General features: G+C 36.3%; 44 protein-coding genes (1 of these 44 running past the window's edge). 20 read left to right on the forward strand and 24 right to left on the reverse strand.

Annotated elements, in window-relative coordinates; genetic code table 11:
* Positions 1-2275, reverse strand: a 2275-nt coding sequence (locus tag VBZ51_RS15860) for a hypothetical protein (protein WP_416577558.1), incomplete at its 3' end; no start/stop codon positions are given.
* Positions 2276-2555: 280 nt separating this feature from the next.
* On the opposite strand from VBZ51_RS15860, the gene VBZ51_RS15865 reads away from it, so the two are divergent.
* The 6 genes from VBZ51_RS15865 to VBZ51_RS15890 all read left to right on the forward strand — a co-directional run bounded on the left by VBZ51_RS15865 (position 2556) and on the right by VBZ51_RS15890 (position 7996).
* Positions 2556-3299, forward strand: coding sequence for a hypothetical protein (locus tag VBZ51_RS15865; protein WP_416577559.1), 744 nt, complete (start codon positions 2556-2558; stop codon positions 3297-3299).
* Positions 3289-4062, forward strand: a complete 774-nt coding sequence (locus tag VBZ51_RS15870; RefSeq protein WP_416577560.1) for a hypothetical protein — start codon at positions 3289-3291, stop codon at positions 4060-4062. The genes VBZ51_RS15865 and VBZ51_RS15870 overlap by 11 nt, the downstream gene beginning before the upstream one ends.
* Positions 4063-4114: 52 nt before the next feature.
* A complete protein-coding gene (locus VBZ51_RS15875) occupies positions 4115-4621 on the forward strand; it encodes a DUF6702 family protein (RefSeq protein ID WP_416577561.1) in 507 nt (168 codons plus the stop codon).
* Positions 4622-4679: 58 nt separating this feature from the next.
* A complete protein-coding gene (locus VBZ51_RS15880; protein ID WP_416577562.1) occupies positions 4680-6992 on the forward strand; it encodes a M1 family metallopeptidase in 2313 nt (770 codons plus the stop codon).
* Between the two features lie 83 nt (positions 6993-7075).
* The gene (locus VBZ51_RS15885; protein ID WP_071340107.1) at positions 7076-7414 is read left to right on the forward strand and encodes a Sec-independent protein translocase subunit TatA/TatB; all 339 of its coding nucleotides are present in this window, start codon (positions 7076-7078) and stop codon (positions 7412-7414) included.
* 6 nt (positions 7415-7420) lie between these two features.
* Positions 7421-7996 carry a phosphatase PAP2 family protein gene (locus VBZ51_RS15890; RefSeq protein ID WP_082643027.1) on the forward strand — a complete coding sequence of 192 codons (576 nt, stop codon included), beginning with the start codon at positions 7421-7423 and terminating at the stop codon, positions 7994-7996.
* Here the strand turns inward: VBZ51_RS15890 and VBZ51_RS15895 are convergent.
* Positions 7959-8600, reverse strand: coding sequence for an O-methyltransferase (locus VBZ51_RS15895; RefSeq protein WP_416577563.1), 642 nt, complete (start codon positions 8598-8600; stop codon positions 7959-7961). The genes VBZ51_RS15890 and VBZ51_RS15895 overlap by 38 nt on opposite strands.
* 63 nt (positions 8601-8663) lie before the next feature.
* Between VBZ51_RS15895 and VBZ51_RS15900 the strand changes: the two genes are divergently transcribed.
* The 3 genes from VBZ51_RS15900 to VBZ51_RS15910 all read left to right on the forward strand — a co-directional run bounded on the left by VBZ51_RS15900 (position 8664) and on the right by VBZ51_RS15910 (position 11763).
* Positions 8664-9134: a GNAT family N-acetyltransferase gene (locus VBZ51_RS15900; protein ID WP_416577564.1), complete on the forward strand. Its 471-nt coding sequence runs from the start codon at positions 8664-8666 to the stop codon at positions 9132-9134.
* A gap of 65 nt (positions 9135-9199) precedes the next feature.
* Positions 9200-10468, forward strand: a complete 1269-nt coding sequence (gene kynU, locus VBZ51_RS15905; protein WP_416577565.1) for a kynureninase — start codon at positions 9200-9202, stop codon at positions 10466-10468.
* A 146-nt stretch (positions 10469-10614) separates the two neighbouring features.
* Positions 10615-11763: an MFS transporter gene (locus VBZ51_RS15910; protein WP_416577566.1), complete on the forward strand. Its 1149-nt coding sequence runs from the start codon at positions 10615-10617 to the stop codon at positions 11761-11763.
* Position 11764: 1 nt separating this feature from the next.
* Here the strand turns inward: VBZ51_RS15910 and VBZ51_RS15915 are convergent, their stop codons facing one another.
* Together VBZ51_RS15915 and VBZ51_RS15920 are read right to left on the reverse strand one after the other, a co-directional pair.
* Complete coding sequence (locus tag VBZ51_RS15915; protein WP_416577567.1) at positions 11765-12931, reverse strand: hypothetical protein; 1167 nt, start codon at positions 12929-12931, stop codon at positions 11765-11767.
* A 43-nt stretch (positions 12932-12974) separates the two neighbouring features.
* A complete protein-coding gene (locus VBZ51_RS15920; RefSeq protein ID WP_416577568.1) occupies positions 12975-13655 on the reverse strand; it encodes a hypothetical protein in 681 nt (226 codons plus the stop codon).
* An 80-nt stretch (positions 13656-13735) separates the two neighbouring features.
* Here VBZ51_RS15920 and VBZ51_RS15925 point away from each other — a divergent pair, with 80 nt between their 5' ends.
* The 4 genes from VBZ51_RS15925 (at position 13736) to VBZ51_RS15940 (ending at position 16076) form a co-directional block, all read left to right on the forward strand.
* Entirely contained in the window at positions 13736-14362 is a 627-nt protein-coding gene (locus tag VBZ51_RS15925) for an RNA polymerase sigma factor (protein WP_082643028.1), read from the forward strand.
* Positions 14362-14559 (forward strand): hypothetical protein, encoded by a 198-nt coding sequence (locus tag VBZ51_RS15930; protein ID WP_058105933.1) that lies wholly within the window; start codon positions 14362-14364, stop codon positions 14557-14559. The genes VBZ51_RS15925 and VBZ51_RS15930 overlap by 1 nt, the downstream gene beginning before the upstream one ends.
* Positions 14560-14575: 16 nt before the next feature.
* Positions 14576-15421: a mechanosensitive ion channel family protein gene (locus VBZ51_RS15935; RefSeq protein ID WP_416577569.1), complete on the forward strand. Its 846-nt coding sequence runs from the start codon at positions 14576-14578 to the stop codon at positions 15419-15421.
* Between the two features lie 106 nt (positions 15422-15527).
* Entirely contained in the window at positions 15528-16076 is a 549-nt protein-coding gene (locus VBZ51_RS15940) for a ClpP family protease (RefSeq protein ID WP_058105935.1), read from the forward strand.
* 92 nt (positions 16077-16168) lie between these two features.
* On the opposite strand, the gene VBZ51_RS15945 is transcribed toward VBZ51_RS15940, so the two are convergent.
* From VBZ51_RS15945 to VBZ51_RS15980, 8 genes are all read right to left on the reverse strand, one after another.
* Positions 16169-18115, reverse strand: coding sequence for an OmpA family protein (locus VBZ51_RS15945; protein WP_416577570.1), 1947 nt, complete (start codon positions 18113-18115; stop codon positions 16169-16171).
* Positions 18116-18133: 18 nt separating this feature from the next.
* Entirely contained in the window at positions 18134-19036 is a 903-nt protein-coding gene (locus tag VBZ51_RS15950) for a type IX secretion system membrane protein PorP/SprF (RefSeq protein WP_416577571.1), read from the reverse strand.
* 291 nt (positions 19037-19327) lie between these two features.
* The gene (locus VBZ51_RS15955; protein WP_416577572.1) at positions 19328-33178 is read right to left on the reverse strand and encodes a Calx-beta domain-containing protein; all 13851 of its coding nucleotides are present in this window, start codon (positions 33176-33178) and stop codon (positions 19328-19330) included.
* Entirely contained in the window at positions 33178-33459 is a 282-nt protein-coding gene (locus tag VBZ51_RS15960) for a hypothetical protein (RefSeq protein ID WP_416577573.1), read from the reverse strand. Before VBZ51_RS15960 ends, VBZ51_RS15955 begins: the two co-directional genes overlap by 1 nt.
* Before the next feature lie 725 nt (positions 33460-34184).
* Positions 34185-35717: a cryptochrome/photolyase family protein gene (locus tag VBZ51_RS15965; protein WP_416577574.1), complete on the reverse strand. Its 1533-nt coding sequence runs from the start codon at positions 35715-35717 to the stop codon at positions 34185-34187.
* Positions 35718-35735: 18 nt separating this feature from the next.
* Positions 35736-37031 (reverse strand): DASH family cryptochrome, encoded by a 1296-nt coding sequence (locus VBZ51_RS15970; RefSeq protein ID WP_416577575.1) that lies wholly within the window; start codon positions 37029-37031, stop codon positions 35736-35738.
* 3 nt (positions 37032-37034) lie between these two features.
* Entirely contained in the window at positions 37035-37172 is a 138-nt protein-coding gene (locus VBZ51_RS15975; RefSeq protein ID WP_416577576.1) for a DUF2256 domain-containing protein, read from the reverse strand.
* On the reverse strand, positions 37172-37807 hold the full coding sequence (locus VBZ51_RS15980) for a flavin reductase family protein (protein ID WP_416577577.1): 636 nt from the start codon (positions 37805-37807) through the stop codon (positions 37172-37174). Before VBZ51_RS15980 ends, VBZ51_RS15975 begins: the two co-directional genes overlap by 1 nt.
* A gap of 157 nt (positions 37808-37964) precedes the next feature.
* Here VBZ51_RS15980 and VBZ51_RS15985 point away from each other — a divergent pair, with 157 nt between their 5' ends.
* Positions 37965-39314, forward strand: coding sequence for an FAD-dependent oxidoreductase (locus VBZ51_RS15985; protein ID WP_416577578.1), 1350 nt, complete (start codon positions 37965-37967; stop codon positions 39312-39314).
* 73 nt (positions 39315-39387) lie between these two features.
* On the opposite strand, the gene VBZ51_RS15990 is transcribed toward VBZ51_RS15985, so the two are convergent.
* Both VBZ51_RS15990 and VBZ51_RS15995 read right to left on the reverse strand, forming a co-directional pair.
* Positions 39388-40167, reverse strand: a complete 780-nt coding sequence (locus tag VBZ51_RS15990; protein ID WP_058105943.1) for a zinc ribbon domain-containing protein — start codon at positions 40165-40167, stop codon at positions 39388-39390.
* A 1-nt stretch (position 40168) separates the two neighbouring features.
* The gene (locus VBZ51_RS15995; RefSeq protein ID WP_416577579.1) at positions 40169-41263 is read right to left on the reverse strand and encodes a Nif3-like dinuclear metal center hexameric protein; all 1095 of its coding nucleotides are present in this window, start codon (positions 41261-41263) and stop codon (positions 40169-40171) included.
* 50 nt (positions 41264-41313) lie between these two features.
* On the opposite strand from VBZ51_RS15995, the gene lpxK reads away from it, so the two are divergent.
* Positions 41314-42315, forward strand: a complete 1002-nt coding sequence (gene lpxK / locus VBZ51_RS16000; RefSeq protein WP_416577580.1) for a tetraacyldisaccharide 4'-kinase — start codon at positions 41314-41316, stop codon at positions 42313-42315.
* On the opposite strand, the gene VBZ51_RS16005 is transcribed toward lpxK, so the two are convergent.
* From VBZ51_RS16005 to VBZ51_RS16045, 9 genes are all read right to left on the reverse strand, one after another.
* Positions 42296-44515, reverse strand: a complete 2220-nt coding sequence (locus VBZ51_RS16005) for a hybrid sensor histidine kinase/response regulator (RefSeq protein WP_099192383.1) — start codon at positions 44513-44515, stop codon at positions 42296-42298. The genes lpxK and VBZ51_RS16005 overlap by 20 nt on opposite strands.
* On the reverse strand, positions 44512-45522 hold the full coding sequence (gap, locus tag VBZ51_RS16010; RefSeq protein ID WP_091602297.1) for a type I glyceraldehyde-3-phosphate dehydrogenase: 1011 nt from the start codon (positions 45520-45522) through the stop codon (positions 44512-44514). The genes VBZ51_RS16005 and gap overlap by 4 nt, the downstream gene beginning before the upstream one ends.
* 100 nt (positions 45523-45622) lie before the next feature.
* On the reverse strand, positions 45623-46498 hold the full coding sequence (lipA, locus tag VBZ51_RS16015; protein WP_058105947.1) for a lipoyl synthase: 876 nt from the start codon (positions 46496-46498) through the stop codon (positions 45623-45625).
* 101 nt (positions 46499-46599) lie between these two features.
* Complete coding sequence (locus VBZ51_RS16020; RefSeq protein ID WP_058105948.1) at positions 46600-47160, reverse strand: RNA polymerase sigma factor; 561 nt, start codon at positions 47158-47160, stop codon at positions 46600-46602.
* Positions 47161-47202: 42 nt separating this feature from the next.
* The gene (locus VBZ51_RS16025) at positions 47203-47406 is read right to left on the reverse strand and encodes a hypothetical protein (RefSeq protein ID WP_058105949.1); all 204 of its coding nucleotides are present in this window, start codon (positions 47404-47406) and stop codon (positions 47203-47205) included.
* A 74-nt stretch (positions 47407-47480) separates the two neighbouring features.
* Entirely contained in the window at positions 47481-48239 is a 759-nt protein-coding gene (locus tag VBZ51_RS16030; RefSeq protein WP_058105950.1) for an anti-sigma factor, read from the reverse strand.
* Positions 48236-48799: an RNA polymerase sigma factor gene (locus VBZ51_RS16035; protein ID WP_416577581.1), complete on the reverse strand. Its 564-nt coding sequence runs from the start codon at positions 48797-48799 to the stop codon at positions 48236-48238. The genes VBZ51_RS16030 and VBZ51_RS16035 overlap by 4 nt, the downstream gene beginning before the upstream one ends.
* Positions 48800-49003: 204 nt before the next feature.
* Complete coding sequence (gene murB, locus VBZ51_RS16040) at positions 49004-50020, reverse strand: UDP-N-acetylmuramate dehydrogenase (RefSeq protein ID WP_416577582.1); 1017 nt, start codon at positions 50018-50020, stop codon at positions 49004-49006.
* A complete protein-coding gene (locus VBZ51_RS16045; RefSeq protein ID WP_416577583.1) occupies positions 50020-51210 on the reverse strand; it encodes a pyridoxal phosphate-dependent aminotransferase in 1191 nt (396 codons plus the stop codon). The genes murB and VBZ51_RS16045 overlap by 1 nt, the downstream gene beginning before the upstream one ends.
* A gap of 146 nt (positions 51211-51356) precedes the next feature.
* Between VBZ51_RS16045 and VBZ51_RS16050 the strand changes: the two genes are divergently transcribed.
* On the forward strand, positions 51357-52694 hold the full coding sequence (locus VBZ51_RS16050; RefSeq protein ID WP_416577584.1) for an aspartyl protease family protein: 1338 nt from the start codon (positions 51357-51359) through the stop codon (positions 52692-52694).
* 54 nt (positions 52695-52748) lie between these two features.
* On the opposite strand, the gene VBZ51_RS16055 is transcribed toward VBZ51_RS16050, so the two are convergent.
* Entirely contained in the window at positions 52749-53141 is a 393-nt protein-coding gene (locus tag VBZ51_RS16055; protein WP_082643031.1) for a DUF1573 domain-containing protein, read from the reverse strand.
* Positions 53142-53334: 193 nt separating this feature from the next.
* On the opposite strand from VBZ51_RS16055, the gene VBZ51_RS16060 reads away from it, so the two are divergent.
* From VBZ51_RS16060 to VBZ51_RS16075, 4 genes are all read left to right on the forward strand, one after another.
* Positions 53335-55965: a valine--tRNA ligase gene (locus VBZ51_RS16060; RefSeq protein WP_416577585.1), complete on the forward strand. Its 2631-nt coding sequence runs from the start codon at positions 53335-53337 to the stop codon at positions 55963-55965.
* 124 nt (positions 55966-56089) lie between these two features.
* Positions 56090-56974 (forward strand): dienelactone hydrolase family protein, encoded by an 885-nt coding sequence (locus VBZ51_RS16065; protein ID WP_099192397.1) that lies wholly within the window; start codon positions 56090-56092, stop codon positions 56972-56974.
* Between the two features lie 139 nt (positions 56975-57113).
* Positions 57114-57281 carry a lmo0937 family membrane protein gene (locus VBZ51_RS16070; RefSeq protein WP_027067903.1) on the forward strand — a complete coding sequence of 56 codons (168 nt, stop codon included), beginning with the start codon at positions 57114-57116 and terminating at the stop codon, positions 57279-57281.
* A gap of 82 nt (positions 57282-57363) precedes the next feature.
* Positions 57364-57671: the start of a creatininase family protein gene (locus tag VBZ51_RS16075; RefSeq protein ID WP_215996171.1), read on the forward strand. It continues 457 nt past the right edge of the window; only the first 308 of its 765 coding nucleotides appear in the window; its start codon is at positions 57364-57366; its stop codon lies beyond the right edge, outside the window.

A 57671-nucleotide genomic window follows, 5' to 3' on the forward strand; every position in this document is an offset into this window, starting at 1 on the left:
CAGGGGTAACGTTGTCGTCAAGGATTTTTATGGTTGTGACGGCATCATCGGCAATACCAAGATCTACTGTGTTTCCGTTACCGATCAGGGTCGCGTCCGTATTAACATTGCCTGCGACCGGATCAGCCCAAACGACATCTGTTCCGTCCGTAGTAAGGATCTGTCCGTCCGTAGCACTTGCTTCTAATTTAGCTGGGGTTACGTTGTCGTCAAGGATTTTTATGGTTGTGACGGCATCATCGGCAATACCAAGATCTACTGTGTTTCCGTTACCGATCAGGGTCGCGTCCGTATTAACATTGCCTGCGACCGGGTCAGCCCAAACAACATCTGTTCCGTCGGTAGTAAGGATCTGTCCGTCCGTAGCGCTTGCTTCTATTTTGGCAGGGGTAACGTTGTCGTCAAGGATTTTTATGGTTGTGACGGCATCATCGGCAATACCAAGATCTACTGTGTTTCCGTTACCGATCAGGGTCGCGTCCGTATTAACATTGCCTGCGACCGGATCAGCCCAAACGACATCTGTTCCGTCCGTAGTAAGGATCTGTCCGTCCGTAGCACTTGCTTCTAATTTAGCTGGGGTTACGTTGTCGTCAAGGATTTTTATGGTTGTGACGGCATCATCGGCAATACCAAGATCTACTGTGTTTCCGTTTCCGATCAAGGTCGCGTCCGTATTAACATTGCCGCCTGTTCCATTGGCAATGTCATTTGCAACAGTCCAAGCTCCCAGACCTGCATTAAGAGTTTCGTCCCATTTAATAACCTGTCCATCAGCCGCGCCATTTTGGTTTAGGTCTTCTAGAGTAATTGTGTTGTTTACAATATTGTCGCTCTCAATAGTGTTATTTTCTATGCTAAACTGCCCAATATTGTTCATGGTGACGTCTCCGCCTACTTCAACAGGTGTAGGTTCGCTTGCTGCATTACCTACAAAGATAAATCCATCATCTAATTCAGGCGCATCGGCTAAACCACTTAAATCAACTTGGTTTAGAGCAGTTAAGGGCGTAGAAATAGTAAGGATATTATTGACTGGGTCATAATCTAAATCTTGTAACTCATTTCTGATATCACCATCAACTTCTGCGGCTCCTTCTGGGATATCTATCCATCCAACAACTCCCGTAGTACTTGTCGATAAAATCTGTGCATTTGCTGGTGCTGCAGCTGACGGAGCAATATCTTCCGGCAATATAGTTCCGTTTAAAATGTCTGCCGTTCTTACAGCATTATTTGCAATTTTTCCGGTGGTTACAGCATTATTTGCCAATTCAGCAGTGTCTATGCCACCGACTTCAACATCAATGGTATAAGGATTAGCCTCAGTGCCGTCACCATTACGAACCAGTGTAGCATCCGTAGCATTTGAAATTTCATTACCTACAATACCATCAACTTCCGCAGCTGCTGCAGGTAGGGTAATTGTATTACCGTTACTTAAAGTTATTCCATTTGTGTCAGGGTCAAAACTTAAGGTTTGAAAATACGTTGATAAGTCAATAGTATTAGGGTCGTTCTCTATGCTTAGAATATTTTCTGTAAGATCTAACTGCTGATCATCTGAGCCTACCAAAGCTTCTAAACTAATGGAGGAAACACCTGGTGTGGTAGATCTAGAAATGGTTAAGGTATTGTCTGTTTTATCAAAAGTCAGATCAAAAAGATCGTTGGCATCTTCCCATTGTACAATGCCATTTTCATCGGTAGTCAACACCCTGTCTGGACTTTCGTTGGCTATGTTTACAGGTTGTATTGCGCCTACGGCTAGTTCATTTGTGCCGACGGCGTTTTCCCGTATTTCACTGGAACCAACAGATTCTGCAGCTAAATCATCTGCAGTTAGGGAGTTATCTGCTATATCATTTGTGTCAATAAAACCATCTCTAATATTATCACCAGTAAGACTATTTTCTGCAACTTCTAGGTTATACCCAGCCGCAGATTCCGTAATCTCTATGGTACTTCTGCCGTTGATGATGGGGTCGTTGGTTATGGTAAAGTTTACGGCATCACAAAGGTTTACCCACTGGGTTCCATCATAGTAATGAACACATTCCGTATCGGTATTGTAGACCAAACCACCACGCTGTGGGGTAATGGCTTCCATTTCTAATGTGTTAACGCGGGTAATGACCAATACCTTAGAAGAACTTTCTAGCTCTAGAACAGACGAAGCATCTATATTTTGGGGGTTGTCTCCTATTTTAATTTGTCCGAATACGGGGGGCACTGCCAAAAAAATAAAGAAAATAAAGAAAATTATTGCTTTCATACTTAGTGTCTTATGACGAGAAAATAACGATAAACAAAAATAGAATTATCTTGGTAATACCTTTTATTTATAAGTTGAAATAATGTGCTATTGGGTTAAAGTACATATATGGTCGTTGTACGGTATGGTTTTACATGAAGATAAGGACCCATTGCTTTCTTGGAAGATAAGAAATTAACAAAAGTTTATTGACAGGATTTTTTTTATAATAGTTACAAATCTTTTCTTTATCTTTTGAATACCCTATGGGTAGGGTATCATCCCTTTTAATACACACTAAATGACCAGAAAATTACTTTTTTTATTTGTATTGTTTATCACAGTATCGGGCTTTGCACAAGATGATGCTAGAGTGCCTTTAAGAGGTTCGGTAATCTACATGAACATTGGAGTGCCCAATGAAAATGTGATCAACTCAACTTCTGAGCATGCAACCATTACCAATGACCAAGGGCAGTTTAAGATCAATGTAAAAGTGGGTGATAAATTAGTTTTTACGGCAGTAAACTACAATATAAAAGTAGTGACCGTAACCGAGGAAATTTTAGCGAACAACCGTTTGGTGGTAGAGGTGAACGAAAAAGTGACGGAGTTAGACGAAGTGGTCATTACCCCAGAACAGCAAGAACGTTTCTTGAAAATGAGAAACGAAGAATTTAAACAGCACGAGTACGAAATAGATCGAGGGACAGAGGTAGAGAATATTGCCATGTCTGATGTGGATAGAGGTATGCAAGACGGTCTTAATTTTGCCAATATCTTCAGGGCCATTTTTAAATCTCAGGACCAAGCTGCCGAAGAGACTCCATCATTAAAGGTGAGTGAGGTACTAAGACAGGTATATGACGATTCTTTCTTTGTTGTAGACCTACAGATACCACAAGATAAGATCAATGAGTTTTTGTATTACTGTGATGCTAAAATGCCTGCAAAGTCTTTACTTAAAAAGGAAAATGAATTTCAATTGATCGATGCATTGGTGAATCATAGTAAATCGTTTCTTAAAGATTTAAATGAGGAGTAGACTCCTATTCTTTTTTTTGCTTGCTAGTATTTCGGTTTTCTCCCAATTGGAAGAGACAAAGAAATTAGAGGGCAGGGTATATAGTGATGACGGTGACGTTGCCGCCACTCATGTACTTAACTTAACATCGCAACGGGCCACCATCACCGATGAAAACGGATTTTTTACGGTTGCCGTGCAATTGTTGGATACCTTAGAATTTTCGGCCATACAATACAAAAAGAAAATTGTGGTGGTAAATACCGCAATTTTGGAAAGCAAGTTTATCTCTGTAGGTTTAGAAGAGGCACTTACGGAATTAGATGAGGTTACCGTAACGCCCTATAATCTTAGTGGTAACCTATTAATGGATCTGCCTACTTTAGAATTGGATCCCATAGTTACCGCATCTACTTTGGGTTTACCAAATGCTTATGTAAAAATACCTACCAAGGCCGAAAGGGAACTTTCTGCGGCTACAGCAAACCCCATAATGAGTTTTGACCCATTGATCAATGCCATTACAGGGCGTACCAAAATGTTGAAGAAGCGGGTAGAGCGCAATAAACTGTATGATAGAACGGAGCGTGTGCGTAAGTTTTATGAAGATAGTGTATACCAAGAACAGTTGTTGATCCCTATTGATAAAATAGATGATTTTCTATATTATTGCGAGGTTGATCCCCGTTTTCAACAAATTGTAGATTCCCATAATGAAATGGAAATTTGGGAATACCTACGACAAAAGAGTATACTGTACAGAAAGAATAATGCTTTGGATTAGGGGTGTTATATTTGGCATGTACTTTGCTCCATAGCATATGAAACCATACATTATGAAAATTTTTAAACCGGTATTGGTATTATTGATACTACCCCTTTTTGCATTCGTAGGGGCGCACAAATTTTACATTAGTGTTACCAATGTAGACTATTCTGAGAAAGATGAGGCCATACAGATCATTACCCGTGTTTTTATAGATGATATGAATACGGTGCTCAAAGAAAGATATGGTTATTCTGCAAACCTGGGTACTGCTAAGGAAACGGAAATGGACAAGGATTTTCTTGAAAAATACTTACGTACAAAATTCTTGGTAGAAGTAAACCAAGAAAACGCAACCTATGATTTTATTGGTCATAAGTATGATTCTGATATGGTCATTTGTTATTTAGAAGTACCTAATATTCCATTATCCAACTTAAAACAAATTGGTATTACAGATGAAATCCTTACAGATATTTATGATGATCAGCAAAACGTGGTGCACATGAAAGTAAAAGGCACAAAAAAAAGCCATGTTTTGGTGAAATCCCGTCCTAAAGGAATGTTAAATTTGTAACATATATTAAGATATCCCTATAAAAACTTTAATTTTCGGACACTAAAAAAACCAAGTAATGAAAAGAGTAAAGTACGCATTTGCGTCTATTTTATTCCTTTTTACGGCCGTAACGTTTGCTCAAGAAACGATGACCAAAGAAAAGGAACCTGGGCACTACAACCAGAGTAAGTTCAAACAATTGTACGAAGAGTTTTCTACGCCTAACACCTACAGGTCTGCATCTGGTGCACCTGGTCCTGATTACTACCAGCAGCAGGCAGACTATGTAATGGACATTCGTTTAGATGATAAGAATGCTAAATTGTTTGGTGAAGAGACCATTACATATACCAATAATTCTCCAGATGATTTGGAATATTTATGGGTGCAGTTGGATCAAAATGTACGAGCTAAAGATTCTAAGGCGGCTTTAAAAAATGGTAGCGGTATTTCTTTGGGAGATTCTCCAGAGAAATTTGTAGGTAACTTTATGACCGAACCTTTTGATGGCGGTTTCAATATAGATTACGTTAAGGATGATTCAGGAAAAGCATTGCCTTACACCATTAACTTTACTATGATGCGTGTAGATTTACCTACGCCGTTAAAGAGTGGGGACAAGTATGCCTTTAAGATTAAATGGAACTATAATATACCGGATCATACGATCAATAGAGCTAGATCAGGTTATGAGTATTTTGCTGAAGACGGTAACAGAGCCTATGTAATTGCACAGTTCTTTCCAAGAATGGCCGTTTACAATGATGTAGAAGGATGGCAGAACCACCAGTTTTGGGGTAATGGCGAATTCGCTCTTCCTTTTGGGGATTATGAGGTGAACATTACCGTACCTGCAGATCATATCTTAGATGGTACAGGTGTACTTCAAAATAGAAAAGAAGTATATAGCAAAGAGATGATGGCGCGTTATGAAAAAGCTAAAAAATCATATGACAAACCTGTAATCATTGTAAGTCAAGAAGAAGCAGAAGCTGCAGAAAAAGGTTTTTCAGATAAAACGAAGACATGGAAGCTAAAAGCGGAGAATGTTCGTGATTTTGGTTTTGCAACTTCAAGAAAGTTCATTTGGGACATGCAAGCGGTAAAATTGGGTAACAGAGACGTAATGGCGGTATCTATGTACCCTAAAGAAGGTAACCCGTTATGGGAAGAGTATTCTACAAAAGCTGTAGCGCATACTTTGAAATCTTACTCTTCGCATACATTTGACTACCCTTACCCTAAAGCAATTTCGGTACATGCCAAAAGACAAGGTATGGAGTACCCAATGATCTGTTGGAACTACGGTAGACCAAATAAAGATGGTAGCTATTCTGATAGAACTAAATACGGAATGATCAGTGTAATCATTCACGAGGTAGGACATAACTTTTTCCCAATGATCGTAAATTCGGATGAGCGTCAATGGGGATGGATGGATGAAGGTTTAGATACTTTTATGCAGTATATGGCAGAGCAAGAGTTTGGAGAAGCATATCCAGAAGCTATTGCGCCTAACGCAAAATACCCATCAAGAAGAGGGGATCCAGCTAAGATCGTACCTTACATGAGCGGTGATCAAAGTACTATTGCACCAATTATGTCTAACCCTGAAAACGTTTTTCAATTAGGACCAAACGCCTATGGAAAACCTGCAACAGCGTTGAATATTTTGAGAGAGACCGTAATGGGTCGCGAATTGTTCGATCATGCGTTTAAAACATATTCTCACCGTTGGAAATTTAAGCACCCAACCCCAGAAGATTTCTTTAGAACAATGGAAGATGCATCTGCCGTTGATCTAGATTGGTACTGGAGAGGATGGTTCTATACTACCGACTATGTGGATATGGCCGTAAAGGATATTAAGAAATACTACGTAAGCGATCAGCCGAACAAGAAGATGAAAGCATATTTGGCAGAGCGCGGTATACCAGAGTCCAATTTACCACCAATGGTATATTTAGAGGAGTATGATGATGCCGGTATGGTATCACCGGAACTAAAGAATAATTTGCCATCTGAAACCTCTAAAACGTTGAAGGAGTTTATGATGGATAATATGACGGCAGCTGAAAGAGCAGCTATAAAAGAGCCTAAGTATTTTTACGAAGTAACGTACAACAGTCCGGGCGGTTTACCAATGCCTTTAATTGTTGAGTATACGTATGCTGATGGTTCTGTGAAAAATGTAACCTATCCGCCAGAAATCTGGAGAAAGAACAGCAAAGAGGTAAGTATGGTGATTTCATCTACATCTGAGCTAAAAGGAATTCAGATAGACCCTAAAATGGAAACTGCTGATATTGATACAACTAACAATAGTTGGCCAAAGAAAGAGCAGGAAAGTGATTTCGATAAAATGAAAGAAGGAATGAAAGGAGAATAATTAACAAAACATTTATTGAAAAAAGCCTCGTATAACTACGGGGCTTTTTTAATTTCGATACTAAACTTGTTTATATTTGTAGTATGATTGCTATGTATTCATTATTTATTAGTGGCGCAGAAATTTTCTTCATTATGTTTATCGTAGTGATGGTTTTTGGTGCCGACAAAATTCCTGGTATTGCCAAGGGCTTGGGCAAAGGTATGCGCCAGCTAAAAGATGCTACTGAAGATATTAAACAAGAAATTCAAAAAAGTGCCGACAAACAAGGTATAGATACAAGTTTTGTGACCGATATTAAAAAGGATATTGATGACATGAAACAAGATATTAGTTCCGGTTTAGGTACTGACGTTAAAAAGCAAATAACTGACGTCACTAAAAATATCAATGAAGTAACCGGTACGATCAAGAGAAAATAAGCGCTTATGCTAGATAAGATCTTACAATGGGATCGAGATGCCTTTGTCTATCTTAACAGTCTAGGTATAGAACAGTACGATGCTTTTTGGTCTACCGTTACCAAATTTCCACCTTGGATTCCTCTCTTTGCATTGATCATTACACTTTTCTTTATAAAATTTCCAAAGAAAGAAGCTATAACAATGATTTTGACCATATTGATTATGGCAGCTTTTGTGGCTACGGTCACTGACCTGACAAAGCATGTGGTAGCCCGCTTAAGACCTAATAATGACGAAGAGCTAAATACGTTGATCCGTATTTTACGGAGTCCGTCCGGGTTCAGTTTTTTTTCAGGCCATGCCTCATCTTCCTTTTCTATAATTACGTTGACCGTTCTTTTTTTAAGGCGAGAATTTAAATGGGTGTATTTATTTTATATCTGGCCTATACTATTTGCTATGAGTAGGGTATATGTTGGGGTGCACTTTCCTATAGATTTAATGGTAGGTGCTTTGGTAGGTATATGCTCCGCCTGGTTGTTCTATAAATTATACGGTCTGCTTATTTTACCCTACTTAGGGTCAGTCCGTCACGAATAGGCAGCAATACCGTTTCTAATTGTGGATGTTCACTTAGTTTTTTATTATAATCCAATAATACTTTAGTGGTCACATCTTTTGGGTTCAAAGGCTCAACCACCTTACCTGACCACAATACATTATCTGAAAGTATCACAGTGCCAGATTTGGTTTTGGGTAGTACAACATCTAAATACTTATCGTATTGCTTTTTCTCCGCATCAATAAAAATAAGGTCAAAGGTGATATCCATTTTAGGGATAATGTCCAAAGCATTGCCTACATGTTGTATAATCTGATTACCATAATCACTTCGATCAAAAAAAGTACGCTGAATTTGTTCTAGTTCTGCATTGACATCAATAGTATGTAATTGTCCGTTTTTCTGTAATCCTTCCGCAAGACATAAAGCGGAATAACCGGTATACGTGCCAATTTCTAGAATGTTGGCAGGATGTATCAATTTAGAAAGTAAACTTAAAACACGCCCTTGAAAATGTCCCGTTAACATACGGGGCTGTATAACCTTTAAATGCGTTTCTCGGGTAAGTTCTTGTAACAACTTAGGTTCTGGCTGTGAATGGTCCGCTAAGTAATTTTCTAAAAGTGGCGATAAAAAATGCATGCGTTTCTTTTTGCAAAAATAGGGTTTTAAGCCTTATTTTAATGGACTCAAATTAGCATAGCCATGAACAATGAAATTACCCTTAGGGAAGCCCTAAAAAATGATGTGCCTGTACTATTGCAATATGAGCAAGAAGTGGTCAAGGCAGAACGCCCAATGGATCCAACTATTAGAAATAATGATGTGCAATACTATGATTTAGATGCATTGATAGAAAACCCAAGAGCTACCCTTATGGTTGCTTCTGACGGAGATAAAATTGTTGCAACGGGTTATGCATTGGAAAAACAGGCAAGACCTTACTTGGATCATGAGACCTATGCTTACTTGGGTTTTATGTATACCGATCCGGAATATAGGGGCAGGGGAATTAACGGTAAAATTGTGGAGTCCTTACAGCATTGGGCCATGAATATTGGGCTTACGGAAATAAGGTTGCATGTATATGAGGAAAATGAACCTGCTATTAAAGCCTATGAAAAAAAAGGGTTTAAAAGACACATGATCGAAATGCGATTAAGAACAGAATCTTAAAATGCTATTATTGCATGGAGCTTATAATATTATAGGCTTATGTTTACCTTTATACAAAATTAGCTATGGAGTTTAAAAATACGTTGCAGTTTGCACAATCATTAGACGCACAAGACGACTTAAGTACATATAGAGATGAATTTATTTTTCCTAAAATTAATGGGAAGGAGGTCATCTATTTTACCGGTAATTCTCTAGGATTACAGCCAAAAAGAACCAAATCGTTTGTAGATGGGGTCATGAAAGATTGGGCGGAACTTGCCGTTGAAGGTCATTTTTATGCAGAAAAACCTTGGTGGGACTATCATGAGCGCCTGGCAGAACCCTTGGCAAAAGTAGTGGGGGCGTTGCCTGAAGAAATATCGGTAATGAATACGCTTACGGTGAATCTTCATTTATTGATGGTCTCTTTTTACAACCCCACTCAAAAGAGATTTAAGATTCTTTGTGAAGAAAAAGCATTTCCAAGTGATCAATACATGTTTCAAAGTCAAGTTCGTTTTCATGGGCTAGACCCGGATGAAACTATTGTAGAGATTAAAAAGAGAGAAGGGGAGCATCACTGGAGAACAGAAGATATACTGGCAAAAATTGAAGAGTTGGGAGATGAACTGGCTCTTGTTTTAATTGGCGGAGTAAATTATTACAATGGTCAAGTAATGGATATGGAAGCTATTACCAAAGCAGGAAAAGCAGTTGGTGCCAATGTGGGTTGGGATCTAGCACATGCCGTTGGTAATGTAGAATTGAAACTGCATGAATGGGATGCCGATTTTGCATCATGGTGTAGTTATAAATATATGAATAGCGGACCAGGAAATGCTTCTGGTATTTTCGTGAATAAAAAGCACCTGAACAAAAAAGATATTCAGCGTTTTGAAGGATGGTGGGGAACCAAAAAGGAAACCCGTTTTTTAATGAAGCCAGAGTTTGAACCTATGGAAAATGCCGATGCTTGGCAAATAAGCAATGTACCTGTGCTATCGGTTGCGCCTTATTTGGCTTCATTGACCATGTTTGAAGAAGTTGGTATGCATAAATTGATTGAAAAAAGAAATTTAATTGTTTCCTATTTAGAGTTTATTCTACAAGAAATAGATAAAGAGGTAGATAGCACTTTTGAAATCATAACTCCGGCAGATAGAGGCTGTCAGCTTTCTGTGTTCTTACATGGACAGGGCAAGGCGTTGTTCAATTATTTGATGGAAAATGGGGTGGTGACAGATTGGCGAGAGCCCAATGTAATTCGTTTGGCACCGGCTCCTTTCTATTCTACGTTTGAAGATATGTACCGTTTTGGGCAGATATTAAAAGAAGGAGTACTTGCCAATTAAATTTTATAGATTTTTTTTAATATTTAACGAACAACGAACAACGAACAACGAACAACGAACAACGAACAACGAACAACGAACAACGAACAACGAACACCTGTGCTGAGCGTAGCCGAAGTAACCAATAACTAACAACTGACAACCAAGTGAAGTCATTACGATTAATTTTAGGGAAAGCACGTTATTTTGGTCCGTCATGGGTATTTGCAAGTATCAACATACTATTTGGAACATGGGCCATTTATATACCCACGGTCAAAGAGACTTTGCATATTAGTAAGTCTGAGCTGGGTATAGCTATTTTCTTTTTGGCATTAGGTGTATTCACGGTTTTTCCGTTTGCCTCAGGTATCATCAATAGAGTAGGGGTTGGTAAAAGCACATTTTACGGGGTGTTGGCGAGTTGTGTTGCTGCCATGCTGCCACTACTGGCACCCAGTTATTATATGTTAATGGCAGCCTTGTTTCTTTTTGGAGCTTCTAATGGTATCACGGATATTTCTATGAATACCTTGGTAACGGAAATAGAGAAAAAAGACAAGGTAAAGTTTATGGCAGCATCTCATGGCTTTTTTAGTCTAGGTGGTGTTTTGGCAGGTTTGGGTAGTTTTTTAATTGGTCCGTTGTCAAATCCCATACTACACATGTTCATTGCCGTGTTACTCGTTTTGGTGGTCAATTTTAAATTTAGGAAACAATATTTTACGGAAGTAGCCGAAGAAATAGAAAATGAACCCTTTAGTTTTGGTTTGCTAAAACCGTTAATGCTATTAGGTCTTATTTCTTTTTTGGCCATGGGTAGTGAAGGTGCTATCGTAGATTGGAGCGGACTATATTTAAAGGAAATTGCGTTAGCGCCCGAAACTTTATGGGGATTGGGATTTTTAGGGTTTCAAATCACCATGACCTTAGGAAGGTTTTTAGGGGATGGGATCAGTGATAAAATTGGATCGGTCAAGATAGTTGCAGTAGGAGCAATTTTAGCAATTGCAGGATACTTTTTAGTATTGACAACAAATACTTACTTAAGTATTATTGGTTTTGCGTTAAACGGATTGGGATTTTCTGTCATGGTACCTGAAGTTTTTAGAATAGGGGGGAATGTAAAAGGAATAGATTCTTCTAAAGGCATTGCCTTTATTGCAGGTTCAGGATATGCCGGCTTTTTGTGTGCCCCACCAATTTTAGGTTTTCTAGCAGAGAATTATAGTTTGACCAGAAGCTTCGTGGTACTTTTGGCTTGTGGATTCCTAATTCTATTATTTACATTTTTATTAAAGAAAAAGAAAGCTTAGGTTAGTTTTTGATATTGCTTCTCACTTTAAATTCATTATTGGGATCTTGTACTTTTTCAATAAAATTCAACATTTCTTCTGTTAACAATAATTGATTTTGAGCATTCCAATAACGCTGATCGTACGGGTATTTTATTTTGAATAGATCTTTAGAGGTGCTTACATTTTTTTTAACGGGAAAGTCGCCCTCATGGTCAGATGTAGTCAATATAAAAGATACATCATAAAAAGAGGTGTAGGAATTTTTATCATCTGTCACCTCTACCTTTACATCATATTTTGCCGTGGCTATGTAATATTTGTTTGTAATTGAAGATTTGGACAGTGACATTTCTTTTTCTACGGAGACCGTTCTAAATCTAATATTGCCATCCTTTTTATAAGGATTGTCTTTATTGTTAATGGCCATGTAAATTCTTTCAATAGCATGGTCATTATTGTTGATAATATAATGGCCATTTACTTCTTCATTTTCAATTTCTGGTTTGGTCTGAAAACTTAAATTGGTCTTACTGCCATTATTAAAAGTAGCTTCGGTCAAATCAAAAGCATCTCCAGTAGCGTTCATAGGGGTGAAATTCATGAATAATTGGTAAAAGGTTTCAAAAATGAAGTATACTTCATTTTCATCTTTCACTAATCCAACTTTACGCATATTGGTCAACTCTACCTTAAAGTCTTTTTTATCGGGGTCAATTTCTTTAGTGTATAAAAGTGTTCTTCTTTCCAGTTTACCTTGCAAGTCTTGAACTCTGGTAATTTCACCATTATATCTTAAAACACCTCTCAACAGAAATTTCTCTTTATAGGGATAAATAGGGTAATTAGATCTAATAGAATCCCCAACTTTTTGCCATAGGGTTTTTTCATTCGTAACCGTAACTTCATTAAGCTCCAATACACTTTTGTTGAGGAAAATGGTATCCTTTACTTTTTGAAAAGTAGTACTTAATTTATCATAACCAACCCTGTAAATTATAATGGAATCTAATAGTGATGAAAATTGAAACCGACCATCTTCATTGGAAATAGTATGATCTTTAGAATTATAGATACCGACAAATTCAAGAGGAACATTGTCGGCACTATCTACTATTACAGCATCTATAGTCTGTTGTGAAAATCCAATAAATGAAAGTAGAAAAAACAGAAAGAATGATGGTTTCATGGATCAGTTGTTAAGATTGAAACGTATCAAACTTTGTACCATATTATTTCACCTCTACCCCGGAAAAATAAAGTGAGAAATCAGCATCCGGTCTTTTGTGCATCATGCTTATGTGTAACCCGTTTAGGTTTTTATAGTCTTCCCAAGTGGTTACCATATTAGGTTCAGACTGGTTTTCCTTTCTGTATACCCATTCTTTAATAATATAATCATCTCCAAAATAATAATCATAAGCATCGCCAGGTGTGTAGCCGCCTTCATTATTGTAGACCGTAGTTAGTTTATGCATATTTGCTTTGCTGATCGGAGCTTCTACATTTTCTGTGTGTTTGTGGGTGAAACTTTTTTGATCCCATACCAATTGATATGGTGCCAATAGCCAGAACTTATCATTTACAAATCCGCCATCTGTTGCTGTCATGGTGCTATCTACAGATTTTCTGTTGTAAGATATCGTGTCTTGTCTTGTCATCATGGTAACATCGTTAGAACCGGTTTCCCATAACCAGGTACGTTCAAAGTGTTCATCTTCACGATCTACATTAAAAGTAAATTTGATACGCTCTACATCTTTCCAGTTTTCAAAACCGTTGGCATTGGCTATTTTTTCAAGAACGGTCAATTCCTTATCTTCGGCAACGACAACTTTAGTTTTTTTTTGGTCGGTTTTACATCCTGTAAATACGCTTGAAACAAGAATGGAAAGAAGAATTAATTTTTTCATTTTCTGTAGATTTTCAAGTAAATATATCAATTACAGTATCTTTAACCTACTTTTATTTTTTTGTAAACATAATTATTAGGGTGACTTTTCTTAAGAAGCTTTGTTTTATAATCATTGGAAACCAGTTTGGAAATAAAACGGTTTCTAAAGGCGCACATGAAAAACTTACCGATAATGAGTTGATCGAGAGAATTGTTGCCAATAATGATTCTTTATTATTTGGAGAATTATATGATCGGTACTCTCAATTGGTCTATAATAAGTGTTTAGGATTTTCAAAGTCTAACAAAGAAGCTGAAGATTTAACCCAAGATATTTTTTTAATGTTATTTGTTAAGTTGGGTTCGTTCAAGGGAAATTCAAAATTCTCTACTTGGCTCTACTCTTTCACTTATAATTTTTGTGTCAATTACGTGAACAGAAATAAGGAAAGAAAAATAAATGATAACTCAATTAAATATGATACTCAAGAAGATATACCTGTTGATGTAACCGATGATTTACTATTGCAAATGCAGGTAGATAAGCTAAAAAAGGCTTTGGAACTAATTGCGCCAGAAGATAAATCTCTATTATTATTGAAATATCAAGATGGAGCATCAATAAAAGAATTGGAAAATATCTTAGATTTAAAACCGAGTGCGATAAAAATGAGGCTCAAAAGGGCAAAAGCGAAAGTAACGGAAATGTATAAAACCCTACCTTAATGCTAGAACAGGACAATAATCCATTTAAAAATTTACAAGGGGATCTTAAAGATGTTCCACCAGAACTACGTAAAAAAGTTATGGATGATGTCGCTGCGGCTAAATTGGTGATGGAATTGACCAATCTATTTACGGGTAATTTTGCCTCTATTATTGAGGGCATGTTAAAAACGAATTCAAAACCTAACCAGAAATAATAGTAGTAGACCAGATATGGAAACAGTAGATAAGTGGAAAGACCTAACTTTTGAATCTTTAAGTAATATTTTTAAAGATATCGCGGCAGCATTACCAGGTATTTTCGGTGCCTTTATAGTAATTGTATTTGGGTGGATCATAATAAAAATTACCACCCTGGTATTAAGAAAGATATTTAAGGTCATTAAGTTGAGCAGTATTTCTGAAAAAATAAATGACGCTAAACTTTTTGGTGATGCCGATATTAAGATAGATCTATCTAAAATCATTGTAACCTTTGTTAAAGTGCTGCTTTGGTTGGTGTTTATAATTGTGGCCTCAGATATTATGGGCTTGACCATTATTTCTACAGAAATTGCCAATTTACTACGTTACCTGCCTATTTTGTTGTCTGCCATGGTCATTTTCATGATAGGATTGTTCTTGGCCAAAACGATCAAAGAGACCATTATTAAGGTTTTTGATTCTATTGGTCTAGGTGGTGGAAAAATTCTTGGAAATGTTTTGTTCTACCTCATTATAATTTTTGTGAGTATAACAGCGTTAAACCAAGCAGGTATAGACACGCAGATCATAACCAATAACTTTACCATTGTTCTGGGAGCTTTTTTGTTGGCGATCTCTTTGGCCTTAGGTTTAGGATCTAGAGAAATAGTTGGTGATCTTTTAAGAACCTTTTATTCTAGAAAAATTTATGCAGTAGGAGATAAGGTTAAAATAGGCGATTTGCAAGGTACAGTGGTTGGTATAGATAATATAGCAATGGTATTAAAGACAAAAACCGGCAAAGTGGTTATCCCTATTAAGAAGGTAGTGGAAAAAACGGTGGAAGTAGAAGAGAGTGTGGCACCAAAAGAGTAATTGTAATATAAGTTGAAAAAGAATTGGACGTTAATTAGGAGAAGGATTGCCTCTTCTGTTTATGATTTAATTCATTAATTTTGTTAGAGATAAATAAACTTAAAATATGAGTTCTAAAAAAGGAAAAATTCAGGAAGCCATAGATGAGAAATTGCTGGAGGAAAGAAAAGTCTTCTTATGGGGTATGGTTGATGACGATTCTGCAAAACATGTAATTGATAGGTTGTTATACTTGGATATGCAGAACAATAAAGAAATTCAACTATATATTAATAGTCCTGGAGGTTATGTAACTTCTGGTTTTGCAATGTATGACACTATAAAGTCATTAAAGAGTCCTGTTTCTACTATTTGTAGCGGTCTGGCAGCCTCTATGGGGTCTATATTATTGTCTGTTGGTAAAAAGGGTAGAAGGTTTATTCAGCCACACGCACAAGTAATGATTCACCAGCCAAGTGGTGGTGCAAGAGGGCAAGCTTCCAATATTGAAATTCAGGCAAGGGAAATTATTAAGACCAAAGAGTTAAGTGCCCAGATTTTGGCGGATAACTGTGGTCAAGACTTTGATAAAGTCTTAAAAGATTTTGATAGAGACTATTGGATGAATGCAGAGGAGTCTATTAAATACGGTATCGTAGACGGTATTTTAGAATAGGTAGCTACTTATTATAAAAAGCAAAAGTCCTTTACAAAATTGTAAAGGACTTTTTTTATGGTTGGTCGTTATTTGGTGATAACTTTATATAGTTATTTTGAGGCAACTATGCCTTTTTTAATCTGTAGAATAGGGAATTCTGTTCTTCTATTTAGTTCCAGTTCCTCTGCAGAACAGTCTTGTTTACTTGTACAATGGTTGATAGGTACTCGCTTGCCAAACCCTTTGTATGAAACAATTCTATCTTTAGAAACACCGTTCTCAATTAAATATTCGTAGGTAGATTTTGCCCTTCTTTCAGAAAGATCATCATTGTAGGCATGACTACCAACCGGATCTGTATGTGCCTCTAGTTTAATGATCATATCTGGGTAGGTAATGTTCATTACCTTAATTACCTTATTTAGCTCCGCAGCAGCATCGGGTCTAATATCACTTTTGTTGAAATCAAAGTATATTTTATTAAGTCCCGCCAATACTTTAAGGTCTAATACAGGCTCAAGAACAATATCTTGCCTCATAAGCTTTTGTGCCTTTGGGGTAGAAGAGGTGTTAAAGAAAACATTTTTATGTGGGTGGGTTTTTCTCACCGCCTCGATCATGTAAGTAGTTTTTCTGTTCACCGGAAATCTATAGTACCCATTTTCATCTGTTGTAGTCTGCGCCACCAGCGTGTTGGTAATTTGATCAAATAATTTGACCGTAACACTATCCAGCTTTTGATTATTGACACCATCAACAACATAACCTTCTACATCTAAGGCAGGGGTAAATTTAAACTTGTAAATATCATCACTACCAACGCCACCTTCTCTGTTAGAGCTTACATAACCATCTAAACCGTTAGGTAGCCCATAGTATGCAAAATCATCGCTTGAACTGTTTATAGGAGTACCTAAATTAATAATGTCAATAACTTCACCATCCTCATTTGATATGGTAGAAAAGACATCTAATTGGCCAAAACCAACATGACCATCTGAACTAAAGAATAATTTACCCTCTTCGTTTATGAACGGAAACATTTCGTTTCCTTCCGTATTAACAATGGGTCCGGCGTTGATCGGCGTTTGTATACCTCCACGTTCATGAATTTCTGCGTAATAGATATCTGTACCACCGTAACCGCCAGGTCTATCAGAGGCAAAATATATTCGGGTCCTAGATTGGTTAACAGATGGGTGACCGGTTGAATAGTAGTCGCTGTTCATTCTAAGATTACTATTTTCTACCCATTTGCCATCTACAAATTTGGCGCTATATATTTTTAGGTTGATTTCGTTTGATACACCGTAACCAGCTTTTTTATCATAAAAATTATTTCTGGTAAAATACATGATGGTATCGTTCTTATAATCTGTAGAAAAAGCTACGGAACTTTCATGAAATTTTGTGTTGATATCTCCTTTTAAACGTATAGGTTCAGACATAGGGTTGTCCTCTTGCACAGCAAAAAGATCTAACCAAGGCTCATCGTTCCAGCCATAAGTTTCACCGGTTACCACGTCTCTTCTAGAAGAGGCAAAATAGATATTTCCTAAAAACCGAAACGCGCCAAAATCACTATCTGTAGAATTAAAGGATACAGGTTCAACCTCATATCGTTGTCTACTGTTAAAGACTACCGATGCCAGGTTACCATCTTTTAAGAATCGTTTTACACGAGAATCGTTCTTATTGTACTTTTTGTATTTTTTCAACCAAATTTCAGATTCATCCAAATCTCCATTGGCATAAAGTGCCATGGCATATTTAAAATAATAATCCGTAGGAAGGGTGGCATTGTTGATTACAGCCTTAAAATGCGGAATAGATTTTTTGTAATCACGGATTAATAGGTAGCATTCAGCTAATTGCTGGTGTGCATATTCCGCATTAAAATCTGTTTCCACCATTCTTTCATATTCAGGTATTGCTAAAGAATAGGAAAATTTACTAAAGTAATAATCAGCTTTTTTTTGCGATGCTATTTGCGCAATGGTAAATTGCCCTACTAGAAATAGTAGCGTTAAAAGCACCAAATTTTTATAATTTTTCATCGTATCGATTTTAAATTATTAGAAATATCTGGGGGATTTTACCGGACCTAATACTTTTTTGGCAAGTTCAAATATCAAAATTATTTCATGTGTACCGCCAGTATAAGGTCTTACCGATGATGTCGGTAGATCATAGGCATAACCAATTCTAAAATCTCTAGAAACTTGGTAATCCATCATTGCACCAAAGTTAGATGCATCGTTCACTCTATATGAGGTACCTATCCAAAATTTCTCATTGAACAAAAAGTTAATGGTAAAATCATAGGTTGCCGGGGCACCATTTGTAAATTTTGTAATTACCGTAGGTTTAAAAATAGTTGTTTCAGACAGATCAAAAACCAGACCACCAATGGCATAATAGCTATTACGTTCTATAGCTTCAAATTCGCCTTCGTTCAAATCTGTATTTAAAATTCTTGGAGATGAAATACCGGCATACCATCTGTTTGAGCCAATATAAAAACCAGCACCAAAATTAGGGTTGATACTGTTGAAGTTGGCATTGAAGAATTGATCGTTGGGATCAGGATTTTCTAGGTTATAACTTGTGAACCCGCCCTTTAGTCCAAAACGCATTTTTACTTGCTGACTTACTGGAACGGTATATGAGAAATCACCATAAAAATAGTTGGTGCTTTCAAAACCTAAACGGTCATTGATGTATGATACACCAATACCGATCTTTTCATTTTTTAATGGAGAATGAACAGATAGCGTACTGGTACGTGGGTTACCTTCTAATCCTGCCCATTGGTTTCTATGTAGTATTGTAGCGTTCAACGTTTCTCTACTACCTGCGTATGCTGGGTTAACAGAAATGGTGTTGTACATGTACTGTGTAAATTGAGGTAACTGCTGTGCATTTACAAATACACCGGTAAATAGTAAAATGGCTAAAAAGAGATTAGCTTTTTTCATGGTTATGTTTGGGTTTAGCTTTTTACGGCTATATGTTAATGAATAAGTAGGTTAATCTTATTTAAACAAATTTAAACGCTGTTATTATGTATAGAAAAATTAACGGTTGACTCTCCTTATTATTCGTTCTTATACCGCATTTTCGTTTAATTGATGATTTTATCGGTTAAATGAAATGTGTGCTATAATAGGCTTAAAAAGAGCGTTTTATATTAGTATTCTAATGGGGGAAAGAAAAATAAGCACCTCATCTTTTTTAAGATGAGGTGCTGTAAATAATGTATTTTAATATTAGTTGGTACCTAGGTAAATGTAACCGTTGAACGGTTCTAGAATAGTACCTGTTTCAATATCGGTTGCGGTAATTATATAGTAATAAGTACCTGTTGGTAACATACCAGATTGACCGAATGAACCATTAGGAGACTCACCGCCCCAATCATTTTGGTAGTCTTTGACCTCTGCAACTTTTGTACCCCAACGGTTAAAAATGATGACATCAAAACTAAAGGCACAGTACTCAACACCCGTAATTTCAAAATAATCATTAACTCCGTCACCATTTGCGGTAACCGCTTTAGAGATGATAATATCACCTCTACCACATGGTACACATTCAGTATCTACAATTACGGTAAAGTCAACATAGTATTTACAAGTACCCTCTGTGGAGCTATAAGCAATTTTATATTCACCTGGCTCATGGTTCATAGGATCAAAAATATTTTCCTCAAGAACAACATCACCTTCAAGTATCATAAACGTACCGTTACGATCAAAATCTGCAGGTAGGTAATTCAATAGGTCAATTGGCTCTTCTTCTATGCAAATGTTAATTGTAATTTCCTGTAATTGAGGTTGTAATACGAAAATTATTTGCTCAAATAAAGCAGTGTTGCCACAAGAATCCGTTACGTTCCAAGACCTTATGATCATATAATCGTCAGAGTCATCAGCTTGTTGCGTTTCTTCATTGAAAACAACTTCAAAATTACCGCAACCACCTGTAAAGGTCATTTCTGGTGCTTCTGGAATTTCGTCGCCACAGATAATAGTAATTTCTTCTTCATAAGGCTGGCTCATTATAGGACCAGTTGGCTCAATAGTAATTACTTGGGTATGTTCTGTTGAATTACCGGCACAATCGGTAGCGGTCCAAGTTCTAGTTACGGTATAACCAACTGCACAGTTTTCATCATTGGTAATAGTTTCTTCAAAAACCACTTCAATGTTAGGGTCACAAGAATCTGTAGCTGTCAATATAGATGCATCTGGTACCATATTACATTCTACGGTCATATCTAACGGTAGCGCTTCATTGAAAGTTGGGGCTACTGTATCTTCAATAGTAATTACTTGTGTATGTGTACGAACATTACCCACGCAATCAGTAATAGTCCATGTTCTGGTAATGGTATATTCCGTTGTACACTCATCATCTTGACCTTCCACTAATTCATCATAATCCACGGTAATGGCACATGTACTATCAGAAGTTATTACAAATGCATCTGGGATCGTATCACAAGCTTCAATGGTCTCATCGGTTGGCCAGCCTTCATTGCCATCATTATCTATAATGGTCACCGTAGCAATATTATCTGATAATATACCAACTATTGGGCTAGATATATTTTCAAGAATGACATTGAAAGTTTCTGGGTCTTCAATAATAATATCGTCAATAATAGGAATTACTATAGCTTGAGTATTATCGTTTGTGCCACCGAATGTCAATGTTTGTGTATTACGAGGTACACCTGTGTAATCGTTGGCATCCACTGCTGAACCATCTACCGTATAGAACTCAACAGTAAATTCATCTTGAACATCAGCATTAAGTACAACATTTAAGGTTACGGTACCTGCACCTTCGTTTACCTCAACCGAAGTAGTATCAAATTGTACTCCGTATAAGGAAGGATCGGCATCGTTATCAATAATGTTTACCGTAGCCGTATCATTGGCAAGAATACCTACGATAGGGGAAGAAATATCTTCAAGGATTACTTGGAAGTTCTCCGTAAACTCGATTAAGGTGTCATCTATAATAGGAATAACAATAGTCTGAGTATTTGAATTTGTTCCACCAAATGTCAATGTCCGGGTATCTTGAGGAACACCGGTATAATCGCTACCTTCTATGGTAGTTCCATCAACGGTATAATACTCAACCGTGAACTCGTCTTGAACATCTGCATTGAGCACTACATCAAGAGATACGGTACCTGCATCCTCGTTCACATCTATTGAAGTGATATCGAATTGTACTCCGTATAAGGAAGGATCGGCATCGTTATCAATAATATTTACCGTAGCCGTATCATTGGCAAGAATACCTACGATAGGGGAAGAAATATCTTCAAGGATTACCTGGAAGTTCTCCGTAAACTCGATTAAGGTGTCATCTATAATAGGAATAACAATAGTCTGAGTATTTGAATTTGTTCCACCAAATGTCAATGTCTGGGTATCTTGAGGAACACCTGTATAATCGCTACCTTCTATGGTAGTCCCATCAACGGTATAATACTCTACCGTGAACTCGTCTTGAACATCTGCATTTAGTATGACATCAAGTGATACGGTACCTGCATCCTCGTTCAGATCAATAGAAGTGATATCGAATTGTACTCCGTATAAAGAAGGATCGGCATCGTTATCAATAATGTTTACCGTAGCCGTATCATTGGCAAGAATACCTACGATAGGCGAAGAAATATCTTCAAGGATGATCTGGAAGTTCTCCGTAAACTCGATTAAGGTGTCATCTATAATAGGAATAACAATAGTCTGAGTATTTGAATTTGTTCCACCGAATGTCAATGTCTGGGTATCTTGAGGAACACCTGTGTAATCGCTACCTTCTATGGTAGTTCCATCAACGGTATAATACTCAACCGTGAATTCGTCTTGAACATCTGCATTTAGTATGACATCAAGAGATACGGTACCTGCATCCTCGTTCACATCTATTGAAGTGATATCGAATTGTACTCCGTATAAAGTAGGATCGGCATCGTTATCAGTGATGTTGATAGTACCTTGATTGTCATTAATAGCAATTAATGTGGTCGATAGATCAGAAAGGTCAACAAATAAACTTTCCGTAAACTCAATTAGTGTGTCGTCAATAATACTTACGGTTATAGGGTGAACTTCACCATCTGTACCGCTGAAAGTCAATTGCCCTTTGTTATGAGTATAATCTCCAGGTGATATTGCGGAATCATTATTTGTGCTAAAGTCTATGGTAAATCCGTCTTGAACGTTACCTGTCAATAATACATTGATCGTTGCAGTACCTGCAGCTTCATCTACCGTAATATTGTCATTCTCAAATGAGATACCTGTAACACCTGGTATATTATCGTTATCGGTGATATTGATATTACCTTGGTGATCATTTATGGCGATTAGTGTAGTAGAAAGGTTAGACAAGTCAATAAACAATCTTTCAGTTGCTTCAATTAAATTATCATCAATGATACTTACGGTAATTGGCTGTGTTTCTCCATCTGTACCGGCAAAGGTCAACTGACCGGCAATAGCAGTATAATCTCCAGGTTCAACCGCTGAATCATTGTTGGTAGTATAGTCTAAAGTAAATCCGCCTTGTACATTACCCGTCAATAATACATTGATCGTAGCAGTACCTGCAGCTTCATCTACCGTAATGTCATCATTTTCAAATGAGATACCTGTAACGCCAGGTATATTGTCATTATCTGTGATATTGATATTACCTTGATTGTCGTTTATACCGATCAACGTAGTGGAAAGGTTAGACAAATTGACTAATAGCGTTTCAGTAGCTTCAATGAAATTATCATCAATAATAGTAACCGTTATAGGTTGTAATTCGCCATCTGTACCAACGAAAGTAAGTTGACCGGAATTACTAGTATAATCACCAGGTTCAATTGCGGAACCATCGGCAGTGGCATAGTCAATAGTAAATCCGCCAGGTACATTTCCTGTCAATTGAACATTGATCGTTGCAGTACCAGCAGCTTCGTCTACGGTAATATTGTCGTTTTCAAAATCGATACCAGTAGTGCCAGGTATGTTATCATTATCTGTAATACTGATATTACCTTGATTGTCATTGATAGTAATAAGTGTCGTAGATAGGTTAGAAAGGTCGACCAACAATCTTTCAGTTGCTTCAATTAAATTATCATCGATGATACTTACGGTAATTGGCTGTGTTTCGCCATCTGTACCAACAAATGTTAATTGACCGGCAGTTGAGGTGTAATCACCAGGAGCTTCCGCAGTGTCGTCATTAGTGGTATAATCTACCGTAAATCCGCCTTGAACATTTCCTGTTAACAATACATTTATAGTTGCGGTGCCAGCAGCTTCATCTACGGTAATATCTTCATTTTCAAATGAGATTCCGGTGCCGGGCACATGGTCATTATCTGTAATGTTAATATTACCTTGATTGTTATTGATTGCAATCAATGTGGTAGATAAGTTTGACAGATCTACAAATAACCTTTCCGTAGCTTCAATGATGTTGTCATCTATAATGCTTACCGTTACAGGATGGAATTCACCATCTGTACCTACAAAAGTTAATTGTCCTGCATTGGTAGTATAGTCACCTGGTTGTACTGCAGAATCATTGTTCGTAGTATAATCTAGGGTGAAACCACCTTGAACATTACCGGTAAGCAATACGTTGATCGTTGCGGTGCCAGCGGCTTCATCAACTGTGATATCGTCATTTTGGAAAGAGATACCCGTAGTTCCCGGTATATTATCATTATCGGTGATATTGATGTTACCTTGATTGTCATTAATAACAATAAGGGATGTCGATAAATTTGAAAGGTCAACAAATAGTCTCTCGGTAGCCTCTATGATATTGTCATCGATTATGGTCACCGTAACTGGCTGAATTTCTCCATCTGTACCGGTGAAAGTCAATTGACCGTTTATAGGAGAATAATCTCCTGGTTGTATAGCCGTATCGTTGTTGGTTGTATAATCTACCGTAAATCCGCCAGGAACATTACCTGTTAATTGCACATTTATAGTTGCCGTACCTGCGGCTTCATCAACGGTAATATCATCATTTTCAAATGCGATACCCGTAGTACCCGGTATATTATCGTTGTCGGTAATATTAATGTTTGCTTGATTGTCATTGATGGCAATCAAATTAGTAGATAGGTTAGATAGGTTAACAAATAATCTTTCTAACGTCTCAATGGCACTATCATCAATAATTGTAATGGTAATTGGCTGTAGCTCACCGTCAGTACCTACAAAGGTCAATTGACCTGAACTTGTGGTATAATCACCTGGTTGAACAGCAGAGTCGTCACTGGTGGTATAATCCAATGTAAAACCACCTTGTACGTTACCGGTTAAGAGTACATTTACGGTAACCGTACCAACAGCTTCATCTACGGTAATATCATCATTTTGAAATGAGATACCCGTGGTTCCAGGATTGTTGTCATTATCGGTAATATTGATATTCCCCTGGTTGTCATTGATAGCAATTAAGGTTGTAGATAGGTTAGATAGGTCTACGAACAGTCTTTCAGTAGCTTCAATGATGTTGTCATCTATGATGTTGACCATTACAGGGTGAATTTCTCCGTTGGTGCCGGTAAAAGTTAATTGACCAGAAGTTGAGGTATAATCACCAGGTTCAATGGCAGAATCATTGTTGGTGGTATAGTCTACCGTAAAGCCGCCTTGAACATTACCTGTCAATAGAACGTTTATAGTGGCTGTACCAGCATCTTCATCTACGGTAATATCATCATTTTCAAATGAAATACCGGTAGTTCCAGGTATGTTGTCATTATCGGTAATATTTATATTCCCTTGACTGTCATTAATGGCAATTAAGGTTGTAGATAAGTTAGATAAGTCTACAAACAGTCTTTCTGTGGTCTCAATAATATTGTCGTCAATAATGGCAACTGTAATTGGTTGTAGTTCACCGTTAGTACCGGCAAAGGTCAATTGACCTGAACTTGTAGTATAATCCCCTGGTTGAAAGGCAGAGTCATCATTAGTAGTATAATCTATAGTAAATCCTCCTTGAACATTACCTGTTAACAGTACATTTATTGTAGCTGTACCATCAGCTTCATTAACAGTGATATCATCGTTTTGGAATGAAATACCCGTACCGGCGCCACCATCATTATCGGTAATATTGATAACTCCTTGGTTGTCATTTATTGCAATTAATGAAGTTGAAAGGTTTGAAAGGTCTACAAATAAACTTTCAGTTACCTCTATAAGCGAGTCATCATTAATGGTAACGGTTATGGACTGGGTTTCACCATCTGTACCGGTAAAGGTCAATTGCCCCGAGTTAGTAATATAATCACCAGGTTGGGTGGCCGTATTATCATTGGTTGTAAAGTCTAAGGTAAATCCTCCTTGAACATTACCTGTTAATAGAACATTAATGGTGGCAGTACCTGCAGCTTCATCTACGGTAATATTGTCATTTTCAAAGGAAATACCCGTAGTGCCCGGTATATTATCGTTGTCGTTAATGGTACCAATAGCAGAATTAGTTGGCTGTTGATCTAAGAACCCAACATTAATATTAGATTGAATATTGGATAATGTTATAGTGAAATCTTCCGACGGTTCAATTATGCTATCGTCTATGATCGGTACGTCTATATTAACTGAATTTGTAGTACTGTTGAATGAAATTGTACCTGTAGAAGACGTGTAATCACCTGGTTCAATAGCGGTATCGTTTCCTGTTGCGTAATCAACGGTAACTGTTTCTCCAGGAGTAATATTACCTGTGAAGGTAGCTGTGAATCTCGCAAAAGTGTTAGTACCTTCTGTAACAATAACATTATCATTGGCAAAAGAAACACCTGTACTACCAGGTACATTATCATTATCGGTGATACTTACAATACCCTCATTATCATTAATGGTAGGTGTATTTGTACCATTTGTAAGTTGCACTAAGAACTGCTCGGTAGTTTCTATAATTGTATCATCATTAATTGTAATGGTAACCGATCTTGTTTCGTTATTGGTACCGACAAAAGAAACGGTATTCGATGCAGAAACATAGTCTTCAGATTCAACCGCGGTATCATCTGCGGTAGTATAGTTTACCGTGAATCCGCCAGAGACAGTACCGGTATGTGTAATTTCAAGAACAGCCGTACCAGCATCTTCATTAACGGTAACGTCGTTAATACTAAGACCTATAGGATCACCATTTTCACTAACGTAAATGTATTGTGTATGGCTTGTGCTATTACCTGCACAATCGTTAGTTGTCCAAGTTCTAATAATCGTGTAATTTGTGCTTGTATTGTCACCGTCATAAGTTTCGTTGAATGTCACTGTAGAGTTGGAGTCACAATTGTCATTAGCGGAAAGTATAGGTGCCGTAGGTATATTGTCATGAGCAGCATAAGAATCTTGTGGTAAAGTTTCATTAAAAGTAGGCGCCTCATTATCTTCAATAGTGATAACCTGGGTAAAAGTTTCACTTACTCTACCACAAGCATCTGTAAATGTCCAAGTATTGGTATACGTACCTTCAGTAGGACAAGCTCCAGATTGTACAAAACTACCTGCTGTTTTATTCAAAGTAAAATCACAAGAAGCCGTTGCAGGTACCAAAGAATTGGCATTGTTAAGCGCTGCAATATTATCACAGGCAATAGTTCTGTCCAATGCATTAGGAGCCGTTGACCAATTTACCTGTGGGGGTTGTTGTACATCTATGATTGTTGGGGTATGTGTACCTATACCACAAGAATCTGTAGAAGATGAACTGTTGGTGGTAATAGGGTCACCACTAATTACTCCACTATACGTAGCCGTTGCCTGTAATTCAAAACTAGCAACACAGGCGGTTTCCAAAAAGTAACATGCTTCTATAATTTCAATATCGAAATCAATATCATAATTATCACCCATATTGGTAGTACCATTTTGAGCCGTAAAGGTCAATGTTTTAGTAGACGGGTCATAAGAATGGGTAATTCCTGAAGGTAAAGTTCCTACCCCGGAAAAATCTGCTTCAGCAGGAAGAACCGTGGTAATAACAAGATCTTGAATATCGTCATTACCAATATTGGTAACGTTTAAAGTCAATGGTACAATATCACCAGCATTAAAAGGACCACTGGTATTTGTATTCAGACTTAAGGCCCCTAGACTAGGTTTGTAAACATCTACACTTAATCCCATTAAATATAGACCGTAAGACTCTTGATCTGTAGTAATTTTAAATCGAGCAAAAGTTTGATCGTTATCAATATATCTATTGGCCGTATTGGCTAATGGAAATACGGTAGCATCAAAACCTAAGGTATTGGTACTAGCGGCATTTCTGTCCACGTAATTCAGACCGTCAATGGTAATACGACTGTTAAAGAAGTTGTCTTCATCTCTTAACGTAGTCGATAATTTTGACCAGTTATTAGAAGTATCAAATATTAATAGTTGATCACCTGAAAGATCACGGTCACCTTCTAACGCACCTAACATTACATTGGCATTGATATTACCGTTAGGTATGGTTTCAAAGCCGCTAAAGTTAAATTCTGTTTCACCCGCACCATTAGATGCAAAGGTGTGCACATAACCATCATAAAGGGTAATGTTTTTAGGGTCTAATGATACGTTTTCATAAACGAATACAATTTGCCATCCACCAGAGGTTCCGGTCACATTTGCAATACCGTGAGAACGTAAATCCATTTCGGTAGCCTTTACATTACCTACTTGATAGGTTCCAAAAGGGGTAGAAAGAGCATTGATGTCATCGGTAATATCCTTTATACATACATACGGGTCATTTTGAAAATGATCATCACGACCTCTATAAATTACCTCATCTGCAGAAACTGTTGTATATGAAGATTGGCCAGGTAGCATTAATTTAACCTGGTTGTAATTCCAAGAAGGTTCTGTAGCACCACCACCAGTAGTACCATCGTATTCTTTATCTGCGGCAGCCCAATATAGATAAGCCTTTTTAATATTTAAACAGCTCAACGAAGGCTCTGGGTTTGCTAAGTTCGCATTGGTAGAGTTGAATGTTGTTGGGTCTGAGTCTATATCTACAAAAACGTTGTTGTTGAAATCATGGTTACCATCTTCTCCATTGTAATTTCCTGTTGCATTTCTTGAAAGTACATTGTTTGCAATCATGGTAAAGTCTCCGTTGATACTTCCGGAATAGCGAATTTCAAAATCTTTTTTAAGGTTGGTGTCGTTTACAAATATGTTAACAACAGCTTCATCTTCAGATCCGTTAGAATCTACTATTTTATATCTAAAAGAATCGTTTCCGTTAAAAGAAGGACTAGGTTGGTATTCAAAATAATCATCTGTAGCGTCACCAGGTGTGCCATTGTCCCTAAGTGTAACCGTACCATTAATAGGGTTGTTTACTACTTGTAGAGGGTTTACGGCTGCAGGTCCGTCAAACCCATAATCATCATTATCAAGCACCGTAATATTTGCGGAAGCTTGGTTTTGGAATACAACAAAAGAATCATCTACTGCACTTGGTAAATGATTAATATCCCTAATAGTACCAATAGCTGTAGGGTTAGAAGCTGTAATTAAATTTGGGGAAATTGAGGTTATTGTCAATCTCAAGGTCTCATCACCTTCAATTATAGCATCTTGGATAATATCCACAGGAACTTGTAGTACTTCATCTGAAGTACCGGTAAAGTTAAGGGTACCTGTTGCCGAAGCGGTATAGTCACTACCATATGTGGTTGTATTGTCCGTAATTTCATATGATGCTGTAAAACCTCCATTTATTGGTTTTCCGGTATACGTAATTTCAAAATTGGCGGTTACATTGAATTCGTCTACAGAAAAACCTGTAGCAGCCACTGTACCCGTATCATCATTGGTTATCGTACCAATTGCATCCGCATTGGATATACTGATTTTGGATGAAGATGGATTAGAAATCGTAATTCTCAAATCTTCATTGTTTTCAATGAAATTATCACCAACAACATTGATTTGAACTGAACGTACTTCGTTATTTACACCGGTAAAAGTTAAGGTTCCAGTTGTTTGTGGATCTGTGTTTAAAGTATAGTCAACACCAGAAGTTGTACTAATATCGGTAATAGAATATGCCAGGGTAAACCCACCGTTTAATCTGTCTCCGGTATACGTAACATCAAAATTAATACCGTTGGTCTGTTCAACGATACTAAAACCAGCTACAGCAACAGAACCTCCGTCGTCATCAAGTATAACTCCTCTAGCTTGGTTGTTTAATAAGTTGATACCAACATTTGAACGTATGGCAACAAGATCAACAAAGAAATCCTCTTCGTTCTCAATGGTGTCATCGCTAATTATGGGCACAACTAAATTTTGTGTTTTTATTGTACTGGTAAATGTTAAGGTTTGTATGGTAGCATGAGGAGTAAAATCTGTGGCATTTGCTGCACTACCGTTAGTTACAAAATAATCTACTTCAATAGTTTCGCCAGTGTCCACATCACCAATGAATTCAACGATGAATGTCGCATTTACATTATCACCAGTATCCCCTTCTGTAACCGTAACCGTTAAATTCTGAAAATCAATTCCTTTAGTAGCGGTATTATCGTTATCGGTAATAGCGCCCGTACCTGTTGGATCTACGATGTTAATTAAAGTAGTGGACAGATTAGAAAGTTGAATGTTCAAATCTTCCGTAGCTTCTATGAATGCATCTTCCAGTATGGTAACTTCAATTGACTGTTGATCGTTATTAGATGTACCGGCTGGGAAAGTTAACTGTCCTGAAGCAAGTGTTGTGGTATAGTCTTTTCCGTCTGAAGCAGTACCGTCCGTAATATTGTATTCAACGGTAAAGGAATCTTGTACGGTATTTCCGTTATAAGTGATGATGAAGTTAGTACTTCCTGCGGATTCGTTAACCGAAAAGTCAGATGCACTTAAACCTGTGGTTGCCGTTTTTAAATCATTATCGGTAATAGTACCAATAGCATTTGCATCTACTAAATTAATAAGGCTAGTAGATAAATTCGTTAATTGAAAATTGATGGTTTCATCAGATTCAATGATGGTATCGTCATTGATGTTGATACTCGCATTTTGTGAGTCACCATCATTGGTCCCTGCCGGGAATGTCAATTGACCTGTTAATGTAGGGTTTCCACTAAAATCTGTACCAGCTATAGCTGAACCATCCGTTATAGCGTAATCTACAGTAAAAGAATTTTGCAGTTCACTACCATTATAAGTAACCACAAAACTAGCAGTGCCATCATCCTCATCAACATTAATGTCAGCAACCGTTAAACCTGTGGTAGGTGTTTTAGAATCATTATCTATAATGGTACCGATCGCATTTGGGTCCACTAGGTTGATAAGATTGGTAGAAAGATTTGATAGTTCAATATTTAAATTCTCGTCACCTTCAATGATGAGGTCATTAATTATGGTAACATTTACAAGTTGAGTTGCACCGTCCGTAGTGTTGTTTGGAAAAGAAACCTGACCTGTTAATGTAGCGGTATAATCATCTCCTTCTATAGCAGACCCATTGCTAATGGTATAATCTGCTGTAAAGCCAGTTTTAACATTACCACCATTATAGGTAACTACAAAGTTTGCCGATGCAGTTGCCTCGTTGAAATCTACGTCTGCAATAGATAGTCCTGTCGTTGGGGTAGTATCATTATCTATGATTGTACCTGTAGCATCTGCTTTGATAATATTCAAAAGACTGTTTGAGATGTTTGATATTTGAATACTAAGACTTTCATCACCTTCAATTACGGTATCATCTGTAATTGCTACTAAAAGTGATTGGGTGTTACCATCAGAAGTACCGGCAGGAAAAGTAACCTGACCAGTAAGGTTTACATTATAATCTGAGCCATGAGTTGTACTAATATCTGTAATGGCATAGTCTACGGTAAAGGAATTTTGTACTGTAGGTCCGGTGTAGGTCAATATAAAATTAACGGTACCCACATTTTCATCAACGGAAAAATCAGCTATGGAAACACCTTCACCCGTAGCAGGGGCATTTATATTAGTAATGGTTCCCAACGCAGTATCGGTAATATCACCTACATTGGTTGAGCCATTGGTCATGCTCAAGGTAAAAGTTTCATCACTTTCAATGATATTATCATCTATGGCCGGAATAAGGATGTTTGTATTCAATGTATTACTAGGTACTGAAAAACCTGACAGGGTAGTATAGTCCAATGCTATTGTAGTAATATCTGTATACGTAAGGTCAAACGTCACTACTTCATTTACCGCATGAGATAAGCTAACGGAGAAATCCAGATCATTACCTTCTGCAACACTCGCGTCTGCAATGGTAACAACAGGTCTTATAAAAAGGTCTGCGGCATTAGAGTAGGTATAAGGAGTACATAGATTTTCACTGTCATATGCGCTAAATCGATATTGATTTCCACTTTCAGAGCTTGTGATATTTGTCAAGGTCAATGCGGTAGTCGTGGAACCCGAATAAATACCGCTATCCGAAATAGGGTTCCAAGTGGTACCATTGTCCGTACTAACTTCCCATTGATAGGTAAGTCCGGTTCCGTTAACACCTGTTGTATAGGTAATAGTGTCGCCAAGGTTGGCAACTCTATCGTTTGGTTGTAATGTTATACTAACGGTTTGGAACGCTGTGGTAACCTTACTATCCGCACCTGTATAGCCACCTTGTGCTAAAACACGCCCTGTAGAAGGGTCTACTGTACCGTTGCTAACGGTTAGAGGACCGTTACCTAAATAACCATCGCCGTCAGGATCAGTATGTCCTGCCTCTACAGCATCGGGGCAACCGTCATTGTCAGAATCATTATCTAAGCTGTCAATAATGGAGTCGCCATCGGCATCACCATTACCTTCGTTAATATCCGTAATACCGTCATTATCATCATCTTCATCCACTAAGTCATTTACGCCATCAAAATCAGTATCCAAGTCATCATCTGTTATTGTAATTTCACCTTCACCGGTTACAAAAACTATGTTTTGGGGAACATAGTTGGTCATGGTGTTGGCATCCGGGGAATAAGAAGGTATTACCGTGAAATATTCTGTGGATTCAATAACGGTATCATCGTTAATTTGAAAATTTCTATTAAAACTTTGATTATTAGACCCATTAAAATTAAGAAAGCCGATAGTTTCATCATAATCAGAAGGTTGTGTTGCCGTATTATCTGATGTAGCATAGTCAATTCTGAAATTATCTTGAACTTCACCATTTAATGTAAAACTAATTCTGGCATTACCAACAGATTCTAATTCTGTAGTATTACTTAAATTTATGGTAGCGGTATCATTATCATGAATGCGAAGTGCAGAGCGTTCTGTATTTATGCTAACCCTTGAAGGGCTAGTGCCATATTTGGTAGTCTCCGCTGCATTTCTAGATTTTACACCGTTGAACTCTTCAGAAGGTTCTACTATAGCGTTGTCTATGGTTGGTATGGGTATAATTATTTCAGAACCTGCAATAGAACCTGCAGGAAAAGTAGCCGTAGTGGTAAATGCGTTGAAATCACTACCATCACTGGCAGGACTCGTTGAACTTGCATTAGCCTCAACAGAAAAATCAACAGTATAATCATCTTCAATACCTACGTATTGTTGACCGCTGGTATTAGTGCCATTTGATAATCGAAGAACATATTGTATTTCTCCACCTTCCGTGATATCATAGTTTCCACCGGTTACATAGGCTATATCAGTATCTATAATGGTACCGGTACCCGTATCATCGGAAAAAGAGTATGAGCCAGAGGGATCACTTAACCTAAGTGTAAATTCTTGCTGGGTTGTTTCTACCCAATCATCGTTTAAAGCGGCAACGGTAAAAGTTGAGCTACTGCTAAGAAAAAAACCTAGTGTAACTGAAGTTGGACCGTTATAGTCCTCAGATGCAATTGCAGTTCCATCTGTATAATTAATATTAAAAGTATAGTTACCTGTTAGTAGGGTACTAGAGTTTACCGTAAAGGTCATGTTAGACCCTTCATTTGCACTTGCGTCTGAAACCGAAAAAGTTTGTGCCAAGCCATCCATTGATCCTATAAAGAACCACATGACAAATAAAAAAAATGTCGGTTTTATGAAAGTTGATCTTTCCATTATAAATTTTTATTATTTGTTAGAAGAATACCGTGCTTGAACACGTAAAAATTTTTAGCCATATTTTGAGTGTTGGAGCTGCCGTTGGTCAACGGAATATCCATCCCTAGAAAAGAATTATGGTTAACCTTATAAACAGCATCACTATCCGCTTTTGTATTGGACAGATTGTTGACCCTTGAAAAAGATGTAAAGAGATGTTGTATTCCATATATTGGAAATACAGTTTTTTCAAAACAGCATTTGGGGGAGATGATGTTAGAAGTGTAAATAGACTTCATATTAATGGTTAAGTTTAATTCTTTATAGTTTACTTAACCAACATCAAAATAGATTACGAAGAATCGCAATCAATTGCTAAATAGAAGGTTAAGTTTTTTGTTAGAACAGATTTGGGATCTAATTCTGTTACAAAATTAGGACCTACCCGTCTAATAACTCAATTTTATAGTTCACCCGATGTTATTCGTCGACGAACCTACATTGACAAATTAACGGTGATAGTTTTGGGTTATTTAATTGTTGTTGTGAAGCAAGGTGATTTTGTGGTAAATAATATGTAGTCCTTTTCTTGTTTTTTTGTTAAATGTAAATTGTGAATTTTCTATTTGTATTTATAAGTAATTGATAATTAGTATTTTAAATTGAATTTTTTATAAAAATCGTTTTTGTGTTTTATGTAAGAATTGACTTGAATTACGATTTGAAATTGTTGTAGAGTGTTAAAATTGTTGTTAAAGACCTGTTGATGATGTGATTGTGCATTTGGTCGATGAAATCAATAGGTTCAACCGATTGGAGTTAAAGTAGGACAAGAATTTAGATGGGTAATTTTGGTGATTTTGGAAGATTTTCAAAAAACTTCTTAAATGCAAAAACACCTTTTCAAAAATGTTAAAAAGGTGTTTTTATTTATATAGGCGCTCTCGCGGAAAGTTAAATTTAACTACACAACAAAAATATAATTTGGCTTACATAATAAGGTTAAATTCATATTAATTAATTATTAAAGTGCGTCTAAATTTTTCATTAAATCATTTGCTTTTAATTGTATGTCAGCTAAAACACTACCGTCCATTTTATCTAAAAGTGACAGCATCATTTTCATACGTTGGTTGTTTTTAAAATGCGCTTTCTTATCTGCTAAAAAATTCCAGTACAGCGAGTTAAACGGGCAGGCTTTGTCTCCTAATTTTTTTGTGTGGTTATAAGAGCATTTTGAGCAATAATTACTCATTTTATTAATATAATTGGCACTGCTAACGTATGGTTTAGTTGCTACGATACCACCATCTGCAAATTGGCTCATTCCTCTGGTATTGGTAATTTCTACCCATTCTATGGCATCTATATAAACACCTAAATACCATTGGTCTACCTCGTCTGGATCCATTTGTGTAAGTAGTGCAAAGTTTCCAATAATCATTAAACGTTGTATGTGGTGGGCATATGAGTGGTCCAAACTTTGACCAATGGCATGTTTTAAACAGTTCATGTTCGTTTTACCTGTCCAAAAGAAATGGGGTAGTTTGTTTTTATTTTCTAGCACATTTAAGCCCTTATATTGTGGCATTTCTTTCCAATAAATACCTCTCATATATTCTCGCCAACCTAAAATTTGACGGATAAAGCCTTCAACTTGAGATATATGAATTACGTCCTTATTTTTATAATAATGAGCTGTGACCCGGGTAATTACCTCTTTAGGCGAAAGTATTTTGCTGTTCATTGCAAAGGACAATCTAGAATGAAATAAAAACTTTTGGTCTTCATGCATGGCATCTTGGTAGTCACCAAAATGTGGTAAGAGTTGGTCACAGAAATAAGTCAAGGTACTTAAGGCATCTACTTTGGTTACTGGCCACGAAAATGCTGTGGGGTCAACATTACCAAAGGTCTTTACCTTAGCTTTGGAAAGCTCCTCAATAATTTCTTCAACGTTCTTTTTAAAATCTTTCTCACGGGGAATACTTGGTTGACCTTTCCATTTATTTCTGTTGCTTTGATCATAATTCCATTTTCCACCTTCAGGTTGATCGTTATTTATTAGGATATTGTGCTTTTTGCGCATCATACGATAAAAGCTTTCCATGATCATTTGTTTTTTTCCTTTAAAGAAATCCCTTAATTCAAATCGTGTCGTATAAAAATGTTCGGTATCGGCGTAAGAGGTAGCTATAGATAATGACTTACATATATTATTTAATTGTTCATCAAGTCTGTACTCATCAGGTAACTGATATTCAAATTTTTTGGCGTTCGATTCTTTGATGGTTTTAATGATAATTTCCTCTAGTTGTTGAGGATTATTTGCATCAGTAAGTGAGAAATAAATAAATTGATGACCTTTAGCGCTCAGTTCATCTTTGAAATTTCGCATAGCTAAAAAGAACGCTATTACCTTTTGTATGTGATGTTTAACATAGTCGGTCTCTTGGCGCATTTCTGCCATAAGATATATGACATTATCATTTACTTCATTGAACCAAGAGTGATTTTGGTTTAACTGGTCACCAAGAATTAACCGTACAGTTTTCATTTCGTCTAATTTTAATTTTTAAAACAATGTTTCTTGCAGCCACAAACGTTGGTAACTACCGGCACTATCATAGCGATCAGCCTGACTTTTAATATTGAACTTTCTATCTCTGGGGTCATTACCAACGCCGCTATTGTACATCCAATTTCCATAGTTGCTATGCACATCGTAATCTATGAGCATACGCTCAAAATATGCGGCGCCAATTCGCCAGTCTTGTTCCAATTCTTTAGACCAAAAACTGGCTACATTTTGTCTACCTCTATTACTCATCCATCCGGTTGCCAATAATTCTTTCATATTTGCATTGATAAAAGGTTCTTTGGTAGTACCATTTATCCATTTTTCTAGTGCTACTGATGTTCTTTTCCATTCGTAAGGCTTTTGAAGTATACCTGTTAGTCCAAAGATTTTATCACCATGTTTTAAGGAGATATACTTAAAATAATCACGCCAAATAAGTTCAAAGATTAACCAGTAGGTACTTTGGTTCTTTACTATTTCTTTTTCAAATTTTCTAACTTCCCAGTAGATGGTTCTGGGGGATATACTCCCATTAGCTAACCAGACAGAGAGTTTTGAACTATAATTTTCACCAATTAACCCGTTTCTGGTTTTTTTATAGACGGCTAGCTTTTGAGAATCCCAAAAATATTGTTCGATGCGTTTTTGTGCTTCATGTTCACCACCCTGAAAAGGGAAGGCCGTATGCGTGTGTTGGGTGAAGTCATTAAAACCCAATTGATTTAAAGTGGGTAATTCTGTTTTAGTGCAGACCAAATTATTCTTAGACATTGCCTTAATAGGCATTTGAGGAGCTCTTACCTTGCAATGGATTTCGCAATCTTTTCTGAAGTTGGTGAATATTTCTGGTATGGATTTAAAACATGTATAGGGAATATCATCTGGATGAAATAAAAATTGGTCGTACACTTCTTTGAATTGTATAGTAGACGATACATTGTTCTTTACCTTTTCCAATACAACCTGCTCATCTCTTGTCCATTCTTTTTGTAGAAATATGGTATCGATATTATGTTGTTCAATTAATTTAGGCAAGAAATCTTCAGATCGGCCCACATAAATGAAAAGGGCAATGTTAAGTTTTTCAAGCGCTGCTTTTAATTGGGTTACGGTTTCAAGTAAGAACTTGGCTCGGAACTTTCCGGTTCTTTTAAATCCGTAGGTATCATGGTCAAAATATATAGTTTCAAAACAATAGAAGGCAATAACTTTCTGTCCCTTCACGGCATCGTTCAAGGAAGAATTATCACCTATTCTTAGGTCATTTCTAAACCAGATTAAATTATTCATATTCTATTGTTTAAGTAGTTTACACTTTTTACTACAGTATTTTACATGGTCCCAATCTCTTTCCCATTTTTTACGCCATGAAAATGGCCTTTTACAAGTAATACATATTTTAGAAGGCAGCCGTATTTTTTTATGTGCCATTACAGTAATTTTTGTAAAGGCTTGTCCGGTTCAGCATAAGAAAACCTAGTTAAAAGTTTAGGTAGCGCATACGCATCTAAACCATTGGTCACAACAGCGTTATGTTTATCTAATTGTAACCAGCCATCTTCATGTAAAATGTCGTCGGGCAAATAAATATGTTCAATGACACCTATGATCATCACACAGCCATTTTCTTCTATTCTATATTCATTAACATAACTACACCCCAGTTTTATAGCACTTTCATCCACATAGGGAGCGTGAAATTGGTCTAGGTAACTTTCGGTTAAATTTGTTTTTGAAAATTCTGAAATATGCTCTTTGTAGCTTGCAGCAGTTTGGTGAGCGTCTTCAATTATTTCATTGTTCACTTGGTTAACAGTAAAAAAGCCAGTCTCTTTAAAGTTTTTATAAGTATCTCTTGCAACTGTTAACGGACGTAAAATGAAACCTAGCATTGGCGGAGAACTGCCAATATGCACCACGGAGTTGAAAATGGCTAAATTACTAATACCCGATACTGATTTTGTCCCTAAAAGATTGGCAGATTTATAACCAGTACAACTATTGATCAAATGTGCCCTATATCTACTGGGCATTTCATGAATATCCTTTGAGGTAAAATGTTTCAAGATAAATTTATTTTGTTTAACAAAAATATTAAAAAATTAAACAAAAAAATAACCTTATCAGATAAATGATTTGTTCAGTTTGTTGCGATAAAGCTTAAATTTTGGGCAATATTTCATATTTTTAACATTCACTTAATGTAGGCTTAAAGCCCAATACATGACCCAAGAAAAAAAGAATATTGCCATAATAGGCTCTGGATTAGTAGGATCTTTACTAGCTATTTACTTAAAGAGATACGGACATAAAATAACGGTGTTTGATAGAAGACCGGATATTAGAAATATTGAGTTTTCTGGTCGATCCATTAACCTGGCTATGAGCAATAGGGGATGGAACGCTTTAAAAACTGTTGGAATAGAGGAGGAAATTAAAAAAATAGCCATTCCTTTAGACAAACGTGCCATGCACGTTATTGGTAAAGAACAGTATTTTCAAAAATACGGTAAGGATGGTGAGGCAATTTGGTCCATATCAAGAGGGGTTCTGAACAAACGAATGATAGATTTAGCCGAAAATAATGGGGTAGACTTTCGTTTTGAAGAAAAGGTATGGGATATTGATCTGCCAAGGGCGGTTGTTTACACAGGTGAAAGTGAAAAGGGCGAATGGAAAGAATACCCATTTGATTTGGTATTTGGTTGTGACGGGGCATTTTCTAGGGTGAGACATAAAATGCAACGGCGTAGTAGGTTTGACTATTCGCAAGATTTTATTGATGTTGGATATAAAGAATTGACCATACCTGCTAACGCAGACGGTACACATAAACTAGATAAGCATTCTTTTCATATTTGGCCGCGAGGTAAATTCATGTTTATTGCTATGCCCAATTTAGATGGCAGTTTTACATGCACCCTTTTTATGCCATTTGAAGGGGAAGTATCTTTTGAAAGTTTACAAACAAAGAAAGATGCTGTACGCTTTTTCAATACTTATTTTCCAAATGTAAAGGATGAAATTGAAAACCTTACCGAAGATTTCTTTAAAAACCCTACAAGTGCCATGGTAACTATGAAATGCTATCCTTGGACTTATTGGGAAAAAGTAGCGCTGGTAGGAGATTCTGCCCATGCTGTGGTTCCTTTTTATGGTCAGGGTATGAATGCTGGTTTTGAAGATATTTATGTCTTAGATCAGCTTATTCAGGAATTTGGAGATGATTGGGAGCGTATTTTTACTACCTATCAAGAAAAACGCAAGCCAAATGCCGATGCTATAGCAGAGCTGAGTTATAGAAACTTCATAGAGATGAGCAGTAAAACTGCAGACGCTAATTTTTTACTTCAAAAGAAAATAGAAAAACATTTTTCTACAAAACATCCAGAAAAGTGGATACCTGCATATAGCAGGGTTACTTTTTCCAATAGACCTTATGCAGAAGCATTAGCGGAAGGTGATGCTCAAGAAGAAATAATGAAAGAGGTTATGAAAATATCCAATATTGCAGAAAATTGGGATAGTTTAGAGGTTGAGAACTTAATGTTGAGGCTGTTATCCGGTTCCTAAGAATTTTATTCATATACCAATAAAAAAGCCATCTTTAGAAGATGGCTTTTCTTTTTTTATACAATGTGCGCTATTATAATTTAGCGAACATTTTTTGCATTTTTTCACTTTCTTCTTCAGCTAGAACTGGGTCAACTAAAATACGACCACTATGCTCATCTGTAATGATTTTTTTTCTTGAAGCAATTTCAACTTGTACCTGTGGTGGAATTGTAAAGAAAGACCCACCAGATGCACCTCTTTCAATTGGAACAACAGCTAAACCATTTTTAACGTTGTTACGGATACGGGCATATGCCTTAACCAAACGCTCTTCAATTTTATCTTGGAATTTGATAGACTCTTCCAACAACGCTTTTTCTTCTTTTTCCGTTTCGGCAAGAATAGCGTTTAATTCACCTTTCTTATGCTTTAAGTGTGCCTCACGCTCAGATAAACGTTCTTTGGTATCAGAGATAACAGCTTTCTTTTGCTCTATTTGAGCTTTGAATTCTTTAATGTTCTTTTCAGCTAATTGAATTTCCAATTCTTGGAATTCCAATTCTTTACTAATAGAATTGAACTCTCTACTATTACGAACATTTTTTTGTTGCTCGCCGTATTTTTTAATTAAAGCCTTTGCTTCTTCAATCAGGTTCTTCTTAGCGCCAATTTCAAAGTTTATATTCTCTAAATCGGTTTTAAGCTTATCCATTCTCGTTTTTAGGCCAAGGACTTCATCTTCCAAATCTTCTACTTCTAAAGGTAGTTCACCACGAACATTCCTTATTTCATCAACCCTAGAATCAATTAATTGCAGATCATATAATGCTCTTAACTTTGCTTCTACAGACGAATCTTCTTTTTTTGCCATATTAAAAATAATTGATGGGATTTGTTATACTTTCCGATAAATGGATTGCAAAATTAGGAATTTTTTTTGTAAGATAATCAACTAAAAGGTTTTTTGTAAACTGCTCAGTTTCAAAGTGTCCAATATCTGCCAAAATTATTTGATTTTCAGCCTCGTAAAATTGATGATATTTAAGGTCAGCAGTAACAAATACGTCTGCTTTGACAGCTTTTGCCGCTCCAATGGCAAAAGAGCCACTGCCACCTAAAACGGCTACTTTTTTAATGGGTTTGTTCAATAAATTGGAATGTCGCACCAATTTTGCGTTCATTTTGAGCTTAAGGTCATTTAGAAATTGCATTTCTGAAACCTCTTGGTCTAATTCGCCAATCATGCCCATACCAATATGTTGGTTGGTGTTTTCAATAGTTTGTATATCATAAGCTACTTCTTCGTAAGGGTGCGAGGTCAATAGCGCATTAATTATAACGGACTCCCGATCTTTACCAAACACGCATGTAAGCATTACTTCGTTCTCGGTATGTGTAGTTCCAATAGTACCAATGGTGGGGTTTGCACCTTCATTGGCTTTATAGGTGCCATTTCCTTCAACCGAAAAACTACAATTGGAATAGTTGCCAATGTTACCGGCACCTACCTTAAAAAGCGCATTTTTCACTTCTTCAATAGTATTTTTGGGTACGTACGTAGTTAATTTTTTTATCGTGTTCTTTTGGGGAAGTAGCACTTTTGTATTCGAAAGACCTAGTACCTCACATATTTTGGCATTGACTCCGTAACGGGCATTATCAAGTGCGGTATGGTTAGAATAAATGGAAATATCATTTTTGATAGCTTTAATGACTACACGTTCCACATAATTTTTACCGGTAATCTTTTTTAAGCCACCGAAAATGATAGGGTGAAAACTAACAATAAGGTTACAATTCTTGGCGATAGCTTCATCAACAACATTCTCTAAGGTGTCTAACGTAACCAATAGTCCGCTCACTTCATTTGATGCATTGCCCACCAATAAGCCAACGTTGTCAAAATCCTCGGCATAGGGTAGTGGGGCAAATTCTTCTAATATTCGGGTGATGTCTTTTACAGTCATTTTATGGAAAAATAAGATATTCAAAGATAAATTATTATAATTTCGTTCTAATGCAGCTAATACGAAAACTTCTTTTTCCCATTTCACTCCTATACGGATTGATTGTTTTTTTTAGAAATCGATTATACGACATGGGTGTTTTTTCATCTAAAACGTTTGCTGTAAAAACAATCTTTGTAGGTAATTTAAGCGTTGGCGGTACCGGTAAAACACCTATGATAGAATTACTGGTACGTGAACTAGGTGAAAGTTTTAGAGTTGCTATATTAAGTAGGGGGTATAAGAGAAAAACTAAGGGATTTTTACTTGCCGGTAATCATACCAGTGTAGAAGAGTTAGGTGATGAACCGTTTCAATTAAAAAAGAAATTTCCAAAAGTTGCCGTTGCAGTTGATGCAGATAGAAGAAATGGAATAAACCAATTAATGACAGATATTGATCCCGATGTTATTTTATTGGATGATGCTTTTCAGCACAGAAAGGTAAAACCTGGTTTTTCAATATTGCTAACGGCTTATGATAACTTGTATGTCAATGACTGGTATTTACCTACAGGCGATTTAAGGGATTTTAAAGGAGAGGCAAACCGGGCAGACATTATAGTAATAACCAAATGCCCTGCAGATTTATCCAATTCCGATAAATCAACAATACTTTTACAACTTGCTCCCAAACACTACCAAAAAGTATTTTTTAGTTATTTGGATTATAATAGAGATTTAAAGGGTGTTGAAATGCCACTTGAAAGCTTAAAAACTAAAAACGTAACTTTGGTAACGGGTATAGCCAACCCGACTCCTTTAGAGATGTTTTTGAAATCATCAGGTATTACATTTGAGCATTTGAAATTCAACGATCATCACTTTTTTACGGATGCTGAAATAGAGGATTTAAAAAAGAAGGAAACGATTCTTACTACTGAAAAGGATTACGTAAGGCTAAAGTCAAAAATTCCAAACCTACATTATATTGAAGTGAAACATGAGTTTCTGTACGATGGGAAAGAAGCTTTGAGGCAGGAATTACTGCAGTTTATGACAAAGAATTCTTAGGCTTTTTGTCAAAAATATTTTCACCTATTTTTTGGTAGAAAATCTCTGGCTTAAATGGTTTTGTAACAACATCATTACATCCGGCAGCATAAAAACTTTCTAAACTATCATCTAAAGAAATTGCGGTTAAGGCAATAATAGGAGTGTCTTGATTGAACTTTCTAATTTCTATGGTAGCTTCTTCACCACTAATACCTGGCATGTGTATATCCATTAAAATGGCATCATATACATTTTCTTTGGCAAGATCAACCGCTTCATGACCGTTATTGGCAATATCACTGGTCATATCTCTTTTGGTCAACATTTTTTTGGTAATGACCTGGTTGATTTTGTTATCCTCAACAATCAATAAATGAAGACCTTTAAAGTCATAGTCTTTAGGAGCAATTTCAAAAGCAACATCCTCGGCAAGATCATCAATACTCTTCATTTTAATCTCAAAGAAGAATGAGCTTCCTTCTCCTAAATTACTTTCTAGTTCAATTTGACTATTGAAAAGACCCAAAAGACTTTTTACAATGGTTAAGCCAAGTCCCGTTCCACCATATTCCCTGTTTATTTGAATGGACCCTTGCTCAAAACCTTCAAAAATACTTTTCTGTTTTTCTTTTGATATGCCTATTCCATTATCTTTCACTTCAAAGTAAATGGTGACATCATCTTGATCCTTGTTCAAAAGTTTAGAAATCACCCTAACTTCACCTCCCTTGGTGAATTTGATCGAATTACCGATCAGGTTCATGAATATCTGCGATAACTTTAATGGGTCACTAAGTAAATGGCTAGGTATTTTAGGGTCATACTCTAAAATAAGGTTGGTATTGTTAGATTTGGCACTTTGTCCTAGTGAATTAATTACTTCGTTAATTACCTTTTTTAGATTGAACTCCATATTCAAGGGTTCAAGCTTATTGGCGTCAATTTTATTGATATGTAAAATATCATTAATGAAATTAAGTAAGTAATCACCCGAAAATTTTAAAGCTTTTAAATGTTCTTTTTGGTGCTCTTCAGGGTTTTCTTCAAGTAGTAAATGGGTGAGACCTGTAACAGCATAAAGTGGAGTTCTTAATTCATGACTTACTGTTGAGAGAAAGTTGGTCTTAGCTTCCATAGCTTGTACTGCACCATCTCTTGCTATTTGTAGTTCTTTGTTTTTAGTCTGTAAAAGATCGTTGGTCTTTAATTTTATTTGATTGTTTCTATAAAGTGTAACAGCCAATAATGATATGATAATTAAAAAAGCAGATGTTAAAATAGCCGTTAGTTCAGATCTGTTCTGAGATTCCGTCAGTTCTTCAATTTTCTTTTCTTGACGGGCAATCTCTTCAGTTTTATAATTATCCCTTATTTTATCTGCAGTTTTTGCTTCTATTTTATTCTTTTCAACATTGAAAATGGAGTCCTTCAATTGAACTAAATTTTGACTGTTTACCAATGATTTTTGGTATAGTCCTAATTTTTCATAAACCGAGGTCAAGAGAATATTTGCATCTTTAATGTCTTCTAGAAAACCATTATGTTTGGCAACTTCCAAGGCATTTTCGCCATTTTTGGCAGCTTCAGAAAAATTTTCCTGAATTAGATTTAGTTCGGCAAGGGTAAGATATGCTTGACTTGTTAAATATTCTTTTTCAAACAAGTCTGTATTGACCAAAAGTGAATTCAAATTTTTAGAGGCACTATCGTATTTTTCAAGACTTAAATAAACCTTTGCTTCTGTCAACAATAGATTATTGTAAAAATTACGATCGTTATTTAGCTGCTTGGCCTCGTTTAGCATAAATAGGGATTGAAAGTTTCTATTACTTCTATGTAGTAATATAGCTTCAATATACTTGTGCATGCCATCACCGTATGGGTAAGAAATATCTTTTAATAATACGCTGGCACGATCCCAATAGAATTCTGTATCACCTTCTTTGTCAATTCTTAAATATAAAAGTGCCAGTTCATGAAGACTATCAATTAAACCTTTAATGTCTTCACGTTTTTCTGCTTCATTGGCAGCTGTGTTCAACGTTTCTAGGGCAAGGTCTATTTTGTCTTGATTTTTGAACTTTCGTGCTTGATCAAAATAAGGTTGAATATCTTTTTGGGAAATTGGGTCTTGGGAAAATACGACAGTAGTAGTCGCCAAAATTATAATGGGGACTAATAAAACTTTAATTACTTTATTTAAAAATAAAATTTTCAAATATACTTTTTAAAACTAATGAAGTTAATTAAATCTATAATTCTACTACTATAACCTGTTTCATTATCATACCAACCAATGATCTTAACCATTTTACCTATGACAGAGGTCATTAAAGAATCAAACGTACAAGAATAGCAACTATTGTTTATATCGATAGAAACTATTGGGTCGCTGGTATAGTGAACAATATTTTTAAACTGGTTTTTAGCCGCTTTTTCAAAAGTAGCGTTTATTTCATCAATGCTCGTTTCCCTTTTTACATTAAGGGTAATGTCTGTTAATGAGCCGTTTGGCACAGGTACTCTAATACCGCACCCGCCTATGGTATCCGCTAGTTCAGGGAATATTTTGGTCAATGCTTTTGCGGCACCTGTAGTTGTTGGCACTATAGATTGTGACGCTGCACGGGCCCTTCTTAAATCTCTGTGAGGTTGATCGTGCAAACTTTGATCGGTAGTGTAGGAATGTATGGTCGTAATATATGCTTGCTCTATACCACAAAGATCATTGATCACCTTGATCATTGGTGCAGCATTATTGGTGGTACAAGATGCGTTAGAAATAATATCATCTGTTGCTGTCAATGAATTTTCATTGATACCAAAAACAATCATTTTAATATCATCTTCGGTTGGCGGTACAGATAGAATTACTTTTTTAGCTCCGTTTTTAATATGGAAAGCAAGGGTTTCCCGATCCTTAAATTTACCAGTACATTCTACAACCAAATCAACTGCTGTTGATGACCAATTTATTTTTGATGGATGAGATTCGTTGTGTAAAATTATGCGACCATCATTGACGATAATATGATTTTCATCACATGAAATATTAAGCGCCGAGGTACCATGAATACTATCATATTTTAGTAAATGTGAAAGTGTTCTGGCATCTGCCAAATCATTTATTGCTACAACATTTAAGTTAGGATGTTCTTGCAAAAGGCGAAATAGGGTTCTACCTATTCTTCCGAAACCATTAATGCCAATATTTAATTTCTGCATTGGTTATCGTAAATTTTTATACTTGTGAAATCAGAAGTTTAATGGAAACCATGGGTTAACAAATAAACTTTGAAAATCTAGGAGCGGTTTAAAAAATAAATTAAAGAATGTGTTTATGTGCTTTGTAAGATGATCTTACCAAAGCGCCACTTTCTACATGTCTAAAGCCCATTTCTAGACCTATATCCTCATATTTTTTAAACTGTTCAGGGGTAATAAATTCTTTTACAGGAAGATGTTTTTTAGAGGGTTGTAGATATTGCCCAATAGTTACAACATCAACGTCTGCCTTTCGTAAATCTGCCAAAGTTGTTATAACTTCATCTTCATGCTCGCCTAAACCTAGCATAATACCAGACTTGGTTCTGTTAATACCTTGTTTTTTTAGATAATTAAGAGCTTCAAGACTACGTTCGTATTTTGCTTGTATACGTACTTCCCTGGTCAGCCTTTTAACGGTCTCCATATTGTGCGATACCACCTCAGGGGCAACAGCAACAATTCTATCCAAATGCTTTTCTATTCCTTGAAAATCAGGAATTAAAGTTTCTAAAGTAGTTGTAGGGTTCATTCTTCTTATGGCCTTAACGGTCTCTGCCCAAATAATAGAGCCCATATCTTTAAGGTCATCTCTGTCTACAGAGGTAATTACAGCATGTTTGATTCCCATTATTTTAATGGACCTAGCTACTTTTTCCGGTTCTGCCCAATCTACGTTTTCAGGTCTACCTGTCTTAACACCGCAAAAGCCACATGATCTTGTACAAACATTACCTAAAATCATAAAGGTAGCCGTACCTTCTCCCCAGCATTCCCCCATATTAGGGCAACTACCACTGGTGCAAATGGTATGAAGATCATACTTATCAACTAAGCCTCTAAGCTGGGTATATTTTTTACCGGTAGGTAATTTAACCCGTAGCCATTTTGGTTTGCCTTTTGGTGGAGCAACATTTTCTTTTACAACTGTTGACATGCGATAATTTTAATACAAATATACGAACTATAAAAATGAGGATAAAGTAGAATTGTATTCTACACAAATGAAGGTGAAAAAATTACGTAATAACCAATATGTTATTTTTTTCTTGCTTCAATAATTTCTGAAAGTAGCTTTTTTGCCCTTAGTAACTTAACCTTTACACTATTAATAGGTTCATTTAATTGAGTTGCTATATCGGCATAGCTCAACTCATTAAAATATCTTAAGTTGATTACCGCTTGATAATGAGGTTTCAATTTTTTGATATCCCTTAGTAAATCGGCCAAATTCTGTTCTTGAATAAGTTGATCTTCCATAGAAGGGGTGGCATCTAAAGCTGAAGTTATGGCCTCGGTGTTGCTATGGGAGTCTAACAAACTCTTTTTTCGCTTTCTCACCAGATCAATATGTATATTCTTTGAAATGGTTATCAACCATGTCTTAAAAACATAAGCATCATTATAGGTGTGAATTTTATCGAACGCTTTTGAGAAGGTCTGTATGGTAATGTCTTCAGAGTCGTTCTCATTTTCGGTACGTTTTAGTTGAAATCCATACACATCGTTCCAAAACATATCCAATAAACGGCTGAACGCAATTTGATTGCCTTGTTTAGCTTTAAGAATTGTTTCTTCTAATTTGTCTGTGTTATTCAAATACCGATATTGTAAACTCCTTGTTTTAAGAAGTAAGTGTACTTATTCTGAGATTAAATCTTTTTTACAATCTTGTTCATCTGGCATTTTGCCACACATACCACAAGCTTGCCCATCTTGATTTAGAAACGGACTTTGGCTGGCACATGTACCTGCAAACTTACCATCTTTTTTAGACCATATTTTAATAGCTATTCCTGCAAAAGCCAATGCTAATAACCCAATGGTCAATAATACTAGTTTCATATGCTGAATTTTATACAAAGATAAAAAATAAAGCCCCAAATATGGGGCTTTAAGAATACTTTATGTGAGTTGATCTAGTAAGCTATGTTGGCAACTATATTTTCTACGGTCGGTGCTTGGTTGTTACCTTTTTGTTCTATGGTAATGTAACCAACGGCATTTTCCGCGTATGGCAGTGCAAGCAACTTTTGTTGGTCTCCTGCTTCCTCTATAATACCCAGATTGATCATTTTGCCATTAACCTCTGCCCACATTTGAAAACACTGGCTTTCTGGAATATTAGGCAATTTGCTAACATTAATATAGGATAGTTTTTTAACAGGATTAATGTATGCCACGGCTTTAAGCTCCTTTGCTTTTTGGTTGCCTTTTACGTTATACTTTTTTGTCTGTGGATTGTTAAGAACAATAAATTGGTTGCGCACGTCTTCCAATTGTTCTTTCATATTCTCCTCTAGCAATTTTATTTTATTGCTAACAACACTGTTCTCTTCTTGTAAACTCTGGTTCTGATTCCAGAAGAAAGTTGAAATGCCAATAAATAGTATAGCGGTAATACTAGCTGCAATAGCATAGCTGTAAAATCTTTTTCTGCCTTTACGTTCAGCTTTAATTCTTGCGTTGATTTTATCCTTAAGTCCTTGTGGGGCTTCAATGGCGTGTAACTTAGCAAAAATTTCAAGGTTTTCCTGTAGCTCTGCATAGGTTTCCCTAACTTCAGGGTACATGGCAATGTAGCGCTCCACTTGTAAGCTTTCTAACTCTGTAGTGGTTCCTAAAAGATATTTTTCCAACAAATCTGAATCGAGGAAAATTTTTATTTTGTCTTTCATAATACAATATTTAATATCATGGCTATTAAGGCAGGACCATAGATTTTGCCTAATTCGCGCAATCCTATCTTTAATCTAGATTTAATGGTTCCCAATGGTATATCCAACTCATCACTTGCTTCTTGTTGGGTCATGCCTTGAAAGAAAAGAGCTTCTAGTACAATTTGATATTTTTCTTCAATTTTGTCTAGATGTTCTTTTACATCCATTAATTCTGGTCTTGTGCTTTCAACACCTAAAGTATATACGTCTGAAACATCTATTTGGATTTCTTTATCACTTTTTGTGTTTACACTTCTTAATTTATCGATTGCAGTGTTACGTGTAATTCTAAAAAGCCAAGTAAAAAGTTTTGCTTTTTTAGGGTCGTAAGAATCTGCTTTCTTCCAAATTTTCACAAACGATTCTTGAACCACGTCTTGTGCAAGTTCTGGATCCCGTACTACTTTATTGGCAACACCCAATAGGGTATCAGCATAGTTATCGTACAAAAGGGAAATCGCTTTTTCGTTTCGCTCTTGTAATAATTCAACAATATGATTTTCTAATAGAGTGCTCATAATTTAAAAAGATGTACATATTTTTTTATAATGGACATCCAAATGCTAAGATTGAACCGTATATGCTTAAACGCTAAATTATAAAATTGATTGTTAAAGTGGCGTTTTCTAAAAATATATATTGAATAAGTGGTCAGCTGGTAACTGCCCACTTTGTTTTTGGTTGGTTTGGTTTGGTAATAACCCCTGTAAATTTTACAGGGGTTATTTTATTAGATTGACCTCTGGACTAATTTCAATTTCGAATTTTCTTTTGACCTCTTTAATAATTTTTGCTGCAAGATCTAGAATGTCTTTACCGGTAGCACTATCATAATTGACCAGTACCAACGCTTGATTTTTATGTACGCCGGCATCGCCAAAACGTTTTCCTTTAAAGCCACATTGTTCTATTAACCAACCTGCAGGAATTTTATAATAGTCCTCTGATACTTTGTAAAAAGGTGCCTCTGGATATGTTGTGCTGAACCGGGTGAAAATTTCTTTTGTGACAATCGGATTTTTAAAAAAACTACCACTATTTCCTAATTCTTTTGGGTCTGGCAACTTACTTTGGCGAATTGCTATTACGGCATTGGAAATATCTTTTATTGTAGGATTTGAAATAGACTCCTTAAGCAATTGATTTTCTATAGCACCGTAATCAGAATTAATATTATGGTTCTTTTTTGTAAAGGAGAAAGTTACCGATGTAATTACGTACTTGTCTTTTCCTTCATTTTTAAAGAACGAATCTCTATAGCCAAATTGACATTCCTCCTTAGAAAGAGTTACCAATTGTTGATCTTCTATTCTGACAGCTTCACAACTTACAAAACAATCTTTTAATTCTACCCCATAGGCACCAATGTTCTGGATAGGAGCCGTACCGGTATTACCAGGTATTAAAGACATATTTTCCAATCCGCCAAAATCATGGTCAATTGCCCACATTACCATATTGTGCCAATTTTCTCCGGCCATTACTTTGACGATCACATTATTGTCATCTTGTGAAACTATCTGCTTGCCCTTTAAATTAACGTGTATAAAAAGAGCATCAATATAGTCTGTAAGCAACATGTTACTACCACCACCAATAAGAATTTTTCTTGGATACGCGTTATTCTCTAAAATATCCTGTAATTCTTCAATAGTGGTTACTTCCACAAAGTATCTAGCCGTGGCATCAATACCAAAAGTATTGTAGTTCTTTAAAGAAAAGTGGTCATAAATGATCATTAACCCTTGTAATTTTTAAGTGCTTCGCTTAAAATGTGTACTGCGCGTTTTAGACTTTCTTTATCCAGAACGTAAGCAATTCTAATTTGTTTTTTACCCAGACCTTCTGTAGCGTAAAATCCAGCTGCAGGTGCTACCATGACAGTTTCGTTATTTAAGCTAAAGTCTTCTAATAGCCATTGCGCAAAATGGTCGGCATCTTCAATAGGCAATTCGGCAATACAATAAAACGCACCTTGAGGTTTGGCAATCTTAATGCCTTCTATTTTTTCAAGTTCAGTAATAAGAAGATTTCTTCGGGCAACGTATTCTTCTTTAACTTCGGCAAAATAACTATCAGGAGTGTCCAAAGCTGCCTCGCTAGCAATTTGTGCGTAGGTTGGTGGTGATAATCGCGCTTGTGCAAATTTGAGAGCCGTTGCAATAAAGTCTTTGTTTTTAGAAACTAAATAACCAATTCTAGCTCCGCACATACTATATCTTTTTGAAACGGAATCAATGACAATGGCGTGTTCTTCTAAGTCTTTTTCCTTTAAAATTGAAGTGTGTGTCTTGTTGTCATATGTAAACTCTCGGTATACTTCATCGGCAACCAAGAATATATTATGCTTTTTAACCAGTGTAGCTAATTTTTGTATTTCTTCTTTGCTATATAGATATCCCGTAGGGTTACCTGGGTTGCAAATTAAAATAGCCTTGGTTCTTGAGGTAATCAATTTCTCGAATTCCTCGATTGGAGGAAGGGCGAAATTATCTTCAAGCTTAGAAACGACGGGAACCACAGTTACGCCACAGGCAGTTGCAAAGCCATTGTAATTTGCATAAAAAGGTTCTGGAATTATAATTTCATCGTCAGTATCTGCAATGGTATTCATGGCAAAGGACAAAGCTTCAGACCCACCAGTGGTCACTATAATTTCATTGGCATTTACAGGAATATCATTTTTAATGTAATACTGGGCAATTTTGCTTCTAAATTCGTCAGAACCTTCGGTACGGCTATATTCCAAGACATTAATGTTGTTGTTCTTTACGGCATCTAATGCTTGTTGAGGAGTCTTTATGTCCGGTTGTCCAATATTTAAATGAATGACTTTAATCCCTTTCTTTTTAGCCCCTTCTGCGAAAGGAACTAGTTTTCTAATGGGTGATTGGGGCATGGTAAGCCCTTTGTTTGAGACAGATGGCATATAATTATATTTTACGCAAAAGTGATAAATGATAATGGTACTTACAATTAAATTGTATTTTATTTAAACTTCTATGTGCTGTTAAATATAGCGATCGTATTAAAAATTTACGTATCTTAAAAAGACTTAACTAATTCATATAGATTATGTTACGTAGATATATTCTTTTTTTAATTCTCTTTGCTGGTTTTGCGGGTTTATCTGTAAATGCACAAACATACCAACTGCCAAAGGCCAAGAAGTTTCAAAAGGTAAAATTTCAGCTCATTAATAATCTTATTATTATTCCTGTAGAGGTAAACGGAACTGAATTGTCTTTTGTGTTAGATTCTGGTGTGGGCACGCCCATACTGTTCAATTTGGCGGATCAGGATTCCATTCAGTTAAATAATGTTACGGAGATAACCATTAACGGTTTGGGGGAAGGTGATCCCATTAACGCATTAAAGTCTACCAATAATAGGGTGGAACTGGGTGGTGTAAAGAACCTTTATCAAAATATTTATGTAGTGATGGATGCTGGAATTAATTTTTCTCCAAGTCTGGGTATTCCTGTGCATGGTATTATTGGGTATGATTTATTTAGGGATTTTGTTGTGGATGTCAATTATGTCAAAAAGACCATTAAGTTTTATGATCCAGCGCTTTATACATATAAAACGTCTAAGCATACTAGGGTAGTGGACATGTCGGTAATTAGAAGAAAAGCATATTTAGATGCTCATGTGATGATCAATAAAACCGATGAAATTCCTGTTAAGTTATTGTTGGATACGGGTAGTAGTGATGCGGTTTGGTTGTTTGAAGATGAGAGAATTCAACTTCCAAAAAAACACTATCAGGATTTTCTTGGCAAAGGTTTGGCAGGAGATATTTTTGGAAAGAGAACCAAAATAAATCATTTAAAGATTTCTGATTTTATTTTGAGCGATGCCAAGGCAGCATTTCCTGATATGGAAACATTTAATACTATTGCTGATTTTGGTGGTAGAAATGGCAGTCTTGGCGGGGAGATTATAAAGCGCTTTCATGTGGTGTTTGATTATGCTAATGAAAAGCTCATACTAACCAAGAATTCAAACTTTGGTAAACTATTTCAGTATAATATAAGTGGTATTGATCTTCAACATGCCGGTATGCGGTATGTTTCAGAAAGAATTACCGATGCTAACGGTGTTGTCCATAGTAATGCAAAATCTTATGGAGATGTTCAAATTTTGCTTCAAGGAGCTACTAGGTTGAGTTTGGTGCCAGAGATAATTGTATCGGGAATTCGTCAAGGGAGTCCGGCACATTCAGCAGGCTTGCGTGAGGGTGATGTAATTTTGGCTGTAAATGGTAAGCGTATTCATAGATACAAATTACAAGAGATCATGCACATGCTTAATGTAAAAAAAGATAAAAGGATAAAGGTTTTGGTAGAGCGTTATGACAATGATTTGTTGTTCAGCTTTGAGTTAAAACCCCTTTTTGATGATCAATAAGACAAAAAAAAGCCCAACTGAAAAGTTGGGCTTTTAATTTTACAACAGTAATTTTTATTTGGTACCGGTAGAAGCTTTTACTTCTCCTTTGATCTTTAAAACTTTTGTTGGCGTATCTGCATTAGATATTACCGTAATCGCTTTACGAATAGGTCCAACTCTGTTAGTATCATACTTAACTTGAATTTCACCTGTTTTACCTGGTAAAATTGGGTCTTCCGGTTTTTTTGGAATTGTACATCCACAGCTAGAACTTACTTTACTTACAATAAGCGGAGCAGTACCGGTGTTGGTAAATTCAAAAACTCTAACTCCGTCAGAACCTTTTGCTATTTCACCATAATCAACCGTTTCTGACTTAAACTCTATTTTGGCCGCAGTGTCTTGAGCGGTCAAGCTAAATCCTAGTAAGCCTACAAATAATACAAGTACTATTTTTTTCATCATTTTTAATTTTGGGTGGATTTCAAAATTAAATCTTTTCAGATCAACCTCAAAATCCTTTTGTTATACTCTAACGTTACTTATTTTTGTTTCGTATTTAATTTTAGGTAAAATTTAGCTGAAATGACCGTTAGAATGTCAGTTCGGCTTTATTTTTAATAACCACATATTTATTTATTCAAAAACTGTTCCAAATATGGAAATTCCTTCAAAATATAATCCGCAGTCCACAGAATCTCAATGGTATGAGTATTGGATGAAAAACGGATATTTTCATTCGGTTCCCGATGATAGGGAACCTTATAGTATTGTAATACCACCACCAAACGTAACCGGTATTCTTCATATGGGGCATATGCTGAACAATACTATACAAGATGTATTGATCAGAAGAGCTCGTTTATTAGGTAAAAATGCATGCTGGGTACCTGGTACGGATCACGCATCTATTGCTACAGAGGCAAAAGTGGTGGCTAAACTAAAAGAGCAAGGTATCAATAAAAATGACCTTACAAGGGAAGAGTTTTTGAAACATGCTTGGGACTGGACACACCAGTATGGGGGTATCATACTAGAGCAGTTAAAGAAATTGGGCTGTTCTTGTGATTGGGACCGTACAGCGTTTACTATGGACCAAGAAAGATATGATAGTGTTATAAAAGTGTTCATAGACCTTTATAATAAAGGGTTGATTTATCGCGGTTATCGTATGGTAAATTGGGATCCAGAGGCGCAAACAACATTGTCTGATGAAGAAGTGGTGTATGAAGAAAAACAAGGTTTGTTGTACTATTTGTCATATGCCATAGAAAATTCAGATGAAAAAGTGACCATTGCTACCACAAGACCAGAGACTATTTTGGGTGATACTGCTATATGTATTAACCCTAACGATGAGCGCTTTACCTATTTAAAAGGTAAAAACGTTATTGTTCCTATTTGTAATAGGGTAATACCTATTATAGAAGACGAGTACGTTGATGTAGAGTTCGGTACCGGTTGTTTAAAGGTGACACCTGCGCATGACATAAATGACAAAGCGCTAGGCGAAAAGCATAACTTGGAGACTATAGATATCTTTAATGATGATGCCACTTTAAATAGCTTTGGTATGCATTACGAGGGTAAAGATCGTTTTGTAGTTAGAAAAGAAATCTCAAAAGAATTGGAGGAAAAGGGTATTTTGGTAAAAACCGAAACCCATATCAATAAAGTAGGTACTTCAGAAAGAACCAAAGCTGTCATTGAACCTAAACTGTCTGATCAGTGGTTTTTAAAAATGGAAGATTTGGCAAAACCCGCTTTAGAAGCAGTGTTGGAAAGTGGAGATGTAAAACTGCATCCAAAGAAATTTGAAAATACATATCGCCATTGGATGGAGAACGTTCGTGATTGGAACATCTCTAGACAATTGTGGTGGGGACAACAGATACCGGCGTTCTATTTTGGTGACGGTCAAGAAGATTTTGTGGTTGCCGCTAATTTAAATGAGGCCTTAGAACTGGCAAAGGAGAAATCTGGTAATTCAGATTTGCAGGAAAGTGATTTAAGGCAAGATGCCGATGTGCTAGATACTTGGTTTTCATCTTGGTTGTGGCCAATGAGTGTATTTGGAGGCATTATGGATCCGGATAATGAAGAGGTGAATTATTACTATCCTACCAACGATTTGGTTACGGGTCCGGATATTCTATTCTTTTGGGTAGCTAGAATGATAGTTGCCGGGTATGAGTTTAGAGGTAAGAAACCTTTTGAGAATGTTTATTTCACAGGTTTGGTAAGGGATAAGCAACGTCGCAAGATGTCTAAATCTTTGGGGAACTCGCCAGATGCATTAAAATTAATTGAAGATTATGGAGCGGATGGCGTACGTGTTGGTTTATTGTTAAGTTCGGCGGCAGGTAACGATTTAATGTTCGATGAAGATCTGTGTCAGCAAGGAAAAAACTTTGCCAATAAAATTTGGAACGGTTTCCGATTGGTTAAAGGTTGGGAGGTTGCAGATATACCACAGCCCGAAGCATCAAAACTTGGTTTAGAGTGGTACGAGTCTAAATTGAACAAGACCTTGGTAGAGATAGAGGATCACTTTAGCAAGTTCCGTATTTCCGATGCTTTAATGTCAATTTATAAATTGGTTTGGGATGATTATAGTTCTTCTTTATTGGAGATTATTAAACCTGCATACCAACAACCTATTGATAAAATTACTTTTGATAAGGTAATTCAGCTATTTGAGCAGAACTTGAAATTGTTACATCCGTTCATGCCATTTTTGACCGAGGAGGTGTGGCAGCATATTTCAAAAAGGAGCGAGAGCGAAGCATTGGTGATTGCAAAGTGGCCAACAATAGGTAAAATAGATGAACAATTATTGGAAGAGTTCGATTTTGCCGCTGAGGTTATTGCCGGGATTAGAACTATAAGAAAGAACAAGAATATTCCTATGAAAGAAGCATTGGAATTATCTGTTTTGAATACTGAAAAGGTGACTGATCGTTTTGATGTTGTTATATCAAAACTTACCAATGTTTCTGATATTGCTTATACAGAAGAGCAGTTAGAAGGTGCATTGACATTTAGGGTAAAGAGTAACGAATACTTTGTACCTATGGAAGGTGCTATAGATATTGAGGCTGAAATTGTGAAGATTAATGAAGAGTTGAAATATACCAAAGGATTCTTACAGTCTGTTCAGAAGAAATTATCTAATGAGCGTTTTGTCAATAATGCCCCCGAAAAGGTAATAGCAATTGAGCGTCAAAAATTAGCTGATGCCGAGGCTAAAATTGAAACTTTAGAAAAGAGTTTAGCAAGTTTAGGCTAATATTCTTTAATAAATAACAAAGCCTCATTCCTATTTTTTGGGAGTGAGGCTTTTTCTATTGTTAAAATCATGGACGCACTCAAGTGCTTTTTGTAATTTTAAATAGAACCAAAAAGCTTTGAAAATGAAATCATTAAGAAAAGAGGATATTAAACAAGAAGTGTTCGACCTTTACGATGCCTATGCGCATAATAAATTAGAACGGCGAGACTTTGTGCAAAAACTATCAATGTATGCAGTAGGTGGTATTACTGTACCTTCGTTAATGAGTTTTTTAATGCCAGATTACGAAACTACGTTATTGGTCGATAAAAACAATCCTGATCTTGATTCTGGTTTTATTACCTATGATTCGCCAAAAGGCGGTGGAGAGATTAAGGCATTACTATCAAAACCAAAATCAGCTGACGTAAAGTTACCGGGTATAGTGGTGGTACATGAAAATAGAGGTTTGAATCCGTATATTGAGGATACGGCAAGAAGAGCTGCTCTAGCAGGTTTTATCACGATTGCCCCAGATGCTTTGAGTCCGTTAGGTGGTTATCCGGGAAATGATGATGAAGGTAGGGAAATGCAACGGAAAAGAGACAGAAATGAAATGCTTGAGGATTTTATTGCAGCATTTAATTATTTAAAGAATCATGAAGGGTGTACAGGTAAGATAGGGGTTGTAGGTTTTTGTTTCGGTGGATGGATCTCTAATATGATGGCAGTGAAAGTGCCGGAATTGGCAGCTGCTGTTCCATTTTATGGTGGTCAACCTACGGAAGGAATAGAAGATATAAACGCTCCTTTATTACTGCAATACGCAGGTTTGGACGAACGCGTAAATGCCGGATGGCCTGAATATGAAAAAAAGCTTAATGAGCTGGGTAAAGATAATACAGCCTATTTCTATCCGAATGTTAATCATGGTTTTCATAATACGTCAACTCCAAGATATGACGAACCGGCAGCAGAACTGGCATGGTCGCGAACCATTGATTTTTTTAAGGAAAATTTAATGTAAGTGGTTGGTTTTAAATGTTTATAGAGAAGTGCGTTGATGGTATGGCTCTGATTTAGAGCTAGTAATCAATTGGTTTGAGTTAAGGGTGCAGGAGTAATCCCTTTAAATTTACCATATAAACAATCTAAAAACACACATTATGAGAAGTCTATTATGGTTAGTAGCAGTTATTTGTATAATTATATGGTTATTAGGAATGCTAGGAATTGTTCCTGGACTTGCAACCGGTAGTTTAGTACATATTTTATTGGTGATTGCAGTTATTGTAATCTTATACAACATTATATCTGGTAAAAAAGTCCTGTAAGTACATAACATTAAGTAAATAATATACGGACCCTTGAATTTATTCAAGGGTTTTTTTATGCGTATATAGTATCTTTAATGCTATGATACGACCATATATACTAGCAGAAACAAACTGGAATCATTTAAAGGATGAAAATATAGAACTGGCGGTATTACCGTGGGGTGCAACAGAAGCACATAATTATCATCTGCCATATGGCACAGATAACTACCAAGCTGAAAATATGGTTGAAGCAGCGGGTAAGATCGCATGGGAAAAGGGTAAAAAAGTAATTATTTTGCCCACCATACCTTACGGTGTCAATACAGGGCAAAAGGATATTTATTTAGATATGAATTTAAATCCGTCTACCCAACTGGCAATATTGAAAGACTTGGTAACCGTGTT

It is taken from the genome of Maribacter sp. HS (assembly GCF_048059195.1).
Classification (GTDB): Bacteria; Bacteroidota; Bacteroidia; order Flavobacteriales; family Flavobacteriaceae; genus Maribacter; species Maribacter dokdonensis.

Excerpts from the sequence above, each read along its gene's own strand:
- VBZ51_RS15965 (WP_416577574.1), bottom strand. The coding sequence starts at position 35,717 with ATGAAAACTGTACGGTTAATTCTTGGTGACCAGTTAAACCAAAATCAC.
- VBZ51_RS16065 (WP_099192397.1), top strand. The coding sequence starts at position 56,090 with ATGAAATCATTAAGAAAAGAGGATATTAAACAAGAAGTGTTCGACCTT.
- VBZ51_RS15940 (WP_058105935.1), top strand. The coding sequence starts at position 15,528 with ATGAGTTCTAAAAAAGGAAAAATTCAGGAAGCCATAGATGAGAAATTG.
- VBZ51_RS15885 (WP_071340107.1), top strand. The coding sequence starts at position 7,076 with ATGATTGCTATGTATTCATTATTTATTAGTGGCGCAGAAATTTTCTTC.
- VBZ51_RS15895 (WP_416577563.1), bottom strand. The coding sequence starts at position 8,600 with ATGCATTTTTTATCGCCACTTTTAGAAAATTACTTAGCGGACCATTCA.
- VBZ51_RS15990 (WP_058105943.1), bottom strand. The coding sequence starts at position 40,167 with ATGGCAAAAAAAGAAGATTCGTCTGTAGAAGCAAAGTTAAGAGCATTA.
- VBZ51_RS15950 (WP_416577571.1), bottom strand. The coding sequence starts at position 19,036 with ATGAAAAAAGCTAATCTCTTTTTAGCCATTTTACTATTTACCGGTGTA.
- VBZ51_RS15915 (WP_416577567.1), bottom strand. The coding sequence starts at position 12,931 with ATGAAACCATCATTCTTTCTGTTTTTTCTACTTTCATTTATTGGATTT.
- VBZ51_RS15995 (WP_416577579.1), bottom strand. The coding sequence starts at position 41,263 with ATGACTGTAAAAGACATCACCCGAATATTAGAAGAATTTGCCCCACTA.
- VBZ51_RS15960 (WP_416577573.1), bottom strand. The coding sequence starts at position 33,459 with ATGAAGTCTATTTACACTTCTAACATCATCTCCCCCAAATGCTGTTTT.
- VBZ51_RS16030 (WP_058105950.1), bottom strand. The coding sequence starts at position 48,239 with ATGAAAGACAAAATAAAAATTTTCCTCGATTCAGATTTGTTGGAAAAA.
- lpxK (WP_416577580.1), top strand. The coding sequence starts at position 41,314 with ATGCAGCTAATACGAAAACTTCTTTTTCCCATTTCACTCCTATACGGA.
- VBZ51_RS15930 (WP_058105933.1), top strand. The coding sequence starts at position 14,362 with ATGCTAGAACAGGACAATAATCCATTTAAAAATTTACAAGGGGATCTT.
- VBZ51_RS16060 (WP_416577585.1), top strand. The coding sequence starts at position 53,335 with ATGGAAATTCCTTCAAAATATAATCCGCAGTCCACAGAATCTCAATGG.
- VBZ51_RS15985 (WP_416577578.1), top strand. The coding sequence starts at position 37,965 with ATGACCCAAGAAAAAAAGAATATTGCCATAATAGGCTCTGGATTAGTA.
- VBZ51_RS15890 (WP_082643027.1), top strand. The coding sequence starts at position 7,421 with ATGCTAGATAAGATCTTACAATGGGATCGAGATGCCTTTGTCTATCTT.
- VBZ51_RS15880 (WP_416577562.1), top strand. The coding sequence starts at position 4,680 with ATGAAAAGAGTAAAGTACGCATTTGCGTCTATTTTATTCCTTTTTACG.
- VBZ51_RS16035 (WP_416577581.1), bottom strand. The coding sequence starts at position 48,799 with ATGAGCACTCTATTAGAAAATCATATTGTTGAATTATTACAAGAGCGA.
- VBZ51_RS16050 (WP_416577584.1), top strand. The coding sequence starts at position 51,357 with ATGTTACGTAGATATATTCTTTTTTTAATTCTCTTTGCTGGTTTTGCG.
- murB (WP_416577582.1), bottom strand. The coding sequence starts at position 50,020 with ATGATCATTTATGACCACTTTTCTTTAAAGAACTACAATACTTTTGGT.
- VBZ51_RS15945 (WP_416577570.1), bottom strand. The coding sequence starts at position 18,115 with ATGAAAAATTATAAAAATTTGGTGCTTTTAACGCTACTATTTCTAGTA.
- VBZ51_RS15975 (WP_416577576.1), bottom strand. The coding sequence starts at position 37,172 with ATGGCACATAAAAAAATACGGCTGCCTTCTAAAATATGTATTACTTGT.
- VBZ51_RS16045 (WP_416577583.1), bottom strand. The coding sequence starts at position 51,210 with ATGCCATCTGTCTCAAACAAAGGGCTTACCATGCCCCAATCACCCATT.
- VBZ51_RS15900 (WP_416577564.1), top strand. The coding sequence starts at position 8,664 with ATGAACAATGAAATTACCCTTAGGGAAGCCCTAAAAAATGATGTGCCT.
- lipA (WP_058105947.1), bottom strand. The coding sequence starts at position 46,498 with ATGTCAACAGTTGTAAAAGAAAATGTTGCTCCACCAAAAGGCAAACCA.
- VBZ51_RS15870 (WP_416577560.1), top strand. The coding sequence starts at position 3,289 with ATGAGGAGTAGACTCCTATTCTTTTTTTTGCTTGCTAGTATTTCGGTT.
- VBZ51_RS15970 (WP_416577575.1), bottom strand. The coding sequence starts at position 37,031 with ATGAATAATTTAATCTGGTTTAGAAATGACCTAAGAATAGGTGATAAT.
- VBZ51_RS15955 (WP_416577572.1), bottom strand. The coding sequence starts at position 33,178 with ATGGAAAGATCAACTTTCATAAAACCGACATTTTTTTTATTTGTCATG.
- VBZ51_RS15935 (WP_416577569.1), top strand. The coding sequence starts at position 14,576 with ATGGAAACAGTAGATAAGTGGAAAGACCTAACTTTTGAATCTTTAAGT.
- gap (WP_091602297.1), bottom strand. The coding sequence starts at position 45,522 with ATGCAGAAATTAAATATTGGCATTAATGGTTTCGGAAGAATAGGTAGA.
- kynU (WP_416577565.1), top strand. The coding sequence starts at position 9,200 with ATGGAGTTTAAAAATACGTTGCAGTTTGCACAATCATTAGACGCACAA.
- VBZ51_RS16055 (WP_082643031.1), bottom strand. The coding sequence starts at position 53,141 with ATGATGAAAAAAATAGTACTTGTATTATTTGTAGGCTTACTAGGATTT.
- VBZ51_RS16070 (WP_027067903.1), top strand. The coding sequence starts at position 57,114 with ATGAGAAGTCTATTATGGTTAGTAGCAGTTATTTGTATAATTATATGG.
- VBZ51_RS15865 (WP_416577559.1), top strand. The coding sequence starts at position 2,556 with ATGACCAGAAAATTACTTTTTTTATTTGTATTGTTTATCACAGTATCG.
- VBZ51_RS15875 (WP_416577561.1), top strand. The coding sequence starts at position 4,115 with ATGAAAATTTTTAAACCGGTATTGGTATTATTGATACTACCCCTTTTT.
- VBZ51_RS15920 (WP_416577568.1), bottom strand. The coding sequence starts at position 13,655 with ATGAAAAAATTAATTCTTCTTTCCATTCTTGTTTCAAGCGTATTTACA.
- VBZ51_RS16025 (WP_058105949.1), bottom strand. The coding sequence starts at position 47,406 with ATGAAACTAGTATTATTGACCATTGGGTTATTAGCATTGGCTTTTGCA.